Consider the following 55,109-nt stretch of genomic DNA (forward strand, 5'->3'; position numbering starts at 1 on the left):
CAGATCCTCCAGACAGTACAGCACGATGTCGAGAAGCTCCCGTACCGGTGGGTGGTGTCCGTAATCGATAGTGAGTGGATGGGGGTCGACCATGCCCGCTTCTTTCCTTCGAACCGGTAAGTACGTTGTCGGCCTCGTATTGGTGTTATTTTAGGTGATGAATTTATGGAGATAGGTTTCGGATAGCCTTTTATGCAGCGGAATGCCGTAGTTCTACCATAAAAATACTAGCTCCGGTCAACATCTCCGAACAGAGCCGCGAAGCCCTCCGGTTCGCTGCGGAGATGGTGCGTGCCTTTGAGGGTGAAATCTATGTTATCCACATCACTGATGTACGGGGAAGCTACACCGAGGAACTCCTCGACAAAGCTCGGATGGTACTAGAGGAGGAAGGATCGACGAGGACCCGAAAGTAATAATGAATCTCACCCTCCATCGACCGAAGTCCTCCGACCGGATCGGACCAGTGATTCTCGGGAGTGCGGCCGAGACGGTCGTCCGCGCGGCCGAGATACCCGTAACGATAATCCCATAGTGCGTATCCGGAATGAGCGCCGGTGCCCGAGCACTAATTCGGTGGCGGAGGAGTCTTCGTTTTAGCTGACCCGAACCCGTTATCTATCGAACACTCATTTGAAGATGGTCGTGAGCGAACACATATTATCCTTCCAAATACATCGAGTTCTCGGAATAGGACAACTATGAAAAATGTGTACTATTTCAAGGTTTTTCAGGAGGTCTCTCTTACTCCGGGCACGATAGCGGTCAGCAAAGTTGTTCGGGACCAAGCGAAGGGCTAAGCTGACTGAAGACATATATTTCGATACGAAAGCAGAACTCATGTGATCCGTGTCCGAATAACCACATCAACCATAGTCAATTGAAGCCTGAAGCAACTCGTCCCCGAGACGAGATATCGACAGCGCGAAATAAATCGAGTCAGTCCCGGACTCGCATCCAGAAGCGTGAGGAGGCCTATGTCTGCCCGGAGTGTCGCGGCCGCCTCGTTGACGACGACGGGCATGGCGAGACAACCTGTGTCGATTGCGGCCTTGTGGTTAGGACAGGGGAGACCGATCGCGGACCGGAATGGCACGCTTATGAACAGGCAGAACGTGTCCAGAAATCGAGGGTGGGGTCCCCCATGACGAACATGATGCACGATAAGGGTTTGTCGAGTCAAATCGGATGGCAGAATAGAGACGCCAGCGGGAACGTGCTCTCCACACGCCAGCGGATGACGATGCACCGGCTTCGGACATGGGACGAGCGCTTTCGCACTCGCAATTCGAAGGAGCGTAACCTGAAGCAAGCTCTTGGCGAGATCGACCGAATGTCAAGTTCACTCGGTCTTCCAGAGCCTATTCGCGAGACCGCCTCGGTGATCTACCGCCGCGCTCTAGCGAGTGACCTTTTGCCGGGGCGATCTATTGAAGCTATTGCCACCGCTGCACTCCATGCTGCTGCCCGACAGGCGGGTATCCCACGAACCGTCGACGAAGTCGCGGCAGTCAGTCGCGTTGACGAAATGGAGTTCAAGCGTGCCTACCGCTATATTGTGCGAGAACTTCATCTCGAGATCGCGCCGCCTGACCCCGAACAGTATGTTTCACGGTTCGCGTCGGAGTTGAGTCTCTCGGAGGAGACCGAAATCCGTGCTCGCGAGCTCCTTCGAATAGCCGAGGAGAACGAACTTCAAAGCGGAAAGAGTCCCGTTGGGTTGGCGGCTGCGGCGCTCTACGCGGCCGCACTCCTTACTGACGAAAAACTCACTCAGGATGATGTCTCGGTGGTCGCGGACGTGAGTAGCGTCACGATTCGTAATCACTATCGAGAACTCTTAGAGGCTGATAGCAAGTCGCCCTCGATGGATAACGAGAGGCTGCAAAGATACTGATTTTACTGGGCTACTCGGCCACCGTCAACTGAAAGCGGATGAGCGGTCACGTAGGAGGCTTCATCCGAACAGAGCCACACCACAGCGTTCGCGACTTCTTCAGGTTGTCCCATCCGACGCATAGGTGTATATTCTACCACTTCCTTCGAATCTACCGACGGATCATCGGTCATTGGCGTCTCAATGGGGCCAGGACACACGGCGTTCACCCGGATCCCATCTTCAGCATACTCAAGGCCAGCCGCTCGTGTAAGTCCGATAACGCCATGCTTGCTCGCAACGTAGTTTGCGATTCCTGGAAACCCAACCAGTCCGGCTTCGGAAGCGGTGTTGACGATCGCTCCACCACCGTCTTCAAGCATTGCTGGGATTTCGTGCTTCAACCCGAGCCACACGCCCTTTAGATTCACATTCAACAATGCATCCCAGTCAGACTCATCGAGGTCGGTTAGCGGGTCGAAGCCTGTAAGAATCCCTGCGTTGTTGTGGACCACGTCGAGACTGCCATAGTTTTCGACCGCCGCATCTACCATCTTAGAGACGTCATCATCGTTTGTAACGTCCGTCTGCACGAACATCGCCTCACCCCCTTCGTCTTCGATTATATCTACTGTGTCATTCCCACCCTCTTCAACAAGGTCTGCAACAACAACGCTTGCCCCCTCTTCGGCAAAGCGTCGTGCAGTTGCCCGACCAATACCACTACTGGCACCTGTGACGATCGCCGACTTGCTGTCCATTCTGTGCATGGTCGATGATATGATGTATTTGCGCTATTCAAGAAGATGGTCGCTTACTATCAATGTTGTATATAACCAGCCAGAGCAGATTGTTCCTATTTAAGGACATGACAAATAGACCAATTTTCTCTTGGAGTCAGCGATAGTATTATCGTTGATCGATCGAACTATCGGATCTGATCTTGGGCTTCAGAATCTAATTCATCCATATCAATACTTGTTCAGGCGGGCTTCGACCCTCTCTGTCCTATATGCGATGTAATCGGCACAGACCTACTTGAATCGGTAAATGAGTTTTTCCGCCAGCGCACGGTATACTGGGTTTAACGTGGTATTCACTTTGCTACGGCAAGATGGGATCAGACACTCATCACTCCATTTACCATAATCGTTTGCTGGCACAGAGTAACGGCTATATCAACGTTACACATGGTCAACAAGGGATTTTATTTGATCGTTCAAGCTTGAAATCATTTAACTCATGATATTGAGGATATGGCAGAAATAAGGCCCTTCATCTATATCAAATCAATCAAAGCCGAGAAACAAACCCTATAGCATACTGAGTTGAGAAACAGGGTGCTGGTAGTTTGCGCTATTCTTGCTGAGCAGTGGTGGAGAAGGAAAGGGAATAGCATACCTCTCGATCGCCAAGTAGGAAGTCCTTACGAATTAAACAGCAATTGCTAGTTCTAGTGTGATGTATCTCGCCAATTCGACAGATCTAGATCTTGTGAGGTATATATTGTGAGTAACGCTGTTCTGGACCGATTCGGAGCTCAGTTGTGCTTCTCGATTACCTTACAATTGTAACTGGAACCTGGGACCGACGCGCAACAGTCTCGGCTACGCTACCGAGAAGAACACGTGATACACCAGAGCGGCCGTGGCTGCCCATAATGACGTGATCGGTCTTCCCTTCATCTACATAGCTAAGAATCGCGGTTGCCGGCAGACGTGGAACCGGTTCGACAGCCGTCGCCGTCGTTATCTCAACACCGAATTCATCAGCGAGATTGGTGGCTTTGGTATACAATCGTTTCGTCTCTTTGAGAATCTGTTCGTACTCCTCTTCAGTGTGGACTAACTGGCCATCACCGTAACGTGTTTCAAATGGGTCTATTGCATGGAGAACAGTGATTTCCGCATCAGGGAACGTTTCTAGGGCATATTGTAATGCCTTCGTCGATTGCGATGATGCATCGATTGGTACCAGCAAACGAGGACCCCCCTCGCGCTGATGGGTCCTAATGATCGTTGTAGGGACCGGCGAGCGGCGTGCAACTGTTTCGGCTACGCTGCCGAACAGGATTCGAGAACCGAGTTCACGTCCATGACTGCCTATGACTAACTCATCGATTTCATGTTCCTCTACGTATTTTACGATCGCGCGCGCAGGGCGGCCAACTACTGTTCTGGACGATACTGCCCCCTCATGGTCCGCAACCACTTCGTTTAATGCCTCAAAAAGCTGGTAAGGATCCTTACTGGTGGTTCCGTATTTGGTTGGCCACGAACCAGCTACGTGTAGCAGAGTAAGGTCTTCCTGAGGAAACGCCGCCAATGCATACTCGAGTGCAGCTTCAGAAAGCGGCGAACCCTCGATCGGGATGAGAACTTGGTCGGTCATACCCACTATCTACTGTGTCGTGCGGTCTCAAACACACCTAACCTGATATATAGTGGTTGTTTAAATAGAATCCCCGGGTTATCCTTTCAAAGAAACATCGCATGGCCACCCTGATGTTGTGGCCAAGTCGTAGCTATAATCTTCACCCCCTAAGATTATGATTCTGCAGAACAGAGTAGGCTCCATGTACAGTCACATTCTTGTCCCAACTGATGGAAGTGAGCATGCTTATCGCGGGGTCGAGCGCGGTTTAGAACTCGCCCAAGAACACGATGCACACCTCCACGTTCTTTTCGTAGTGGATGAAAGCGTCTACGGTTCGACGCCAGCCCTCAGCAGTTACGAAGCGTTCCTCGAGAACGTCGCGGATATGGCCGAAGACCTCGTTGAGGACATCGTCGAAGATGCCACCGAACAGGGCATTGATTCGACTATGTCCGTCCTTCGTGGTGTCCCATACAAAGAGATCCTAAAATATCCTGAGTTACACGAGATTGACCTCATCGTGATGGGGAAACGCGGAGCCACGGGCGTCGAACCACCCCATATTGGCTCGGTTACGGACCGGGTCCTCAGGGAGGCTGATATTCCTGTCATTCCCGTCTAAGAGTTACTCCGCACTCACGACTCGCCTTTTTGTCCATTCGTACCATACCATGTTTGCTTAGCTCGTCGACCGTTCTCTTTCCATTATTTGTCGCGCGTTGACGGCCATCACCGGCATTTCGGCGTGTCTGATGACTCGTTCGGTGGTGCTTCCGAGGAGATAGCGATTGAGGCCCGTTCGGCCGGTCGTACCCATCGTGATGAGATCAACGTCGTTCTCGTCGGCGTATGCGAGCAGATCGCTCGCCGGCAGGCCCTCGTGGACACTCGTCGTCACATCGAGCCCTGCGTCCGCGGCGCGGTCGGCGATCGTCCCGGTGGCACGTTCACCCTCGGTTTCAAAACGCTTGACCAGCTCCGACGGTGCGGAGTAGTCCGGAGTGAATGTTATCGCTCCAACATCCACGACATTGACGGCATGAACGTGAGCCTTGGCCTGTTTCGCGATCTCGATGCCATGGTTGATGGCGGTGCTCGAGGCATCGCTGCCGTCGGTCGGGATCATAACCTCCTCGTAGCCCTTAGCGAGCTCGCTTTTCTCGACTGCTTTGACCGTTAGCACTGGACACGAAGCACGGCGTACGACGTGTTCGGTGATGCTGCCCATGACGTACCGACTGACTCCAGTCCGGCCATGCGTGCCCATCGCAATAAGGTCAATATCGTGCTTATCCACGTACTCGATAATCGCATCGGCGGGTTTTCCTCTGAGTACTGCGGTTCGCAGTGGCTCGATTTCCTCAAGGGTACCCTTTGTTGTCTCCATTGCCCGCTCATTTTCAGCCTCGATACGCTCGATGAATTGGCGATCGACGCCACCAGCGTCGAACATGCCACCGGCTGTTTGAACATCGGCGGCACTAACGAGATGGACTGTCGAATCAAACATCCGTGCGAGATAGCGAGCGTGTTCAGCGGCCCGAATTGCGTGCTCACTGCCGTCGGTCGGAACGAGAATCGTATCGTACATCATCCCATGAATCGGGCTGTTAGAGCATAAATTTGGTCGGTAGTTCCGGAGCACGGAGAATGGGCCTTTGAATTCATGTTTTGTTCGACCGTAGTGGCCAAGTCGCTTCGATTTGAAGCCAAAGAGAATTGGGTCGTTCATCGCATCATTCACGCCGTGAGTAAGAGATTTCACAAGTCTTGTTGAATAGATAGTGTGTTTGTGATAGTCCCAGATATCGGGGATCGTGAACTTCTCCAAAGTGGCAAACACTGACCAAATTCAAGGAATCTATCTATTGCTTCAGTGAATCCGTCGGGATTCTCCATGTTCAACGTGTGGCTGGCATCTGATATCACGTATGCCTCTATATCTGGAATATGCTGTTCCAGCGTCTTCGCCTGACGGAACACTGAATCGCTCTCGAACTCTCCATTGAGCACCAGCGTCGGGACATATTGCCTCTAAGTTCACTATCCTGAAGTCGTATATCGCTCCGAAAATCTTGTTATAATCTTCGATGGTGAACGCTGCCCTCTGCTCCAGAACGTACGACTGGACATACTCGTTACGACCAAACCAACTTTCACCTCGCGTAAACGTCGCCAGTCGAAATGCGAGATCAACCCACCACTTGGGGCCGAGTAAGCGAACAGTAACCATCATTGCCCATTTCGGGAAAAACACTGTCTGGATCGTAGCTGACAGTGGGATCTAACAATATGTTCTAATTTGTAAAATATTTGATTATTGATGGCAAATAGAACAGCCTGAAATATAATGCTCTATTCCTAATTGGAGACAGATTGTTGGTCTGTTGGGCTTCCTATGTAGTACTTAAATTTGAGGAATATATTTACATTACGGATCTATTGATGGTGGGTCGTTCGACATTCGTACGGTAAGGACTGGAACGCTGGCGAGTCTGACGACACGCTCGGCCACGCTACCGATGAGATACCGTCTGATTCCACGCCGACCGTGGGTGCCCATGACGATCAAGTCGATATCGTGTTTGTCAGCGTATTCAAGAATCGCGATAGCGGGCGACCCTTCGAGAATAGTTGCTTCTATTGAACAGACTCCTGCTGCTTCCGCTTGGTCGACAGCCTCGTCGATTGCTTCTTGTCCTGCTTTCTCGAAGGCTGCGTATAGCCTTTCTAGGTCGACCTCGGTATACGGTGGGTGAAGATCCACGACATGAATCACATGTAATGCGGAATCGTACGTCTTCGCGAGATCGACACCCTGTTTCGCTGCTAAGGTTGCACCCTCGCTCCCGTCGGTTGGTATCAAAATTCGAGTGTACATATTTGGACCACGATCAAATTATGGAAGTCAAACTATATGAATGGCCCGTTGGTATTTCTTTATTGCATTTGGGTGAGCTATCTCAGTCCGGAATTTATTCTCAAGAATAGCTCACAGGAATACTAGATGATGTTTTTTTTGGTGTTGAGACGGCTTCGATTACAGAGTAACGAGAATTGGTTACAGAAATTCGCGGTCGTTTTAATTGGCAGAGCATAGCAGTTACTGGCCCAGTAAAAAGAGTAAATAGTAGTGGAGATCAATGGGAACATCTACTGAACACATTAGAGGACAATGGTTGGTTTATGAAAGCTTTTCAGCGATCTAATGCAATTGATTCTATCCATGGATGGGAGTTACAGATTGAAGAAATCAAGGGGCTAGAAAGAAAAGAAGGTGATTATGAATAGTGATAACTATTTATAAAATATATGACTGAGCTGTCCGACTCAGAGGCGCTGTCTAATTGAAAACCTCCTTGGCCGGCGTACGTCAACCGAGCGCTTGGTTCGGTCTATCGTAATTATAATACTGCTTGAACCGTCGCAGTCAGCCCCGTGCGCTAGCCGGACTAGGGGTGAGGAAACGGTTATCAGGGCGGTCGAAGCTTATGAGACGAGAATCCCATAGCGCATAGGTGGGATGGATATCGACGACCGAGCACCGAATCACGAAACAGGTTCTTAGAGTTCGGTTTTCCCTTCCTTACGGGTCGTGAATTCGGTGGGTACGAGCCGATAGAATCCGAACGACACTTCCTTCGGGGGTTTTCCAAATATATCGATGAGCGGGATGTGGGTTCGTTCGAGCCCTTGGAGAGCTTCGATACCGGTCGACTCGTCGGTGGTTTCCTCCAATGCCCCTGTCGCGATAACACTGCGCCAGCCCGTCTCCACTTGGCCGTACGTGACGAACGAAACGACACGGCCAGCGAGGTCGCCTTTTACGCTGTCCGAACTAAGTGCCAATCGAAAGTAAAAGACCGACTCGGTCTGATCGTAACCGTACGAAACCGGTCTTGAATACGGCGCTGGCTCGTCCGTCGTGAGCGACAGCACACCGGTACCGCTGGCACCGAGAAGTTCGTCTCGTTCGTTGGAATTCATCTCCTCAATATCGATGTCGTCCATATAGTGATCACGACACGGATCAATAAAACTCCATCTTTGGAGAAGGAGCGCTCTCAAACCGAATGCTTCTCCCGCACTCAAGACGATGAGAACAGCAACTCTGCTTCAAACTCCCCAATCACATCGTTGAGCCCGTCGGCTATCACCATTGTGTGAACATCGGCCGAGATTGTTCGTTCTTCGTTCTGTTCGTCAAACCGGACGACTATTCCAATTTGCTGTTTTTCTGTGACGACTAGCTTGCCGACATCTTCTTGCTTGATGGAGGAATAGAGTGAGTAAATGTACAACCGGATCCTGCTTGCCACCGATGGAACGATCGCATCGGCGAATGCCGAATCCCATGCTATAGACCTTGCAGCGACTCACGATGCCGACCTGTACGTGCTTTACGTTGTCGACGAGAGCGTCTATACAGCATACAGCGGCGACGAGTACGTCAATGAGGCGGAAGGACCGGAGCATGGCCTCACGGAACACGGGCAGGAGACGCTCGATAGGGTACACGCTGTCGCAAACGACAATGGCGTCGAGTTCGTCGAGACGCTCAGACACGGTGGGCCAGTCAAAACCATCATCGAATACGGCGATGACCAAGACGTAGATCTAATCGTTCTCGGAACGAAACATCGTTCGGCGGAGTACCGCGCGCTCCTCGGCAGCGTCACCGACCGCGTGCTCAGGTTGACGGCTCGACCGACACTTGTAATTAAAACTGAAGCTGATAGCAGAGAATAGAATCCCAGTGGGAGTCAGAAATGGCAGCGAACATCGATACGACCTTTTTCGGGCGTAACTCGGCGTCGCGATGGGCGGCGCAGGGACCGACGTCGCCCTCGACACTGCCAACGTAGTGCTGATGGGCGACGACCTCAGCAAGATCCCCTACGTTCTCGGCCTCGGACGCAAGACCCGCCGAACGCTCACTATCAATCTCGCCATCGCCTTCGGCGCGGGTATGAGCACGCTTGTGATCGGATTAGTATCGTCCCAAGCCTCTCTGAGAGAGATCTCTCCTTGGGTCAATACGCTGCTCTAGTCCGAGTGATTGGAAGTGTCGCCTTCGTCGGTATCGGTCTCTACGTTACGTGGTACACCCTGCGGTCATTTGGATTCATATCAGTCGGTTCATCTCTGGGTTAACAGCGTGTCTATAGTACGTTTCGCTACTATATTCGGATGGGTCACAAAGAGACTGAGTGCCTCTATTTGGCTCACTCAATATCATCCCAAGCACCGACATCGCTTCGGCGGAGTTCACCCGTGGCCTGCCAGACACGTGGCCGAAATGTGATCCCAGCGAGGAGCGCATAGAACCCTCCGATGAAGGTAATCACAATCCAGCCTGGTAGCATGCCGATTGCGGCGCTTGCAGGCCAATTCTGCCCCCCTGAGATGAAGTGAATTCGGACCAGCCAGGCTACGAGTAGTACCGTAACTAAGGGAAGGTATACTCGGCGAAGCCGATGTGCAATTGCTTCCTCATAGGAGATTTTCGTCCGGGGTACCCGATAGTCACGTGAGAGTCGCGGACGCCAATCCGGGTCTTCAATCCCCTGCGATGGGTCGAGCGAGTATGCGAACACATTCCGCTGGAGGATTCGAACTCGAGAGCGCCACATATCGTATCCCCGATAGCGACGGGCCTCAATGATGAGGAAGACCGTCACCATCACAACACCCACGAGAATAAGGTAGTGTGGCTGATCCGAACCCGAGAACGCATACGTAAGAATGGCTGCAATGAGCGTTACCGCCCAATTTGAGGTTCGATCGAGACGCTCACGCCAGAGCTTCATCCGGTGGATCTCACCTCGATAGAGGTGTGCCATCGCCGATCCAGGTGCACTCGACTCCTCAAAGAATCCTCGGCCCATCGTCCGGGCCTCTTCACTTACTGCATCAAATGAGGTATCCTGGTCATATTCATTCTCCTCTGAGTTTGAGTCACCGTCTTCTCTTGAATTTGATTGCGAGTCACTCATCAGATGTGAGAATTTCATATGAGGCTTCTTCTGTGGGTATGTTATTCGCGTAAGTTGTCATTTAATGCCTTCTATGGTAGTATTATAGCGAGTCAAGAACGCGCTCGAATCGGTCCGAAACATCCATCGCTATCGAGCTAAGATTTGAATTGTCAGTAACTCCAATGAGCTGATTCGGGTCGATCGCACTCACGATAACCTGCTTATCGTCTTTTTCGTAGACAATGACATTACATGGAAGAAGTGCCCCGAGTTCAGGCTCCTCTTCAAGGCCCTGGTAAGCTAGTTCGGGGTTGCATGCTCCGAGGATCCGATACTGGCGGAATTCCTCATTGAGCTTCTCCGCGAATGTCGCCTGCACATCAATGTCACAGAGAACGCCAAACCCTTCGTTTTCGAGCGCGCTGATCGTCTGTTCGATGACGTCGTTGAACTGTCCGTCTACCTGTTTCTGCGTTGTGTAACTCATGGCAATTGGGTCTTGGTCGTGTATCTGTTCGGTGAGTGGAACTCAGACGAGTAGTTGGACATCGGCGCTGGCCATACGCTGGAGCGCCGTTGCAGCGCCGACACCGGTTTCGACCCCGTCATAGAACTCCTCTTCGTCGTAATCCATGAGGTCGATAGTCATCTGACAGGCCTGTAGGTCGACACCCTGGTCAATCGAGACATCGATGAGCTCTTCGATGGTCGCTGTTCCGTTGTCGGCAATTTTCCTGTTCATCATCTTCGTCGCCATTGAGTCCATCCCTGGGAGCGATGCGATAGCGTTCGGTACTGGCATGCTGGGATTCCCCACCGCTGAGAGTTTGAGGTTCTTCGACTTTTCCTCATGGAGAATATCCAGCCCCCAGAACGTATGGAACACTGTGACATCCCAACCGAAGGCAGCGGCCGTCGAGGCGAGGATGAGTGGCGGATACGCCATATCCAGCGTTCCCTTCGTCGACACGATTACCATCGACGTCTCATCGTCAGCGATGTCAGCTTTGACGTCCGCGAGTTCTTCCCGTAGCTCTTGGACCTCTGTAGCGAGTTCTGCCGCGGACAAGTCTTCAGGCGCGTCAACCGGCTCAGCTGTTTCCTGATTATCCGAAGTTTCCGATATATCCGTACTCATTCTGTTTTGCGCGCGTAGTGTTTGAAGACGTCCCCGTCTTCGACCTGCTCGAGGAGTTCGACACCTTCGGTCGTCTCTGCCCAGCCGGCGATGTCGCTCATGCTCCCGGAATCAGTAGCGAGCACCTCCAGCACCTCGCCTTCTTTCAGGTCATCGATAGCGCCTTTCGTCTTTACGACAGGCATTGGACACGATTCGCCTTTCACGTCGAGAGTTTCGGAGACAGTGTATTCCGTATTCATTCTGAATTAGCCCGTTTTGTAGTGGGCTCACTCCACAATATTACTGGGTGACTGAAAAGTGTGTCGATTCTTGGGTAATCAGCGCACTATTCTAAGAGAGAATTAAGGCATAGATCGTCTTTAGGTTGACTTCACGCGTATCTGAACACATGTATCGGTAGCTGTATTGCAGTAATTTTGAATTACTATGCGAACCCTTATACGAAAGGATGGGATATTGGGAGGTACAGATGGACGCTCCGGAATCGAACACGGAAGTAGAATCGATCCCACCTGAAGAAGTCAAGCAACGCATCGATAACGGCGAGCACGTCGATATCCTCGATGCGCGTGCCGAAAGCGAGTTTGAGGAGTGGCAAATAGACGGTGATAACGTCGAAATCGTCAATATTCCCTACTTCGAACTGCTTGAGGGAGTCAGCGACGAACAACTCGAGCGCATTCCAAAAGGCGATCCAACCATCGTTGTCTGCGCGAAGGGTGGCTCAAGCGAGTACGTCGCTGGTCAACTTCTTGAGGAAGGAGTGAACGCCGCGAACCTTGGAGCTGGCATGAAGGGTTGGGCGCGGATCTACGAGTATCGCGAGCTCGAGGTTGATACCGAGGCAACGGTTGCCCAGTATCAACGTCCCTCCAGTGGTTGTCTGGCGTATATGGTCGTCAGTGACGGCGAGGCTGCCGTCATCGATCCTCTGCGAGCGTTTGTCGATGACTACATTGCTGACGCGCGAGCGATGGGTGCGGAGATTAGATATGCGGTCGACACTCATATCCACGCTGATCACGTTAGCGGCGTTCGCGAACTCGCTGCCGAGACAGGCGCACGTGTTGTCCTCCCTGAACCCGCAGTTGAGCGTGGTATTGAGTACGATATTGACTACCAGACGGTCACCGATGGTGACGCGCTCTCGGTCGGTGCTATCGAGGTTGACGTGCTCCATACCCCCGGTCACACGTCGGGTATGACCTCTTACCTTGTCGATGACGCTGTGCTCCTCACCGGCGACGGGCTCTTCACCGAGAGTGTAGCACGGCCGGACCTCGAAGGCGCTAATAACGAAGCGGCTCGCGAGGCTGCGGCGGAGTTGTACGATACTCTTCAGTCGAAGATCCTTGGATTGAACGAAGATGTGCTGATCGCCCCAGCGCATTTCAGTGATGCCGCAACACCGCTGGAAGACGGCACCTACGCCGCTCGGCTCGGCGACTTGAAGACTCGAATGGATGCGCTGTCGATGGGGCGAGATGAGTTCGTCGAGTTTATCCTCTCGGACATGCCACCGCGCCCCTCGAATTATGAAGAGATCATCGGTACGAATCTCGGTCAGCAGGCGACCGATGACGAGGAGGCATTCGAACTCGAACTCGGGCCGAACAACTGTGCCGCCAGCAGCGACGCAATGACGAGTAACTAATGACGGAGTTTTTGAACTAAGCAAATGGATATAACCACACTCCCGTTGGTCGCGCTTGCCGACCTGTTCCCGCGAGGCATCGCTCAATATGCACTCGGCGGATTGCTTATCGGCCTCGGCGTCGCCGTGATCTACTTGTCGACAGGCATTATCGCAGGCGCGAGTACGTTCCTCGAGTCGACGCTGTCGTACGTCTCGACAGTCCCCCGGTTCAACCGGGTGAAGTACCTTGCCTCTCGAAACTGGCGTGTCGTATTTACGCTAGGTATCGTCGGTGGAGCCGCTATCTACGCACTCGCTCTCGGTGAGTTCGGCTGGACGACCAATGTACAGTGGTGGCGCCTCCTCGGCGGTGGATTCCTCGTTGGTGTGGGAACACGGGTCGGGAAGGGGTGCACCTCCGGGCACGGCGTCTGTGGAGTCGGTTCACTGTCCCAAACCTCACTTGTGAACGTTGGGACGTTCATGGTCGTCGCCATTGGCACGGCCCAAGTCGTCGCCGCAATGGGGGTGGCACCATGAGCGGTGATGACGACCACGGATTCGCGTCTACACTCGCAATCCTGCTCGGGGGCCTCGTGTTCGGGTTTGGACTCGGACTCAGTGGAATGGCAAAACCTGAAATCGTACTGGACTTCCTCCAGTTCCGCGACTTCGGCCTGTTGTTCGTCATGGGCGGGGCCGCTGTCGTCTCAGGAGTGACGTTCTTCGTCGCGACGAATTTCCTCAACCATGCACCTTTGACCGGACGCAGGTACACTCGCCGCCTGAAGACATTCGATAAGAACGTTCCTATCGGCGGAGTAATCTTCGGGGTCGGTTGGGGGCTTTCAGGGATCTGTCCCGGAGCAGCGTACGCAAGCGTTGGTCTCGGCAACGTTGCCATCTTGTGGGCTATCCTCGGGATGTTCCTCGGGGCATACGCTCAGGGCTTTGTTCGTTCCTCTCGCACTGACGAGAGTGATGCCGTAACTGCTACCTCCAGCGACTGAACACCTCATGATTCGAAATAACAACTCGCCAGGAAAGCAGACAGAGTATTGCTCGGTTAAGAAAATAGCGTGCACGAACAAGGGAGAGAACTGAGATGTTGGGATTAGAGATTATGAGTGGGTCAGCAGAGGCGATGCTGACTATGGGGTTAGTCCTCGTTGAGGCTATTGCTCTCTACGTGGGATACGGCGCTCTAACTGGCCTCATCGGATCACAGGTTCTAGATGTAGTCGGGGGCGATTGAGGATGGAGTTCTTTGGGTTGACCCTGCTGATGGTAGGGCTATTCATTGGGTTCGGCCTGCTCATCGGGATTCTATTTGGATTCTTTGGAATGGGTGGGTCATTCCTCGTGACGCCGGCCTTGCTGGTACTGGGATATCCCTCAACAGTCGCGGTCGGAAGTGGCCTGGCGTTCGTGTTCGGGACGAGTGTCATCGGTGCACTCCGTCATCGCCACCATGGACAAGTCGACTACAAACTTGCGCTCATCATGATCGTCGCTATGACGATCGGCATTGAAGCCGGGAAAAGTGTTGTATTCTTTTTGGATGCAACGGGCATCGCTGACGTCGTTATCAGCATCGCGTATATTGGGCTTCTCGCGGTTGTCGGTCTATTCACACTACGCGATGCATGGAATTCAGAGGGCTCCGATTCGACTGGACGTAACTTGTCCGATTGGGTGCAATCTCTCCATCTACCACCAATGGTGACGCTGCGTGGTAATGTTCGGATATCCGGCACCATCATCTTCGCAGTTGGATTCGTCATCGGCGTACTCTCTGGATTCCTTGGTGTCGGTGGTGGATTCCTATTGATGCCTGCGATGATGTACGGCCTCGGTGTCCCAGCTGCTATCGCTGTCGGAACGGACATCCTTCAGATAACCATTTCGGGGGCGTTTGGTGCATTTCGCTATGCACAGTCTGGATCCGTCGTATTACCAGTCGTTGGCGCATTGCTTGCCGGAAGCGCACTCGGCGCACGTATCGGTGCAGGTGCGACGCAGCTTGTTGAAGAAGACGCAATCAAGGGATACTTCGCGGCAATGCTACTTGCGGGGAGTGTGGCCGTTGCAGCAAAAGAACTTGGGGCTGCATACGGCATAGGTATCCTGAACACGGTGAGTGTCGGGCTAATCTTCGGTGCGGCGATTCTCGTTAGTGGTGCAGTCGTCCTCGCCGCTATCTGCCGTCTCCGGAACGATAGCACAGGGACGGTGTGTCAACTCACCACTACCTGATCAATCGTCACCTTCCTGAGGGAGAGGCCTTTTTCAGAGTGGCTGAATGTGACCGGTTTCACAATATGGAAGTCGTATCGGTCCCCAGCAATTTCCTGGCATTGTGGAATGGTCACAATCGAAAAGCGACTTGGTAGCGTAGATGAGCGCTTCGTTACTCTTCCCAGATAAAGGTGGAGGCTAATGATAACCCCTCTTTCGACCAACGAGTAGGTATACAAATATCAAAGTTGACATTCTGATCCAGGTGACTTAAGTACCTCAAGTGTGTAGTTGTGGATGCAATGAGCAATACTGGATACGGTGCGGCAGAGGTCGCACAGCGCATACAAAATGAGGAAGCGGACCCACTCATTCTCGATGTACGGCGCGAGGAGGACTTCGAGGAGTGGCAGCTCCCCGGAAGCACGAATCTGCCTATCTACGATGAACTCCTCGAACACGATTACTCTACCCTCAAGGGGCACCTCGACGAACTTCCAGAGAACAGAGAGATCATCCTCGTCTGCATTGCTGGTATCACATCCGGTCGTGCTGCAGAGTTCCTCCGCGAGCACGGGTACGATGCCGAATCCATCAACGACGGGATGAATGGCTGGGGTCGTGTCCACCGCCAGTACGACATCGAAGAAAGCGACGGTATCGTGCAAATCGTTCGCCCTGGGACGGGATGTGTCTCGTACCTGGTCCACGATAGTAACGAAGGCGTCGTTGTCGATCCGACACAGTACATCGACGAGTATCTGAATGCCGCCGATGACCGGGACGTAGAGATCGTCGGTGTCGCTGATACTCACGCCCATGCGGATCACGTCTCCGGGGCGCGGCGACTCGCTGGCGAACTCGACGTTCCTTACTACCTCCATAGTGAGGACGCCGGTAGCCTCGATCGTGTGGATGAGGTGACCAACGGCGATACTATCGGCGTTGGCGACCGCGATCTCGATGTGATTCATTCGCCCGGTCACACGCCAGGAAGTACTTCCTTCGAATATGGTGACACGCTTCTCTCGGGGGACACGCTGTTCCTCCGGAGTGTTGGTCGCCCCGACCTCGAAGACAGCTCTGAGGACGCTGTTCGTGAGGCTGCGAGCCTGCTGTTCGAGAGTCTGGATGACCTACTCGACTTTGACGACAAAGCGGTCGTCCTCCCGGGTCACTTCAGCGACGAAGAGGTCCGACCGCTCGCAACGGAGCTCGGCGAACTCCGTGAGGAGGCAACCAACGAATTGCTGAGTTACGTTGAGGACGGCGACGAGGAGTCATTCGTCGAGACGATCGTCGAGAGCCTCGCAGATGAACCCGCGAATTACAACGAGATCAAACAGATCAATTGGGGAAAGGAGCAACCTGGAGACGACGTCGAGGAACTCGAACTCGGCCCCAACAACTGCGCAGCTAACTAGATCTCCAGGCGACTTTTATCGATGTCATACGCGCAGGGCATTCGACGAAACTGGTCGCAGTTCGCCTTACAGTTGCTGACCGTTTTTGCGGTTGGGTTGACTATCGGGACTGAACGTAACGTCGTCCCAGTACTTGGTCGCAACGTACTGGGCGTTGAGTCGATGCTGGTTATTGGCTCATTTGTGGTGAGCTTCGGCTTCGTCAAAGCCCTGCTCAACCTCTACGGAGGGAAATGGTCAGAGACCTACGGTCGGAAACCTATCCTCATCATCGGGTGGCTTGTGGCACTTCCAATTCCTCTCGTTCTCGTCTACGCGCCGAACTGGTGGTGGATCACGCTCGGAAACGTGCTCCTAGGTATCAACCAAGGACTCGCCTGGAGTATGAGCGTCAACGCAAAAATCGACCTTGCTGGGAGCGATACACGCGGGCTTGCTGTGGGTCTTGATGAGGCGTTTGGTTACGGTGGCGTCGCTGTTGGTACATGGATAACGGGTCTTCTCGCCGCAGAGTATGGGCTTCGCCCCGAACCGTTCTACTTCCTCGCAGGGGTCATCATGATTGCGCTTATCATCTCAATTCTGTTCGTAGAGGAAACACTTCCATTCGCCCAAGCTGAAGCTGAGGCTGAGAACGATAGTGATTCGGATGCCAACCTCCCATTTAGGTCAGTACTGAAACGGGCGACATGGGGCGACCGAACGCTGTTTGCCGCGGCACAGGCCGGGAGCATCGAGAAATTTGTCGATGCACTTGTCTGGATTGCCTACCCATTGTACCTGACGAGTGCCGGACTATCGGTTGCACAGGTTGGCGTCGTCGTCGGTGTCTACGGCGGTGTTTGGGGAGTACTCCAACTCTACACCGGGAAACTCGCGGACGATATCGGGCGGCGGCCCCCCGTCATTGCGGGAATGTTCATCGCTGGCCTGGGTGTACTCGCGACCGTACTCGTGACAGGATATTGGGTGTGGATCCTAACTGCCGGTGTTACCGGTATTGGGATGGCACTACTCTATCCGAACTTGATCACAGTCGCCAGTGACGCCGCTCATCCTTCGTGGCGCGCGACTGGGCTCGGTGTCTATCGTATGTGGCGAGACGCGGGATACGGCTTCGGCGCGATCTTGATTGGTATAACGGCGGACCTAATTTCCACGGAGGCTCCGTTCTACGCCGTCGCAATCGCAATGTTCGTTTCTGGGGGTGTGACCATCTTTCTGATGCGTGAAACCCATCCAAACCACACTGACTCCTTCACTGGTAAGCAACAGCCACACTCAGTCGATGGCAAATAGGTGAGCGGCAATTTGCAAGTACCCACCTATTGTATATCGAGATGATTCAATCGTAGACGAAAAGGTTCCACCATTACTAGCAGAGAACATCCGTCTTACCGGCGTAGGAGTGCAAAATTGTATCGCTTGTGCACAAGTCTTTTACTCACCCACCGACTACTAATTCGTGATAACTATGCCAGAGTCGATGTCTGCACAGCTCCAACAGGACATGGAGTGCGAAGGTCTGCTCGAATGTTTCCACGGACTCAAGCAACTGGATAGAGAGTGCTTCGAAGTGCTTGTAAACGCCACAGAGTCGCTCACAGTCGATGAAATCGCGGACGCTGTGGACCGTGAGCGCTCAACTGCGTATCGCTCTATTCAGCGGCTTCTCCAGACCGGATTCATCCAGAAAGAGCAGGTCAACTACGAGCAGGGTGGTTACTACCACGTCTATTCCCCAAGCGATCCCACAAAGATTACGAACGATATGCAGCGGATGCTCAACGACTGGTATGCAATGATGGGGCAGCTCATACAAGAGTTCGAAACCAAATACGAGCAAACAGAAACGGCAGCACCCGCTGAAGGATAGTACCGGTCACAGTACCAGCGATCTCTCGTCGATATCGGTCTTCTCAAACAACCTCTCTATTCAATCAGTATGCCTCGGACTCGCTTCTGGAACCCGTTAGATGTCTTCTGATTCCCATTCTGCTAGTTGCTCAACACCCGCCTCTAAGAACGCCTCGCGACGATTTTTCAGGAATGTCAGCGCACTAGCGACATCGACGTTTGCCCCTAGACGTTCCCATACAAACGCCGGTTGCCGTTCACTGAGATCAACTCCAAAATCAGCAGCAATACGATCTCGAACCTCACTACTGAAAACTGCTTGCCATGTTGACGGAAGGCTCTCAGCATCTTTTTCTCGAGGGACAAGTCGGTGACGAGCGCAGTAATCGATCACAACGCGCGTCTTCGGACCAGCCTCCGCGTAATCTGTAATGCGGCGTTTGGTCTCAGGGTTGGACATACCGATTCGAGAGGATCCAGTTGCATATATTGTCGTGTTTTTGAGAGTGCGAATCCGGGTGACCTCTCGGGTAGAGATATCTGATAACACCTCTGCTCTATACCACATTCTGAATTTATACATATATCATATTTCTAGCGTGATATCCATCGCTAGAAACATCTGTTTTCAACACCAACCAGAAAATCGCCGTTCTTTATATACTAAGATCCGGTGCCGTTAGGCAGCCAGAATTCACCATGCAAATCGCCGCCTACGTTCGTGTTTCAACTGATAATCAGATCGAGGAGTCCGCTCGAAATCGTCTTAGGCAAACCAGAGTTCAACGGTCGGAACCATGGTTCCCTCCACGGCGATCTGTTAGTGGAGGTTGTCGTCAAGAGTATCGAAGAGCCCGCTATTTCTCTTCGCTGAGGAGGTCGTCGATAAATCTGAAGCCATTGACGAACGTCACAGCGTCGCCATACCCGTCACTCGCGAGAACGGTCTCTGCTCCCTCTCCAGCGGCAATGTCGGTCGTGTAGATATAGGCGTGGCTCGCATCGCCTGAGCTGAGTGCCTGTATCGCGAGCGCACCGAGAGCCGGATCGGCACGCTCGATCTCGTCGGCTGGTCGACCGTCAGCATTCGCGATATAGCGTTGAATGCCGTCCATCGTCTTCGAAACGGCCGGGTTCGTGTAATCCAGTGGCTCAGCGATGCGAACCCATCCGTCATCAATGGCAGCATCAACTGGAATCGCTTCGATTTCGATACTCTCGCTGGTGTCGGTCGTGGTCAGTTCCTCATAGACACGCTCGGGGACAGCGAACACGATTCCATTTCGTTGAGCGAACGTCCGAACCCGCCGATAGCGCTGATTGTCGGGGGCTCCGAGCGCGACGAAGAACCCAGTGTCCGCAATGTGGAGGACGCTCACTCGTCGAGGTTCTCGGCGTCGACCACATCTGCGAGCGACGCACCAGAATCCTCGAGCGCGAAGTGTTCGTGGACGATCGGCCGGAGAGCCTGGAGGATCACTTCGGCTTCGAGTGGCGACATATCGAGGTCCTCGGCCACGAGGCGATGGGTGGTTTCGCCCTGTTCACGAGCGAGAGTGTGGGTGAGTGCGGTCGCGAGGCCGTGAATCCCACGACGGTCGATATACGAATCGATGGTCTCGTTGGTCGCTCGGCGTGCGACTGCGGCAACGAGAGCGGGTGAGATAGTGTATTCACGCTTGTTGTCGGCGGTTAATGTGAGCTCGATATCGATGGCTGTGTACCGCTGTGGTTGTGTGTCACTCGTCGAAGTGAGAACGCCAGCGTCGACGAGCTGGTTCACGTACGTGTAGGCAGTCCCCTGTGAAATCTCAAGAGCGTCGATGAGTTCGCCGACGGTCGCCTCGTCTTCGCAGTAGATATGCGTGTAGATGCGGGCGAGCTGGGTCTCTTCGAGAAGGTCGGCGATCGAGAGAAAGTCACGAACGATGTTGTCTTCCTCCCGTGGAGCGGTCTGTGACATGGGTGAAAGCTCTGTTTATAGATTATACGTAATCTGCAATAAGTCTGGCGGAGCGCTCAACGGAAGTTGAGACTGGCGCTCTCAATGCATAGCGAAAAGAGAAGCTGGTCCAATGGAACACTGGTCGCTCTTCAGTCTGGTCTGCTACCAAAGGAAGGTTCCTCGCAGCTAGCAACCAAGTGGCTCACTTTTCCGCCGGCGCTCCCTCACTGTCGAATTCTCGGCTAAGAAGGTATCCCGCGATTGCCGCTGTTGGGATCGTCAGCCACCCGATCCCGATAGTCCCAAGAATCCCAAAGAGAACAAACCCCATCCCAAATTCGGCAAGTGCCACGGGTGATGCAACTGATGCAACGAATCCGGAGAGGCTGGAATATTGCTCAACCGTGAACAGTATCATTGCTATTGGAGATATCGAAATCCAACCCGTTAACCCCCCAGCGAGTGCGCCACGAAGGGGCAGCGTCCATCGATCAGTGGACTCAACGATGAGTCGCCACATCGCTCGTCCGACAAGGCCGCTAACGATACCGGCAGTACCAACGACAGCGACCAAATCAGTTATCGACCCCAGGGCGGCAGCTATGTCGGCTCCACTGAAGCCATTGTAGAGTGTCTCGGTGTTGCTCGTATATCCTCCAATAATCTGAACCAGAGCCATCTCTACGGCTGCTAAGAGTCCAAACGTCTCTGTCGCACCATATTCTTTGTTCATACACTCGGCATTTTCTTCTCGTAGTGCTACCATGATAAGAGCTAGTGAGAACGATACCATCTCAGTAAAGCCATGAGCGGCTACCAGCGGAGTGATGCTGTAGGTTTAAACTAGTCACTGGAGAGTAGTCTCATCTTCCCGTACATAGCAGAAGTTGAGACTGAATCTCTCAGTGCATAGAACAACTCGCAGAACCTTTCTGAACACAGATTCTGCCGATTCCTATTGAGGTTAGAACAGCGGGTCCGGTTCGTCGCCACTGACAGGTTCAACCCCAATTGCCGCAGCAATCGCTTCTAATTCAGGCTTCGAAAATGCATCGTCAGATGCATCTTCTCGACTATCGGCAAGCCCGACGGTAACGCGGATCTGTTGACGCATCGTCGCTATCGATGCAATTGGGTCAGTAGTCTCTGTAATTTCGAGTGCCGCACACAGTGCTCCAAGTTCTTCTTTCGTGAATGAGGCTGTCACCTCCTGTTTGAATCGCCCGACACCCCCACGAATCCCGTTCCGGATATCGTGTTTTGTGACCATACCGCTACTCCGCTGGCACTCGCTAAATGACTCCGATTCGCTCACCAACTGTACAGCTATCGCTAGGAAATCAAGCCATTTTGTTTCACGAACTTGTTCTTAGCCGCTCAGAGGTTACCCCACTTACCCGGAAAATTCGACACCGTGGGGTAAATCTGAGGGTCCAGGATACTGGATAGCCACTTCCACTGTGGGCTCTCTTAGAAGATGAGGCCCCTTAGATTCGTTCCTCAGCTGTAAATGCTATTGACCTAGCGAACTTCTGGATGATGAGATCCGTCTTCTCCATTTGAGGACAGAAATATTTAATCTAGCAGTGAATGTTCAAGCTTTGGTTAACTATTGGGTGACACGATAGCTATTTCCAGATAGGAATGTGTGGTAACTGCTCTGATCGGATATCGTCCAAGTGCCGTAAAATGGATTACTGGTGCTTCGTAGCCGTTTGGCGTAATCTCTGGGCTATGCCATTAGTCAACAGGGCAAAGTCAGGGTCAGTCAGAATAGAATCTTCCTAATTTCATCCAATATTTGTGTGTGAATGATCCACTGCTGTCCGTCCTCAGTAAACCGCGTTTGATACGCTCCAGACGGCTATATTCGGTGATTGAATAACACCCTCCACATTTCCACTGTTACTCAACTGGCCTCTTTTCAAGGGAGAGGAAGGGGGCACAAGCAGAGCAAACGATGACAAAAAACAGCTACTCCAGGTTTGATGACTCATATAATATTGTCTGGCATTAGGGAACGATGCTTCCCTCCGACAAGTCAATCGAGCCGTTCAAGCGCTGCGATCGATTCGAGCAGCGCGCGACCGTTGTGGTAGGCGGCTTTGTAGACTGCACCCTTACGCCCGACGGGTTCGAGGTCGTCGTTCACGCCGGAGTGCCACTCGCCGACGTCGTGGTCGATGCCGTACTCGTCGAGGAAGTCGTAGGTCTCGGTGAAGACGTCGAGGTATTTCTGCTCGCCGGTGTGTTCGTACATTCGGAGCGCGCTGGTCAGGCCCTCGGCCTGGACCCACCACGCCTTCACCCGGAAGTTCGCCGGTTCGTCGAAGCCACCGTAGAAGTAGAACCCCCCGTGCTCGTCGTCGTAGCCATACTCGAGAGTGTACTCCCAGAGCGTCTCGTAGAGGTCCGCATAGAGGTCGTTCGAGATGCCGAGCGCGTTGGCGGCGTCCATCGAGAGCCAGACGTTCTCGATATCGTGGCCATAGGAGACCACTCGAAGGTCCTCCCCATCGAGTTTGGGTTGCCACTCAGGCGTGTACTTGTCCGAGCACGCACCCAGCTTCTTTCGTACGACTGTGTTCGTGAGAATATCGAGGAGTTCGTGGAGGCGCTCCCGGCCGCGAGCGGTTTCGAAGGTCTCGTAGTACGTCGTGAAAGCCTCCATGAGGTGGAGGTGGGTGTTCATGAGTTTCAGGGAGGCGTCGAGGGCGTCGTCGCCGGACTCCTTCGGCGACCAGTCGGGTTCGATGTTGTCGAGGTAGGTTCTACCCTCGAGGATCGGCTCCCACTCGGGCGTGAAGTACTCGACGTAGCCACCGTGTACGTCGTCCTTGGCGTGCTCGTCGAGGAGGTCGACGAGCTCGTGGGCGTACTCGGCCGCGCGCTCGTCGCCGGTCGCGCGGTGGTACTCAGAGAGCGCGTAGAGACCGAACGACTGGCCGTAGAGGTGTTTGTTCGGTTTCGAGGTCGTGCCGTCGCGTTCGACTTCCCAGCCGAACCCTCCGTCCTGGTCGTCCCACATTTCATCGAGCAAGAAATCGAGGCCGTACTCGGCGATCCCTCGATACTCGTCACCGTGTCCTTCGCGTGCGAGTCGTGCGGTGAACCACACCATCCGAGCCTGCGTCACGACCTGTTTGTGGTTGTTGCCCGCGAACTCGCCGTCGGCATCGTAGCTCGTCAGAAAGCCACCCTCGTCGTCAATACACCGGGGAAACCAAAAGTCTAGAACGTTCTCCTCCAGCACCGCTTCGAGCTTCGGACGGTACGCTTCTCTGATCGTCTCAGTGTCTTGCATGTGTTCAACACACCCATCTATCTAATAACGATTATGATACGACTGGTATCACCGGTGGACTGTTGCTCTAAAAGCTCCGCTGACCAAATCCGAACCGCTTGCTACCCGATGATGGCTGGCACTAGGTTCGGAATCGCTCAGCCGAATTCGGATTTGTCATTCGAGTCCGTGGTGCTTTTCGTCTTACCTAGGCTGGTCAAGATCTCGACCAGTACGGGTAGTTCGTACGTTGTTTGTTGCGTTCGAAGGACCTCGACCGCGAAACCGTTCGCGGCGGCTTCGCGAACCGGTTTGGGGTCTCGTCGCGACTTTGTTGACACAATACGGCTCAAAAGTTCGCTCCTGACGGACGCACGGCTGTTCTCGGTCAGCTCTTCGTGATACAAGAAGTGTCCCAACTCGTGCGCGAGCACCGCATCCCGAACCTGCGTGTCGGGGACACCGTACTGTTTGGCGTGCGCTTCGATCGAGTGCCGATATACCGTTATTCTGCCGCCGTTGTACGTCCCCAGCAGTACCAACCCATCAAGTCCCTGCCAGTCGTCGACGCGGACTTCGAGGCCGTAGTGCTCTACGAGGTCCTCTAGATCGGTGGCGTTCGATTCGGCGATGGCACTCTTCGCTACCTTTACCCCCTTTCTCCAGCCTCGGCGCTCCCCTGCCGTGTCGTAGGGAAGGAGCGGGTCTACCGGGTCCATCAGGGCTTTTGACCGAGTATGACGATCCGCTCGTCGTCCTCGATTCCGTCGAGTTCCAACTCGATGAGTGAGTGGATCTGCTCTCGGCTGGACAGTCCACTCGCGTCGAGCATCTGACTACCATAACAGAGGTAGATATTTGGGAGTCTCGTCGAGGATCCACTGTAGACGGATTCCTTGTCGAGAACGCGTTCTATCGCGTATTCGAGGTCCTCGAACGTGGTATCGTAGACGGACGCGTCCCGGAGGTTCATCTTCACGACGCCGTAGTTGTCGATTATCGACACGTGGTCCTGTTCCTCACTCACCAACCCGAAGTACTTCTCGCTTCGCTCGGTCGCTCGGAAGACGTTCAGCCCCTCTGTTTCACTGTCCTGATGGATCTCCGCTACGGTCGTACTGAGACTCGACGCCGCCTTCTCTTGAAGCTCTTCGTGAGAGACGCTCTCCTGCCCCATCGTTCGCGTCTGCAGTTCTGTCGACGCTTCGGCCTCCACGCGCAGCAGATTCTGAGAGTCATCGTACTCGATCGTGGTGTTGACGGTCTCTTGGTTCGCGCCCATACTCACGACCGAGTTGATGGCCTCCTGTCTGATCTTCTTGATCTCGGCTTCGGAGGGGTTCATCACGTTCCGTTCCACGACGTCCCGCACCATCGCCACGCCGACGCCAACGGTGCTGACGATCTCGTGGTTCGCCGCTAGACGGGTTTGGTAGTCGGAATTCTCGCCGAGATACGGGATCAGTGATCCGCACCCACCCCCACCACCGACGACCTCCAAGAGTGACTCGTCGAGGTCGTACTCGGCGATGATCTCGTCGATGACGGGCACGACCTTCCCGATACTGATGTCCAGTATCTGCCTCGCCGCGTCCTCGGGTGTGACGCCGAGTTCGTCGGCTAGCGGTTCGAACGCTTTTCGTGCCGCGACCGGGCTCCCCGCAGCGTAGGCGTCCTCGTCCAACATCTCGAGCAGATTCGCCGCACAGCTGGGTGTCAACGCGTATCTGTCCCCGTTCTCGACCTCTACGGCGACGTACTCCGAATCGCCTGGCTTCGGTTTCACCCGGACGAGTTTCGGATCGACGATATCGTCGGGGTCAGCGAACGTCGAGTAGGGGATATCCGCAATGTGCGCACTTCGAGGACCCGATTCGACGACCTCCCCACCCTCGACGCGGATCATCGACCCGCCCGCGACACCCTCGGTTCTGATGTCGAGGGTACGGAGGAAGGTCGAATGCCCACCGATCTCGGCGGACTTCCACTTCGGCTGGCCTTTTTCGATCACACTGATGTCGCTACTAGTCCCACCAACGTCGACGAATATCCCGTCGGTGACGTTTTCGTACATGAGTGCGCCAGCGACACCCGCTGCCGGCCCCGAGAGGATCGTCTGAATGGGACGGCTTCGCATCTCGTCGATCCCCATCACTCCCCCATCTGAGCGCATGATCATGAGGGGAGTGGTGATCCCGAAATCCGCCACACTCTCCCCGGTCGCCGTCGACGTCTTGACCATCCTGGGGAGGATGCTCGCGTTGACGACGGCGGTCCGCGTTCTGATCTTCAGTCCGTAGCGCTTGGAAACGACGCTCGCACCGATCGCCGGCAAACCGAACTCCTGGGCGATTTCCGTGACCTCCTCTTCTAACTGCGGATCGTCGACCCCGAACGCCTGACTGGAGACGACCGCTTCCACGCCGTTTCGCTCGAATTCCTCGAGCGTCTCGATCACGGCCTCCTCCTCTAGGCCGTCGCCAACGTTCAGATAGTCGTGTTCGGTTTCGATCTTCTGCTGGTCGTCCAAGGCGATATCGCCGACGTTCGTCTCCGAACGCACTCGCCTCCCCTGTATCCCCTTTCCGAGTCCGAGTATTCCTACCTTGGAGACGTCGCCCTCCAGCAACGCGTTCGTCGCCTGCGTAGTCCCGTGAGCGATGAAGACGACGTCGCTCGGCTCGGCTGACAGCGTATTCAAGATCCGCGACGTTGCCTCGACGATACCGTCGGCGACACCGACGTCGGATTCGTGCGTGGTCGGAACTTTTACCTCGGCCAGCACCTCGTACGATTCGCTATCGATCGCTACTGCATCCGTAAAGGTCCCACCGACGTCTATCCCGACTCTCACGCTTGACATACTCGGGGTAGGACAGTGTTTGTAATGAAATTATCGACACGACCGTCGCGCCAGGGGAGCTACCCGTATCCACACTCGTCAAAAATCGGCTTCAATCCGACGCTACTGCCTCGACTCGCCCGTACTCGGGACTGATCGGTTTCGCCCGCTCGGTCGCTGCACACAAACGATTCGAAGATACGGAATGCATTCAAAATCTATTCTGACGGTCTCTGTATACGAAATATAACGCCAATAGTACTGTTACGGATCTCTCCAACCACGCAACTAATTAATCATTAGGTACTTCTAGCCAGTCGGCAAGTCGAAGAACAAAAATTCCACCATGCGGAATCGAGGATTGGTGAACCATTGGCTTCTAGCGACTGGACGAGGCCTCCGTACTCGATTCGACTGAAGAGATGCGAGGTGAAACGCTTCACCGCTCGATCCGTATTCCATCATGCGGAATACTTATTGAGACACCTGATAAACAGGGAGAGATGACGCAAAAACCCGCGAAGAACCCGGTAGGGACGCTCGAAAAGGCGTTCTCCATTGTCGAGACGGTCAGCCGGGAACGAGGAACGACTATTGACGAACTCGACCGGCAACTCCCCTACGCGAAATCCACGATACATCGTCACCTATCTACGCTTCGACAAGAGGGGTACGTCATCAAGAACGGCTTCGTCTACGACATCAGCTACAAGTTCTTCGACGTGGCTTCGTACCGGCGGGAGTACGACCCGCTCTATCAGATCGGGCGGTCGATCACCGACGAAACCTCGAACCGTGCCCAGGAACGCACCTCACTCATCGTCGAAGAGCGGTCTCGGGCGGTGAAATGCTATATCTCCGAATCGGAGCAGTCGGTCGTGACGGACGCCCATCCAGGGCTCTCGATGTACATGCACTGCGTTTCGGGCGGGAAAGCGATCCTCGCCCACCTCAGCGAGGAACGCGTGAAGGCGGTTGTCGACGCCGTCGGATTGCCGAAGATGACCGACAACACGATCACGGACCGCGAGCAGCTGCTGTCCGAACTACGTGACGTTCGGGAGAGCGGTGTTGCGGTAGACGACCAAGAACGTATCACCGGCATCCGCGGTGTCGCCGCCCCCGTGATAGACGACCGAACGGACGAGGTGCTCGGCTCGATCGACATCACTGGACCGACGACCCGTGTCGAGGGGGAGAAGTTCAGAAGCGACCTACCGGACCTCGCCAGACGGGCCGCTGCCGAGATTGCGAACAACATTCACTATCTCCGTGACCACTGATAGTGAGAATTATCCTGAGCGAGGCTCTACCCTCGGCCCGTGCTGAACTCGCTACTATTTTTGTCGATACCGAACCTACTGAGTATCTCGTTCGAAGTAAATGGTCGAATCAACGAGCGTCTTTCGGCCTACATCCCGAAGAAGTAGACCGAGACGATGACACCGCCGGCAGCGATCACCCAGATATACGGAAGGATGTCCTTGGTAATGTCGTTGACGTTGACACCCAACTCCTCTGCCGCCCACGCGTTGTGGGTGTTCGTCGGGTCACCCGGTGCCTGGACGCGGAGGGCACTCACGGCGGTCGTCGTAATGAGTTCTGGGCGGAACCCGATGGCCGCCAGTACCCCGATGATGCCGCTGCCGAGGCCCCACAAGTTCAGTGGCCCACGGTACAGCGCCAGCGGCGCGAGGACCGCGAACATGACCGCGTAGAGGACCATGTTCTGTGGGACGACCTGTCGCAAGAACGGCTCCATTGATTGGGCGATCGGATCGGAGAACACGGCCACGAGCAACCACCCGATCGCGAGCATGAGCGCGATCGCCGGTGCGACCCGCTCGATCCCCTCGTGGAAGCTTTGGGTGATCAAGCGCAGCGTGTTTCCGAAGTTCTTGAAGCCCTCCAATCCCGGCTGGCTGAAGAGCGCGGCATACAGGATCCCGATGATGAACGCCACGAAGACGTTCGTAACACCCCCGATCACCAACACGACGGGGATGATCGGTGCGAGCAGCGCGTACTTCGGCGTCGAGCTTGCCTCCGACGAGCCACTCTCGATGGTTTCGGCAAGCGTCTCTTGCACGCCGGCTTGCGTCCCACTCCCGCTCGAAATGGGTTTTCGGACCTTCAAGAAAACGTACAGGATCCCGACCACGAAGGCCAACGCTGCCACCGGTAGTGCCCAGATGATGACGCTGTTCAGTGTGATGCCGGTCACCTCCTGATAGTACACCCAGTTCGCGGGGTTCAGCATGATTCCGTTCCCGTATGCGAGCAGGGTTATCGCACCCGCGGTCTCTCGGGGGAACCCGACGCTGATCAGGATGGGGAAGATAATCGTCGCGACGAGGATGAACGCACCCAGGCCGCTGATGCTCGTCGCCACTATCACGACGGCCGTGTACAACGCGATAGCCATCACCAGTGGACTGTCCCCACCCAGTTCCGCTGCTGTTTTCACGATATCCTCGAGGATACCTTGTTTTTCGGCCAATACTCCGAGCGCCCCACCGAAGACCGCTGCCATCATCGCCGGGGCCAAGCGTGTCGACCCGTCCATGATGATCGTATCGAAGATGGTGGTGACGGATAACCCACCCACGGCCGCGATCCCGATTGCCATTCCTCCCAGTGCGATGAAGGTCGGAATGACCTCCAGCATCATTAGCGCCCCGAAGATAAGGAACACTAACAGTATCGCGATGGCTGTGACTTCTACCATGTATCTTGCTCCAGACAGAGCAATCATAACCATACTTAAATATCTTTCTGATTTTTAATTACGTTATATCCCGAACAAGGGTAGTAGGTGCATTAAGTTCACCGCAACTAATACAATTTATTTTACATCATCTGTTTGATCGCACCGAGGGTACGTAGACCGGACCCATAATGTTTAAGTCGAATTGCGGTAGTCGATTAACACAGTCTGCTAGCAAGTGGACCCTCGTCCACAGACTTACTCAAAACATGACTTCATCATACACTACCGTTGTGGTGGGTGGAACGCCTGGAGGTATCGCGGCTGCAGTTACCGCTGCACGACAAGGGGTAGATACGTTGTTGGTCACGTACAACGCCTCACTCGGCGGAATGATGACTGGTGGCCTGAGTTATACAGACACGATGCTCAAGAAACACCGCACCCCGATCTTCGCGGAGTGGCGCTCCGCCGTCAGAGACCATTATGAGACGGAATACGGGCGCGATTCCGAGTCGTACGCCCGCTGTGAGGACGGGTACATCGCGGAACCACACGTCGGCGAGCAGATATTCGAGGCGCTTACTGAGGACACGGAAAATCTCGACATCATACGAGAGTTCTACCCGTCCTCAGTCGTTCGAGTCGGTAACCAGATCAAATCCGTCACCTTCCAATCATTCGTCCAAAGCGAGACGGTGGACGTTAGTGGTGACATTTTCATCGAAGCAACATACGAAGGCGATCTAATGGCCGTTGCGGGGGTGTCTCATCGAATCGGACGAGAGAGCCGGAGCGAACACGACGAACAGTTCGCGGGCCGTCTCTATACTCGAACCAGGGGTGACCGATACTACCCCCAGGAGGCGGTTGGAGACGGCGTCGATCCGAGTGCACCACCTGATAGACGTGGACCGCTCGACACCCCTGCGGAGAAGAATCAAGGTGAACTCGACCTCGTGCCACACCCTGCCGGGATCTCCGAACTTCACGCACGGAGTACAGGGGAAGGTGACCAAACCATTCAGGCGTACAATTATCGGCTCTGCTTGACTGACGATCCGGAGAAGCGTATCCACCCATCAAAGCCGGACGGCTACGATAGTTCAGCGTACGACGAAACGCTAGAAGAGGTCAAGCGGATCGGATTTCGTTCAACGCTTCGGCTTCGGTACCTTCCCAACGACAAGGCAGACATGAATACGGCTGACTTGCCTGGGAAGAATTACGACTATCCTACTGCGGACTGGTCCCGGCGGAGGGAAATCGCAGCAGAACACGAACGCCACGCGCTTGGGCTGCTTTACTTCCTGCAGAACGACCAAGCCGTCCCATCCGATATCCAGACTGAAGCTCGAAACTGGGGGCTCGCATCCGATGAATGGGAAGACAACGACAACTTCCCTTTTCAGCTGTACATACGCGAGGCCAGACGGCTCGATGGGCAATACACGTTCTCGGAAAGTGATGCCCGCCACGCCCCGGGGCTTGACCGTGCGCCGATTCACGAGGACAGTATCAGCGTCATCGAGTACCCGCTTGACTCACACGCCTGTACAGACGACCGACAGGCTGGGAGTCATCCCGAAGGTCACTTCTTCGCCTCACAGGTCACCCGACCGGCACAGTTCCCATATCGGTCTATTCTTCCGAAGCAGGTCGACAATATGTTAGTTCCTGTCCCTGCCTCGGCGACCCATGTTGGGTATGGGTCGATTCGTCTGGAGCCAACCTGGATCCATATCGGAGAATCGACAGGCTATGCAGCGGCGCTGGCCGTCGAACAGGACGTTCCACCGTCGGATGTCGATGTGACGCGACTTCAAAAACGCCTCGTCGATGACGGGGTCATGATTTCCTTCTTCAACGATACGAACGTCGATGACGACGACCCCTGGTCCGAGCCGATACAGTACCTGGCTACGAAGGGATTCTTTTCATCTTACAACGCAGATCCTGAGTCACCGTTGGCACAAAGCACGGCCGACCAATGGATCTCATTGACCCTGGACCAGTTACGCGGAGAGTCGAATCCAATGAATGCAGCCAAGGAGACGAATGATCGCTCACCTTCGGAACCGATCTCTTGTACGGAGTTCGTCTCGAGATTGATAGGTGACCTATCGCTTCCTGAACGGGCTAAAACTCGGCTCCAAGACATAGTCAGTGATCAACAGACCGGGTTAGATGACCCCGTTCTGCGGGGCAATGCTTGCTGTGCAATATTTCACGTTTTAGATCGCGCGGACGGTCAACACACTATTACCGATCCCAATCTATAAGTAATATTAACACAAATTCGGGAGTGGCTCAGAATCTGAGTCACTGGGAGAAAATCAAATGGAAGAAAAGCGCGGCCATAGTCGTCGGACTGCATTGAGAGCTATCGGACTTAGTGGTGTGAGTCTATTCACATTCGGTACGTCGTTCATAGGCAAAGCGAGTGCGTATGGAGACGACCTACAATCGTACTACGAGCTTGATGATTCAACAGCGACCGACTCGTCCGGAAATGGTAATAACGGAACAGTAAACGGTGCGTCACCGGGAGCCAGGGGCGTCTCGAACGCCTGCTTTGCCTTTGACGGTGTCAACGACACCATCACAGTTCCCCACGTCCTATCGGGACAACCACGGGGCTCGTACTCAGTCTGGGTGAATGCCGAGAACCTCGAGATGGACCGAGGAATCCTTGGTGACTGGTCAGAAGGGGCCCTTACGATGTGGTATGACACCGTAAACGACTACTGGGGGTTCGCCGCTCGAATCGGTGGGACGATTCGGAAAGTCACCGGCGGGTCGCCGACGGTTGGTGATTGGACCCATCTCGTCGCAGCCTACGACGGAGCCGAACTAAAGATGTACGTGGACGGAACCGAAGTCGACAGCGTGACCGCCAGTGGTGACTTCGAATCGGAGAGTACTATCCAGATGGGAAGCGATACCGGTGATCACAATTATTGGCATGGGCGCGTTGATGAGATGCGAACGTACTCCCTTGGGCTCTCTGCGAACGAGGTACAGGAGCTATACGAGAATCCCGGCTCGGGGGACTTGGGTGATGATGACCACGTCACTGATATCCATCTAACTAACCGACAACTCGCGTTCGCTCCGAGCGCGCCGAGCTACTCGCCTGGGGACGAATGGATCTTCCCGTCCATCATTGAGACCTCAAAGATCGACAATCCACTCGGGAAGTACCACCTCTACTGTGCCCCCCACGGTACACCAGAAACAAAGGATGGAGAAACCGTCGGCATCGCGTTGTTTTATTCAGATACCCTCAACGGGACATGGACTGAATATTCTGGAAACCCGATCATTGATCCGTCGGACTTCAGCGACGCATCCCATATCTCCTCGCCACACGCCCTCTTTGCCGACGAGTACGGCAAAGTGCTTCTCTACGCTCACGGTAGTAACGATAAGACGCGCTGGTGGTACTGCAACGGCGGAAACGGAGCGACCTTTGACTATGGCGGCATCGCCGTTGAGAACTCGATGTACTCGGGGTCTTCGGAGACCTCCTATGCTCGCGTGTACGACTACTCGATCCCGAATCGAGGCAATAACTACACGATGTTCTTCATGGCGAACCAGAGCGGGACGCGTCACATCCGGCTCGCTATCTCGGACGACGGTAAAGACTGGACCGTCGACCCGGACGCAGTCATCACGCCGCAGCCAGAACACGACGGGAACGTGTCTTCACCATTCTTCTTCCGATACAATGGTATGTACTGCTTGGCATTCAACGCCTCCGATGGCAATACGTGGGTCACCGAAGTCGGCCAGGATATCGACCGAGAAAACCACCTTGGAATACTCAACCCCGCGACCGACGGCACACCGGATCACGGACGGTGTGCGTCGCCATTCTTTATTCGGGACGACAACGGTCAGCTGTGGTTCTACTACGAGTCGGGATCACGACTCAACGAGGCTATCGCATTCGCGCAAATGCCAGATTCAGCCGACTCCACCAATTTGTCACTTTTCGAGTTGTCTTAGGAGAGCCGATATACCGCTTCAAAGATAAGTTCCAGACATTCTTTCCCGTCACGAGATGTATCGAGAGGCAGTGAAGCGGATAGTCAATCGACTGGGTGAGATAGATGCGTTTCATCGGGCTGGGTTGGTCGCTATCGATATCACTGAAGAAGACCCATTCACTGGCGATCGAGAGGGCTGCAAAGACGAGATTATTGGGACGAAAGAGAGCACTGACGAGTACGCCTATCAATGGGCGACCGTGCAGTTAGTCGGGAACGCAGTTCCGTTAGTGCTAGACGCTCGGCCGGTCAAGAAAGGAAAGACCCGCCAAGAGATCGTTGAGGATCTGTTGGATAGCGCTCAGAGTTTGCTCCACGTTGATGGTGTGCTAATGGATCGAGAGTTCGACAGCCAGCACCTACTCGAATCCATCTCCCAGCGAGGACTGACGTACGTCGTTCCCAAGCGGATGTATACCAGCGAAAAGGCACAGGCAAAGCGATTGCTCGAGCGATATCAGGATTACTACACCGCCGATCGGAAGCTCCACCTTGGCAAGAATGAGTGGCACGAGACCACGTTCGTCTACAAGCGCAATCCGAACTCGGACCGAGATGACTACGGGCAGTACGCGATGTTCCTGACGAACGCCCCAGCTGGTGCTGTCCGTGAGTACAGCCATCGTTGGGAGATCGAGAGCGGGTACAAGAGCATCAAGCGCTTCATGGCCGCGACCACCTCGAAGGACTTCGTACTCCGATTCTTCTACTTCGCGTTCGCGTGCCTGCTGTACTCCATTTGGCGGGTGGTTGATCTTCTTGTGCAGGTCGCTCTGACCGACGAGTACGAGCACTCGCCGATAGTAACGGCCCAGAACACGCTGACATTGTTGCAGAAGCGGACAGGCATCGGATAGAACCCTGTATTGGGCTGGAAGCCGCGAGTCTGAGCGATAGCTCTACCCAACTTACCTCTCGGACACGATTCTAACCAGACCGACGACACAAATCGGGCGGTGGAGCTTGGTTTGGTGGCGGTCGGAACCCACTATTCCGCTACGATCGCGCATTCTACCCCCTCTATACCTGCTGTAGTCTCATCTTCAGTGCCCATAGCTGAAGTTGAGACTATCGCTCTCAATGCATGGCGGGGAGGAAACTGATTCAGTAGGATCAAACTCTAATCGCTCCACATACAGCNCATAGCTGAAGTTGAGACTATCGCTCTCAATGCATGGCGGGGAGGAAACTGATTCAGTAGGATCAAACTCTAATCGCTCCACATACAGCCTGCTATTAGGTGCAGTCCCAGGACTACTACTCCGTAATATCAACCATCTTGGAGCTTTCACGCCACAACCGATCACGCGCCTCATGGCTACGAGCAAGTTCCGAGGGATCAGGATACGTGATGTCGCTCCTGACCAGCGACGCATAGATGCTTCCGGACGGCGGGGTAGCCCTACCTAACGTCAATTGAGCCAGAGCCTCTCCCGCACGTTCTGGTGTTTCCGGGTATAAATCGGGATTGAACCTACTGGCAAAGCGAAACACCAGACGCCCAGGACTAGATGTCATCAGTNCCGCACGTTCTGGTGTTTCCGGGTATAAATCGGGATTGAACCTACTGGCAAAGCGAAACACCAGACGCCCAGGACTAGATGTCATCAGTTGTGAGAGCGTCCCGCTAAAACCGGACGCATTGCGGAATAGCGAGGTATCAGTTGTGAAACCCGGGTTGTAGGCGACAACCTGGATATTGCTTGCTTTCACTTCATCAAGTTCGGCGAAAGTTCGTGCGGTCAGGAGATTGCAGAGTTTCGATGCCGCGTAAGCGCGTACGCCAGCGCCAAAGCCTCCTTTGGGGGGATACGCTAGCGCCTGCGTGTCGAGCTCTTTCGGTGCAAAGGGATAGTGTCCCGGATCGTGTGTATCGCTCGTAGTGATCACCAACCGTCCACCTTCTGCCAAGCATGGCAGCAGTTCACGAGCCAACAGGTAGTGGCTGAGATGGTTGACTGCGAACGTCTTCTCGAAACCGTCGTCACTACGCTGATCTACGTTTGGATATTGCACACCAGCATTGAGCACGAGCATGTCGATCCGGTCGTCGGCCAGCCGGTGCTTCACTGCGTCCGCAAAGGTACGAACACTTTCGAGCGAAGCGAGATCAAGGTGTACCACCGTACTGCNCCGTACTGCCTTCTGGCACGACTCGCCCGCTGCCACGAGCTCCGATTATGACTTGTGTGTCGGGCTGAGATGCGATTCGGTGTACGGCGTGCTCACCAATCCCGGAGGTGGCTCCCGTCATCACAACAATTTGTTTGGATTTGGATTCGTTACTCATGTGCAGTCATAGTCACCAGCAGATATCAATCAACCGGTTTACTAAATGTCTCACTAATCAGACCTAATCATACTGAGAGAATTACTAGAGGTTTTCACAGATATCGACAAGCATTCGACGGAAAAGCGACCTTTCTGCAGGAGAAAACCCCTCCAACATTTGGGATTCCGCCCGCTCCAAAATCTCTTCGACGGGTTCCTGGTGTGCCTGACCATCATCAGTGAGGTATACTCGGGAAATTCGTGAATCGTTGGGGTCCGACCGACGTTCAACTACTCCTTCAGATACCATTCGATCGAGCATTTTACTGATTGCTTGTGGTTTGACTTCCAACCGTGCGGCTAGCTCTTTTTGCGAGAGCCCATCTTCCTTCCACAACAAATAGAGAAGAACCTCCTGGCCGGCGTATAACCCAATGTCGGAGAGGTCTTCCCGGATTTGATTTCGATACGCCTTCCCNTGATAGGGTCCGATCGATTTTGTGTCATAACTCTGGTCGTAGATCGCTAATACGGATTCGCGCTGACCCTTATTAGACATAGTGGTACCTGAGCGAATTCTCGCTCTCTCATGGGCCACCTACTCAATCAACTGGTTGTCTATATTAAGAAGACCAGGCTGAATTATAACGCTATTTGAGAAGAGCTCGTTCGCCGAGACAACGGAGCACGGACTTGATCCAGTACGTGCTCGGCATGAGTTCGGAAGTTTCTAGCGCCAAGACAAATCCCTCAGGCGGATCTGGGGAAATCCGATCCAAGCTAAAGAGAAACCGTCGATCAAGGGCGACTTTCGTCAAGAGACTGTAAAGAAGGAATGCCATCAACTCAAGTATCTCAACACGAGGTCTTCCAAGAAATCGCGTCGAGATCGTACTGCGAGTGGCCTGTCTACGATTCCACACCGCTGTACGACAGGAGTTCACTTGGTGGGCTTGAAGAAGACGTCCGAACCGTCGCAAGAGTCTGGTTCGAGCATGATGCTCACAAGTCCGTCAAGGATTTCGTGTGCCGTCTTCCGCTGGCGTACGTCGATTTCAGATCGCACGATAGCTACAGCGGATCGACACGCTACGAAATGGAGCAGTTAGTACGCACGTTCCTGCTGAAAGAACTCCACGGCTGGAAGCACGAGAGCGCACTCGTTGAGTATCTCGACCGATATTCGTCGGTTCGAAAGCGCCTCAGCTTCGAGAGCGTGCCCGATCAATCGACACTCTGGCGAACGTGGCACCAGCGTTTCGAACCCGAGCTCAGAGAAACGATCGAAACAGCCGCGAGAAGCATTCTTATTCAGGCAGACAGGGCCGACGTTCCTATTCCTCGCCAGCCACCGGAGCGGTCGTCCTCAAGAGAGCAATCCAACAGTGAGGAACCTACTCAGCAGAAAATTCTTGATCGTGCTGAAGACATTACAGAGCAGGTGAGTGGGATCGTCCACCCAGCGTTCTCACTATGCCGTGGAGAACGGTGCGAGATTCACGAGAACGCATTCTGGGAACTCCAGACCTACCTCGGTCTACACGAGGCCCTTGCGGCTAATGAGGGCGCACGTAGCTTTCTCTACGAATCTGACCGAAGCCGAACGCCGCTTGGACACAATCATCGAGCACATCTGCGCGACCTCTCTATCGGTAGGATTCGTGATATGTACCGGGATGCGGTGAAGCGGATAGTCGACCGATTGAGCGAAACAGATGCGTTTCATCGTGCCGGGTTGGTCGCTATCGACATCACTGAGGAAGACCCATTCACTGGTGACCGAGAGGGCCACGAAAACGAGATCATCGGCACGAAGGAGAAGAACACCGAATACGCCTACCAGTGGGCGACCATCCAGTTGGTCGGCAACGCAGTTCCGTTGGTACTGGACGCCCGGCCAGTCAGAAAGGGCGACAGCCGCCGTGAGATCGTTGAGGACCTGCTGGATAGTGCTCAGAGTTTGCTCCACATCGACGGTGTGCTGATGGATCGAGAGTTCGATAGCCAGCACCTACTCGAATCCGTCTCTCAGCGAGGACTGACCTACGTGGTTCCCAAGCGAATGTATTCCAGCGAGAAGGCACAAGCTAAGCGGCTGCTCAAACGAGGTCAGGATTACTACACTGCCGATCGGAAGCTGCACCTCGGGAAGAACGAGTGGCATGAGACGACGTTCGTCTATAAGCGCAAAGAGAACTCAGAGCGGACGGACTACGGTCAGTACGCGGTGTTCCTGACGAATGCACCAGCAGGAGCGGTTCGCGAGTATTCGTATCGCTGGGAGATCGAGAGCGGCTATAAGAGCATCAAACGGTTCAAGGCTGCGACTACCTCGAAGGATTTCGTACTCCGGTTCTTCTACTTCGCGTTCGCCTGCCTGCTGTATTCGATCTGGCGAGCGGTCGATCTCCTTGTGCAAGTAATCCTCACTAACGAATACAAGTGCTCACCAGTTGTGACGGCACAGAATACGCTGACGTTGCTGCAAAAGCGGACGGGAGTCGGCTAGAGCCTGATGTTGGGTCGAAAGCAGCGAGCCTGAGCGACAGCTCTGTTCAGGGTATCTCTTGAGCGCACTTCTAACCAGATAATCAACACGAATCGCCGATTGCGTCTAATTTGACGGCGGCCAGAATACACTATCCCTCCAATATCGTGCATTCTGGACCCTCTATGCTTGGTGTAGTCTCATCTTCCACAGAGTCTCGGAAGATAACTAATTCTACAAACCAAACCGGTGAACGGCGGCCGTTTTCGTGGATAATAAAAGTAATTTCGACAGCCAGAACCCGCTGTCTAATGTAACCAGCCACTTAGTCGGCGAAAGTCGACGAAAATGAACTCTCCAGGCGCGTCCTGCGGCTACCGAGACTTCGATGAACACGAAATGACGCCGCTCTCATCAGTCACCCGGTACAATGCAGAATGCCAGGATCTCGGTGAACTCACCAGCCGGAATCGGTGGACGCTCACCGAGATGCACGCCCACCGTGCTACGAAACAGGAGATTCGTGAGCCGCCACACGTTGTACATCACGACGCCGATCACGAAGTAGAGGAACCGTATTCGGTAGTCCATCGAGCCCACCGTCGGTAGAAAGTGCTTTTTGATCGTCTTATACTCGTTTTCGATCTCCCACCGCTGCGAGTATTGGCTGGCGAACCCTTCGACCTGCTCCAGCGGAACATCACGGTTCGTCGTGAACGCCGCGTAGGCACCCTCTTCTTTCGTTGAAGGAACGTACATGATGCTTCCCGTGTGGACTCGACCATCGTACTCGCGCGGTACGTCTCGCACGACTCCTGCATCACTGACGGCTTCGCGATCCAATTCCTCGATATCCCTGATTTCAGCCCGGTATTTTCGCTTCGGGATGAGATAGGTCGTGTCGTGACGATCGATTGCGTCTCTTACACTATGCGTGTCGAATCCGCGGTCACAGAACAGCTTGTGGATGTCGACGTGTTGCTTGGCCTGTTTCAGCAATCGCTCGACGAGACAGGACTGCGGTGTGATCTGTGCATCTTCTGACTCCCAATCGGAATCGCGGCGCACTGGTTCGATACCGAGGACGATCGGCGTATCCTCCCCGATGATGGTGATTGTCGCCATCTCGTATCCGCGCTCGTGACGCTCTTTCAGCCCGTGAATCATCTCCGGGTAGTCTTCACGCGGGTAGATCTCCATTCCGTCGGCCACTATCGGTTCCTCGCCATGTGTCACGTCTCCATCGTCTTTGTAGGGTGAGGTGAAAACCGGCCACGGGGTAATGTCGATAGCGGCGATGACTGGTTCACGGATGCCACCGTTCTCTTTGAGCTCTTCGAGGACCGTCTCGACGCCACAATGGAATGGGCCGAGTACCTCGTCGCGAATGCGCTCCCAGTCTGTCGGCCGCTGCCCGTCCTCGTACTCGGTGAGTGTTGTCTGTTCGGGCGGGGCAGCGGTTTTCTTCATCGTCCGGAGGTGGGTGTCACCGTGGGGCGTCTCCCTGCGATCGCTAATACGCTCGAACCGTTTGGTTGATCCTTTCGAGCGGGTCGTCGTACCTCGGTCGGCCATATTCAGGTACCCCTGTCGCTCGAAGAACACCATATCTTCGAACGTGGTGTTGTCCGCTCGTCCGCTGTCGAACTCGTCGAAACCGCGATCACGTGCTGCTTCAACAGCGTTCATGATCTGGTCGTCGGTAACGTCGGTGGAATCTATCTTGTCTGGATCAAGACGCGGCTCGTCGTCTGAGAGAATACCGTGGTCAGCGGCGATTTCTCGTATCACCTGTGCGGTAGCCCTGATCATGTGGCGATCCGTGAACGAAAGTCGATTGCGCCAGATGTAACTAATCGTCTGCTGTGTCGGTACTCCATCGAGTCCGAACCGGACCCAAAGATACGCTGTACCCTTCAGCCGGCGATGCAACTCGGGTTGGCTGATATCGAGTGTTTTCATATAGAGGAACATCGTGAGGACCGGCTCGAACTCGAATCGCGCTTTGCTAGGAGCAGAATACTGGTCGGAGAACCTCTCTGTTAGGAATTCAAGACCGGCGACCACTCGTGTGATGTGATCATGAAGCCTGCACAGTTCACGGACTTCATTCCAGAGGAATTTTGAAACCAGTGGCTTCTCGCCAACTAGATGGGTGTTTTTCGGTGAGTACGCTTCCGATTGTGAGTTATTAGTCATAGTGGATTGGATAGATGGGAACTTTGTTTGGCTCGGCGAGTCGCTTCNGTTTTTCGGTGAGTACGCTTCCGATTGTGAGTTATTAGTCATAGTGGATTGGATAGATGGGAACTTTGTTTGGCTCGGCGAGTCGCTTCTGCTAATACTGTCGCCAGAAGTGTGAACACGATTGCACCGGCTGCCGCGAGCTCGTGAGCTGGCGAAACATGTTGGACGACGCCCCCCACGATTGGTTCCACGGGGAGTAGCGTATGATGTGGAGTTCCAACGATCGGCACGAAGTAATCAACGAGGTCGTTGAATCCGTACCAGCCAGCGGCAACGAGAATCGCACCGAGTGGAAAGTCGCTGTACCGATGAATCAGAAAGGCCTCTACAACCATGCCTAGGTGTGAAACGAACAGGAAACCGTACATTGCGGTCGCCGCGAGATCCGAGCCCAGCAACGGTACGATCTGTGGTGGTGGCGCAACTGTCGCGAGAAACGTATCCGCGAAGACCGTCAGTACGTATGGCGTCCAGAGCCCGAGTTTGATACACCCGAAAAAAGCCACCACATTCAGATATTCGTTCGATCGACCGAGTTTGTACAGCGTGAGTGAGAGTGCGATCAATAGCGTCGCCATCGGACTGTCAGGGACGACCGGCCATGCCACGACGGGTTCGAGCCGAAACTGTGGCAGGTAGTACCAGAACCCGAATGCTGTCCCGACCAGATTGATCGCGACGATCACCCACGTGTATCTGAGTGCCAGCGTCTCGATCTCTCGTGGAATCGGATTAAGATACCACGGGAGGGGGTTAGTCGTTCGTGTCGCCATCGAAGTGAGCAAGCCCAACGCCGTCTGTAGTCGCTGATTGCTGGCCAAGGAACGCTACGAGTTCGGCCTCGGTGACTGGCTGTGATTCGATATCCAAACCGGCGTCACGCGCAATCCGAACCGCACTCGGTGGATGGATGTTCGCCTCGTTCAGTAAATCCTCGTCGTAGAAGATCTCCTGAGGGCTCCCATTCCCGATGATGTTCCCGTCGGCCATCACGCAGATACGGTCAGCGATCTCGGCCGCGATGTCGAGGTCGTGTGTCGAGAGGACGACGCTGACCCCCTCCGTGTGAATGTGGCGGATCCGCTTGGCGACTAATCGCGAGCGCTCGGGATCGAGGCCAGCGAACGGTTCGTCGAGCACGATCACGCTCGGTTCGAGCACCAGTACGCCAGCGAGCCCGACGAGTCGCTTCTCGCCGCCGCTCAGGTAGTGTGGGATGCGGTCTTCGAGGTGGCTCGCGTCCATCGTCGCGAGCGCCTCGTGGGCTCGCTTTTCGGCCTCGTCGGCTGGAACCCCGTAGTTGTGCAACCCGAACATCACGTCGTCGAGAACTGTTGGGGCGACGATCTGCGTGTCGGCGTCCTGAAAGACGAACCCGACTTCCTGGCGGGCGTGGCGCTTGTTCTCGTCGATTATCCGCTCTCCAGTTACGCGGAGTTCGCCCTTGTCGGGCGTAAGCGTCGCGTTCAGGTGTTCGAGCAGCGTCGACTTTCCTGAGCCGTTGCCACCCACCAGCGCGACGACCTCGTCGGCGTGAACCGCGAACTCGACATCGTGCATCCCGACGGTTCCATCGGGGTAGGTGTGAGATTTACATCGAAGCGCGACCAGTGGGTCGGTCCCGTTCACGCTGTCGTCGGTGACGTCGGTCATTGTGCGGTCGTTCATATCGCTACCACCCCGTAGGAAACTACGAGCGCATAGGAGACCACGAGGGCGAACAGTCCGACGACCGCAGCGACTTCGCTCGCGGGCGGTCGACGCACGGTGCTGTAGAGGGTGAGATCACCCTCATAGCCACGTGCTTCCATGGATTTGACGAGCCGTTCGGAGCGTTCGATAGCGGTCAACATCGTCATCCCGAAGATCCGTGCGTAGAGCCGTCTGTTCGCCCAGAACTCGCCGAGATTCGCTCCCCGGGCGAGTGTACTTTTCACTAAATCCTCGAGTGTTTCGAGCATGATGAAGGTGAATCGATAGGTCAGCAGTGCGACCTGGTCGATCGGTGCGGGAAACACCCGTCCAAGGAGGTAGGCGATATCGTTGTACTTCGTCGTCATCGATGTCGTCAGGGTGAACGTCACGACCGTCAGCGAGCGGCAGGTCAGTTCACTGAATAGCGAAGCGCCTTGCCAGGTGACCGAGAGTTCTCCGACTGGCGTCGCGAGCGCACCCAGGATCGGCGTTCCAGGTTCGAGAAAGGCGAGCGGTCCGGCCACTGAAACGATGAACAACATCGGAAGCGTATACCAGAGCACCAGTCGCCGGTACGGAAGTCCGGCGATACCATATACAATGAGCGTCACGGCGTAAAGACTAGCGAGAACTGCGAGTGAATCGACAATGGTGACAGCAAGAACGAGGACGGCAACGATGCCGAGCTTCGTCCACGGATTCACCCGATGAAGGGGGCTCTCACGATTCTCAGCGTACGCCGTGATAAGTCGTGGGTCGGGGACGTGATTCGAAAGCGTCGCCATCTATTCAGGCTGTTTCCTGCTCACTATCACGGGCAGGCTCGTCGTCACCTCGATACCGGGTTGCGTAGAGGTACAATCCGACACCGATGCCGACGAGCAAGACGACGATCGCTACGTACTCGGTGACGAGTCCGCTTTTAGTGATGGGTCCGGCGATGATGATGCCGCGTCCGAGGTCGAGGAGCGGCCCGCCACCGTTCTGTGCGCCCTGTTGGAGCGCCTGGCCGAACCGTTTGGCGTACGGGAGCGCCCCTCCCGTTGAAGTGAATCCGTAGAGCCCGGCGGCCAGACAGATCGCGACCAGTCCTCCGAGCCCGCCGTACTGTTTCCAGCGCTGCATCAGGCGGTCACCCCTTCCGTCGTTTCGCGCTCATCGCGAGTCACGCCGGGAACGAGGTCCGGACGGATCGAGGCGAGGAACTGGACGATGAACCCGGTCAGCAGGCCTTCGATGACGGCCACACCGAGGTTGAGCCCGACCATACCGGCGACGGCGATAGCGAGATCCGACCGGGGGAGCGCACTGCCGTTGACGCCGGAGACGACGATGATGACGCCCATGAGGAGCGCCCCTACCGAGAGGCCGAGCGTCGCGGCGCTTGCGCTCGCGGGGAAGACGTCCCAATCCATGCGCATCAGCGTGCGGAAGGCGTAGTAGGCGACGATCGCTTCCGTCGCGTTGACGAGCACGTTCGCGCCGAGCAGTCCGATCGCGCCGTGACCCAGTGCTGCGGAGAAGACGTTGACCACGAACGCGATGAGCGCTCCCAGCAACGGCCCGGCGAGAATCCCGACGAGGCCGGTGAGATTCATATGGATACCGCCCCACACTGGAAGATTGAGTTGGAAGACTGCGAAGCTCGCCGCGGCACCGATGCCGGCGAGTGCGATCTGGTTGGTCTTGATCCCGCCTTTGCGAACACGGTACGTGACGAGTCCGAGCAATCCGGCACCGAGGACGGTCCAAAGAACGAGCGCCCACAACGGGAACGAGCCCTCGCCGAGGTGGATGTGTGCCATATCAGTTATCAATCTATTTGGATAGCATAACAACCTTACGTATCACAGCAATTTCAGTTGTTAGAGAGCAATGAATAATACATCGCCTTTAACATCACGCCATAGAAGTCCAGATAACAGGTGAGAGAGCCGTAATCCCATCTACAGAGCGTTCTCGAGCCCTCAATCCAAGCTTCCACGCACATTACTAGAACCGAGAGTTCGAAACTCAGTCAGGTGGGCGTCTTCTGGTTTATCCGCGGCTCCTCGAGACTCGTTCATACCCTCGAAACCGACAACGATCAAACAGAGCCCTTCGTCGACTTTCGTTGGAAATCGTGTGTGACATATAGGCGAACGAAGGAATCATGCATCGGTCTATTCGGTGTGACCGTGGGAAATCCAAACGAACACTCGTTCGAGCATCGAACCAGTGTCTCTATACGGCTCGTGAAATATCTCTCTTTAATGGAGGATGGCAAAGTACGACTTCTCCAATACCTCGGAACAGCGCTCGTCGTTGTTTCGGTCGCCGTTCATCTCTGGTGGGGGTTACCGCGATTTCTCATCTACGCCCGACCACAGACGCTTGCCTTCTATCTTCAGAGTGGTGGAGTTCCTGACCCCCGACCGTTCCTGTTCATGGGGATGGTCGTCGCGATCGTGATCGTAGGTATGGCTGTCTGGCGCGGCTTGGTTGAGGATCGAACGGTCTATGCCGTCCTCCTGATCCTCATGCTCGGTTCGATCGTCGGGTGGATGCTCTGGCATACGATCCTGAATCACGGGGTTGCACTGACCTCGTCGAACGCAGCGGCTACCGAGGGCCATCAAGGGAGCGTCGTCAGCACGCTGTTCACTCATTTCGTTACGGTTCCGCTTGAAGGCGGAACGAAACTCGTCGAACTCGCCGCTGTGTTAGTCTTTGGCGTCCTTCTCCGAGTGACTCCACGGACGACGAAGACTGACCGTTGAGCAGGGTAACCGTACTCTGTTGTGTGATGGGTGTCACGCCGACACCAACTGTTTGGACGAAAGCCAACAGCTAGCGAACGAACTCGATGGTTTTCACCACGGCAAACGCCAGAAGTGCAACCAAACCGATAGCAACGACGAATTGATACAACGGTAGAGAGACAGTGTCGTGGGTTGCATGTCCGGCGTGCAGTAGGAGTGATACTGATACCGGGAATAGGAGTTCTATGGCACTCATCTACGACCTGTACGATCCGAACCGACTTGTTCTCGAGGTCTACAGAACCACTGGTCGCGGAATCCGTTTCTCAGCTATTCTCGAACGCTTCCTGTGAGAGTTCCAGATTGACGGTCGCACCGACGACGTTTCCGTCGGCGACGGCGGACGGAATCGACGGGGCCGATGCATTCGAAGCATCCCCCGCGACGAACAGCCCGTCGATCGATGTGAATCCTACACCGTGCTCTGATTGCCCTACTTCGATGAGTCCGATCTCAGTCACTTTGAGGCCGAGCTGCTCGGCTAACTTGCTATGTTGTTTCATCGGTGGAGGATAAAAGAACGCATGGCGGGCGATCTCGCGACCATCTTCAAGTGAGATGCTTTCGAGACTATCGCTAGATCCGTTGAATGCCCTGATTGGCTCGTTTTCGATCTCGATTCCACGCTCGGTGAAGGCCGACCGTGTCGCTTCGCCGAGGGTTTCCTGCCCATCGGTGAACACGACGAGATCCTCGCTTAGATTGTAAATGAGCTTCGCGTATTCGATCGTGTGTTGGTTGTTGACGAGAACGCCGAGCGGTTGGTCACGAACTTCGTAGCCGTGACAGTAGGGACAGTGGTGGACGCCGTTTCCCCACAGCTCCTCGAAGCCATCGATCTCCGGAAACTCGTCACTGATGCCGGTTGCAAGGACGATTTTCCGACTCGTGATCGTCTCGTCACCATCGAGCATGCTCGTGAACCCACTTCCATCTTTCTCGACGTTGGTGACCCGCACGTCTCGAAACTCCCCGCCGTAGCTAGCCACTTCTTCATGACCGAGACGCCGGAACTCCTCGGGCGAGATCCCGTCTCGTGTGAGATACCCGTGAGCCTCGGCTGCTGGGCCATTGCGCGGTTCGTCGTTGTCGCAGATGAGGACATTTCTCAGCGAACGTCCTAGCTGGAGTGCGGCACTCAACCCCGCCGGTCCGCCACCAATAACGAGAACGTCGTAGTCCGGACTCGAACGAGCTGATTTTCCGATCCCTGTTGCCATATTAGTAATAAAGACGCTAATCTTAATAAGGGTTGTTTTTGGGGGTGTGTCTATAGCAACTTCGTGGGTTAGCCGGCGAAGTACTACGCTGACTACATGGCACCGTCTAATCGAGCGGGGCCGGTTGCTCTCTATGGTGTAGGACACGAGATTAGGTAGTAGAGTTGATGAGATCCGTTTCATCGTTGGCCGGCGATAGCGACCGTTAGCTGCCAGATCTAGAGCGGTGGCCTGAACGAATACCAGTTCACTGAACAACGAAACTCATTCGCTCGGGTTCGCTTGACTAGGCGTTGCCAACTGGAATAACACCGAACCGTGAGGATTTAATAAGCTATGCCAATCTACACACTCCCATCATTAGCAACGCTTTTTATGCTATAACCTCTGAGTTAATATCGCAATGGCACACACCTGTTCGCGATGCGACGAAGAGTTCGGAGCCGCAGCGGCACTTGACCAGCACGTCGCACTTCACCACAACGTCTGTGGCCTGTGTGACGACGAATTCGACGATGTTGGCGGCCTTCAGGAACACACTCACGCAGCACACTGAGTCGGCCTGACAGCACTGATCTTTCTAAGAAAGCGACTCGGTAGCGCCGCCTTCGAATCTAATTCGTCTACGCAAGTGATTGGGCGAAATCCTCGACGGGAAGAACCGAATAGTCTACCGAGAGAGTATCCTGGGTCGCGCGAACCTTCCCGACGAAGGTCGAAATATCCTCAAGGTCACCATCGAGGATGAAGACCTCCATACAGTAGTGGTCGCCAACGTGACTGTGAAAGTTCGATGCGACGAGGTCTTCTTGTTCGTGACGAAGGTGCATCATTCGTTCTTCGACGCTCGTCGTTTCGTAGTCGAATAGCACCGTGACAATGCTCATGAGTTCACGGTCCTCAAGACGAGCATCTTCGAATTCGCCAAGCAGATTCCGTGCAGCCTCCCTAATAACCTCGCTTCGGCCCGTATACCCGTGATCGTCGGCAAATCCATCGATCCGCTCAAGTAAGCTTTCGGGCATCGAGACGCTGACGACAGTCATGTATTAAGACAAGCCGGGCAGACTAATAGTTCTTGTTATCGCTACTCTCGGCTTTCAATAGAACTCGCTAGTGTGCTTCCATTATCAGACTCTCTGACCGGGTTCACCAGGGACATATAGATTAAATCACCCACAAAATATCATTAATGCGATTACAACAGATCCTAGTGAAGCGACGAACTACGAATACCAACGAAGGTTAGATCGAGAGCGATACTAAAGACTCACATATCTATAGACTAGATTAGCAACTTGATGAGAACGAGCTTCAGTATTCCCGACGATCTCGTTGCGGAATTCGACGAAACGTGGCAATCCGAGGGGTTGGAGTCGCGTTCGCGTGGTGTCCGGGAAGCGATGCAGGAGTACGTCGAATCACACGTGCGTCTTGAAGCCGTTGATGGAACGGTCGTCGCGATGATAAACTTCGATTACACCTACGAGCCGGTTATCAGGGCACTCCACGACGTCCAACACGAGTTCCAGGACGTTATCACAACGACGAATCACATCCATGAAGGGGAGTGGTGTCTTGAGACGTTGTTCTGTCGCGGCGCAGCGAACCAGATACGTGAACTGGTGTATGCCCTCCGGGATTTCGACGACGTGAATCGAGTGAACATCACGCTGACGCACACAGTATAACCTCTATCACCCGACGAGAGGGTGTTCGCTTTCAGCCGTGATTGGCGGTATTTTGTCCGGAGAGACGAGGAGATGATCGACTGAATCGATGTCGGAAACCGCACGCACCTTCCGTATGAACGTCGATATATCTTCCATGGAGCCGTCAAGGACGAACAGTTCCATACAGTAGGGTCCGTTTGTGTGACAGTGATCGTTCGAGACAACGAGGTTGTTGTGTTCGTGGCGGAGCTGCATCAATTGTTGTTCAACATGCGATAGTCCATAATCAAACAAAGCGATCACGACACTCGCTAACTCCTCGTTTTCCTCTTGTTCGTTCTCGAATTCACTGAGCAGGTTCCGCGCACTTTGCCGAACGACTTCGCTCCGGCCGGAGTAGCCGTGGTCATCCGCGAATTCATCAAGCCTAGTCACGAGTTCTTCTGGCATCGAGATACTGACGATTGACATATGGTCTCCTCTCAGCGATGGGTTGTATATCTTGTTATGACTAGATGAGAGTTTGCGTAATAATTAGCATTAAGTGGTCTAAGGTTCATAATCAAGGCGACAACAGATGAGTCAACGTCCAATTCCAGTCACGATACTGAGCGGAAGTCTCGGGGCGGGCAAGACGACCACCCTGAATCACGCCCTGAACACGGATCACGGACTCGACATCGCGGTCGTCGTTAACGATATGGGCGAGGTGAATATCGACGCCGACCTCGTCGAGCAAGAATCCGAACTCTCCGAGGAGAACGAGGAGGTCATCGAACTCTCGAACGGCTGTATCTGCTGTAGGCTTCGCGGGGACATGCTCGACCAGCTCGGCGACATAGCCGAGCGCCGCGACTTCGACTACCTTCTCGTGGAACCCTCGGGTATCAGCGAGCCGATCCCGGTCGCCCAGACGTTCGCCCGCGGCTTCGAGGACGCGGAGTTCGATCCGACTGGCGTGTACGAGCTCGACACGATGGTCAGCGTGGTCGACGCCCACAGCTTCTGGACGGGCTTCGACTCCGGCCAGGCGCTCACCGACGATACCGTCGAACCCAACGACGAGCGCGTCCCCGAGGAGGCACTCATGGACCAGATCGAGTTCTGTGACGTCCTTCTCTTGAACAAGTGTGACCTCGTTCCCGATGAGGAACTCGACGAGATGGAGGCGGTGCTACGGGCGCTCCAGCCCCGGGCGAAGATCATTCGCACGGAACACGGCGCGGTCGACCCGACGGAGATCCTGAACACGGGTCGGTTCGACTTCAGACACGCCAGCCAGTCCGCCGGCTGGAAGCGCGAGCTCCAGGGCGGCCACGAACACGGGGACGCTGCGGATGAACACGGCGTCACCTCGTTCGTCTTCGACGCCAATCGACCGTTCCACCCCGAGCGGATCGCCGACTTCCTCGCGACCCTCCCTGATGGCGTGATCCGCGCGAAGGGCTTCTTCTGGTCGGCGGGTCGCGAGGACGTCGCGATGGGGATGGACAAATCCGGGCAGTCGGTTCGAGCGGGCCCCAGCGGGACGTGGCTCGCCAGGCTTCCCGAGGCCGAACAGGAGCGCTACTTCGCGGCCCGACCCGGGATAAAGGAGAACTGGGACGACAAGTGGGGCGACCGTGGTGTCGAACTGGTTTTCATCGGCCGCGAATTCGACCAGAGTTCGCTCGTCGAACGGATGAACGACTGTCTGCTCTCGGAGACAGAGATGGACGAGGACTGGAGCAGGTACTCGGACCCGTTCGGTCCCGACGAGCAGCGTGAGCTGGCGCTGGCCGACGACTGATGAGCGGCGACGACCAGCCCCCGGTCACGCTCCTGAGCGGCGGCCTCGGGGCAGGAAAGACGACGCTGCTCAACCACCTCCTCACCGCTGGCGGCGAGCGGTACGACATCGCGGTGCTCGTCAACGACGTCGGCGAGGTGAACGTCGACGCCGACCTCATCGAGAGCGGTTCGGACCTCTCGATGGACGACGGCGGCGTCACGGAGCTCTCGAATGGCTGTATCTGCTGTGGGCTCCAAGACGAACTGGATGAGGAGCTCCTGCGGCTCGCGTTCGACGAGGCGTTCGATTTCCTCGTTATAGAGGCCTCGGGGATCAGCGACCCGGTTCCGATCGCGGGCCGGTTCGTCTCCCCCGCACGAGCTTCCGCGCTCTACGACCTCGATACCACCGTCACCGTGGTCGACGCCGAGCAGTTCCACCGCGCGTTCGTCGAGGACGAGCCCCTGACGCCGGCCGAGGACGGCGCGCGGCCGCTCTCGGACCTGCTCGCAGAACAGGTGGAGTTCTGTGACGTCCTCGTGCTCAACAAGTGCGACCTCGTCTCCGAGGCCGAGTGCGAAGCGGTCGAACGCGTCATCCACACGCTCCACCCGGACGTGGAGATCGTTCGAGCGACCAACAGCGCTGTCGACCCGGACCGGATCCTCGGAACTGGACAGTTCGACGAGGAGGCGGCGAGCAACGCCGCACGCTGGAAACAGATCATCACTGACGACGGTCACGGCGATCACGGACACGACGACCATGCTCACGAGCACGAAGACGACGAGAACCACGGGCACGACCACGGTCACGACGACGACCATCACGACCACCTCCATCCGCCCGAGGAGTTCGGCGTCGAGTCGTTCGTCTACGAGCGCCACCGGCCGTTCCATCCCGAGCGGTTCCACGGTTGGCTTCGCTCGTTCCCCGATTCCGTCGTCCGCGCGAAGGGCCATCTCTGGGTCGCGGGTCGCGAGCGCTACGCGCTCAACCTGAGTCAGGCGGGCGTCGAGACCCACGTCGACGTCAACGGTCGTTGGGCGGCCACGCTGCCCTCGTTCCGACAAGAGTCCTACCGCGAGTCGCGGTCGGACCTCCACTGGGACGAGGAGTGGGGTGACCGAGAGACGAAACTCGTCTTCATCGGCGCGGGGATGGACGAAGCCGGCATCGCCGAGACGCTCGACGACTGCCTGCTCTCGGACGCGGAGCTGGCGGCGGACGACGAGTGGGAGCGGTTCGAGAACCCATTCCCAGGGACGATGGAGCAGTCCCAGCCCCCGATGGAACAGCGGCTCGTCGTCGGAGGGCGAGAGTGAGCCGGACTCACCCCGAGCTCCCGGCGATCGAGGACCGACGGACAGCCGATGCCGACGGTCACGACCGTATCGACCCGCTTGGTGTGGCCATCGTGACGGTCTCGTCGTCCCGCGGGGCCGACGACGAACCCGATCCCGAGGATCCCAGCGGCGACGCCATCGCCGAGATCCTCGCCGATGCGGACCACGTCGTCACTGCTCGCCAACTGATCCCGGACGATTACGTCCGGATCAAGACGACCGTGAGCGAGTTGCTGGACTGCTCGGATGCCGATATCGTCATCACCACGGGCGGGACGGGCGTGACCGTCGACGACGTCACCCCGGACGCGGTCGGGGAGCTCTTCGACCGCGAACTCCCGGGGTTCGGCGAGGCGTTCCGGTGGCTCTCCTGGGAGGAGGTGCGGACGCGAGTCGTCTCGACCCGCGCGACCGCGGGCATCGCCCGTGACGTGCCGGTGTTCGTGCTCCCCGGAAGCGAGAACGCCGTTCGGCTCGCGACCAGCGAGATCATCGCCGCGGAGGCACCACATCTCGCCGGGCTCGCGACACGACACACGAGCGGGAGCGACGATGGCTGACGTGGTAGAGCCCCTCTCGTCCCCGCCGCGGAGGTGTGCCGCGTGACCCTCTACGGGAGCGGACTCGGCCCCGGTGCGGCCGACCTGCTCACGGTTCGGGGCAAACGAGTGCTCGAATCGGTCGCCGTCGTCTACTCCCCGGGCCGACTCTCCCGCCGGGTCGCCGCCGAGTACGTTCCCGACTCGACGCTGAGCGACCTCGAATTTCCGATGACGACCGACCCCGAGAAACTCCGAACCGCGTGGAGCGCGGCGGCCGACGAGGTCGCCCCGCGTGCGCGAGAGAACGACGCCGCGTTCCTCACGCTCGGCGACCCCTGCATCTACTCGACGTTCGGCCACCTCCGGCGAACGCTCGGCTCGGCAATCTCGTACTCTGTCTCGCTGCGCGATGATTTCGGCATCCTCGATGTGAGGGCACGCCCGATGCTCGACAAAACCATGCGCTCGGCCTCGGCGACCCGATCGCCGACTCCACGTTCGGCCACCGTTTGATGAGAGGCGTCTCGAAAATCACGAGCAGAGATCGCTCCTCCGTACGCGTTATCCAGGTCATCTATCGAACGGCACGCTCCAGCGTATCGGCATCGTCTGGGTGATCACGATCCGGTCACGAGTGGTTCATCGACGTGAGGTGTTCACTCCCTACTTCTCTCACGCATGCTTATTAACTAGAATGCCTAAAATCACAACTGTTATTATATCGTGGGAGTAGATTGGTAACTAGGATGATGAAAGACTACACACGGCGGCGGGTTCTGATCGGTGCTGGAGTGGCGGGTGTCGGTGGCGTCGCTGGCTGTCTCGGCGGGAGCGGAACTGACAACGGTAACGAATCCGGCAGCGGTGGCAATGGAACGAACAACAGTTCCGGCACGTCGAACGCGTCCGACGAGCAGAAGACGGCACAAGCGTCGTTCTTCGTCTTCGGCGACTTCGCCTCACAGGTCGCCGGCGACGCCGCGACGGCGAACACGCTCGTTCCGGTCGGCCAGCACGGTCACGGCTGGGAGCCCGGACCACAGATACAGGGGACGGTGCTCGATTCCGACCTGTTCGTCCACGGGATGAAGGGGTTCCAGCCGTGGGCGGACGACCTCGTGTCGAGTCTTCAGGAGGACAATGCAGATGTAACGGTCGTTACGGCGGGTTCAAATGTCGATCTGCTCGAAGCCGGCGAGGATCATCACCACCACGAGGAGGAAGAAGAAGGGCATCACCACGAGAACGAAAGCGCTGGCAACGAGTCCGACCACCACGAACACCACGAGAACGAGAGTGAGGACAAACATCACGGGAACGAAAGCGAAGGCGAGCAGCACGACCACAAGGGCGAGGACGGACAACACGGAAACGAAAGTGAGCACGAGCAGCACGAAAACGAGAGCGAAGGCGAGCATCACAACCACGAGCACAACCTCCCGGGCGGGATGGACCCGCACTTCTGGCTTGACCCACTCCGTGCGAAGACGGCTGTCGGCACTATCGAGCAGGGTTTCACGGAGATCAGTGGTGGAAACGAGGACGCGTTCTCGAACAACGCCGACGAGTATCGGTCACGTCTCGACGACCTCCACGGCAGCTTCCAGTCCAAGCTGNGTGGTGGAAACGAGGACGCGTTCTCGAACAACGCCGACGAGTATCGGTCACGTCTCGACGACCTCCACGGCAGCTTCCAGTCCAAGCTGGAGAGCGCATCGAAGGAAGTCGTCTTCGTCGCGGGCCACAACGCCTACCAGTACCTCGCCGAGCGGTACGGCTTCGAGGCGGAGACGCTGACCGAGCTCTCCCCGGACGACCAGCCGACGCCGCGGGACATCGAACGCGCCCAGGAGATCGTCGGCGAACACGACCTCGAATACGTCCTCGCNGAGCTCTCCCCGGACGACCAGCCGACGCCGCGGGACATCGAACGCGCCCAGGAGATCGTCGGCGAACACGACCTCGAATACGTCCTCGCCGACCCCCTCGAATCCCAGAAGGCGGCGAATCAACTCGTCGCCGAAACCGACGCGAAGGAGGTGCTCCCGCTCACGCCGATTCCGGGGCAGACCCAACAGTGGGCCAATAAGGGATGGGGATACGTCGATATCATGGAGCAGGTCAACCTGCCGACGCTGGTGAAAGCGCTCGATGCGCAATGACGGGGCTGGCCCGGACGACACCAGGCGACGATCGATCCGACCCGTCCTCGACTCCCGACACTCGGTCGGAACTGAGTGCCGTCGTCGAGACTGCCGAAAACGGACGACGGAGCTGCACGATCCACCCAACCGACGCGACCGGAGTCGACCTCATGTCGCAGTGGATCACGGCGGACGACGATTCGTTCGTCGAAATCGGGGCAGTCGAGTGAGTCCGTCCGATCCCTCCTCCCGAGGTGATGATGACGGACCCGTCGCTAGCATCGAGGACGTTACGTTCGCGTACGCCGAGCGGCCCGTTCTCGAAGGGGTAACGCTCGATATCGAGGCCGGGACGTTTCTCGGCCTCGTGGGCCCGAACGGTTCGGGAAAGACGACGCTTCTCGAACTCGTCCTCGGGCTCCGCCGTCCCGATCGAGGCTCGGTGCGGCTGTTCGGTGAGCCCGCCCACACGTTCGACGACGGCGAGCGCATCGGCTACGTCCCCCAGCAGTCGGCGGCGACCGAGCGGATGCCGGTGACGGTTCGGGAGGCGGTCACGATGGGNGACGACGGCGAGCGCATCGGCTACGTCCCCCAGCAGTCGGCGGCGACCGAGCGGATGCCGGTGACGGTTCGGGAGGCGGTCACGATGGGGCGCTATCCACACCGGGCCGTGGGACGGTTCTCCGCAACCGACCGGGAGGCTATCGACAGCGCGCTCGACCGGGCCGGGATAGCCGACCTGAGCGACCGGCGCGTCGGGAAACTCTCCGGCGGCCAGCGCCAGCGCGTGTTTCTCGCTCGGGCGCTGGCCGCCGAGGCCGACCTCCTCGCGCTCGACGAGCCGACTATCGGCGTCGATGCCGAATCGCGCGAGCGGTTCTACGGACTGCTGGGCGATCTGAACGCCAGCGGGCTGACGATCGTCCTCATCGAACACGACATCGGGGTCGTTACCGAGCACGCGACCCAGGTCGCCTGTTTGAACCGCCACCTCTACTTCGACGGGAAGCCGGAGGAGTTCGTNCACGACATCGGGGTCGTTACCGAGCACGCGACCCAGGTCGCCTGTTTGAACCGCCACCTCTACTTCGACGGGAAGCCGGAGGAGTTCGTTACGACCGACGCCCTCGCGGAGGCCTACGGGACCGATCAGCACGTGCTCCAGCACGGCCACTGACCATGTTCGATCCCGCTCAACACTTCGTACTCGCGGTCGTCGGCACGCTCGTCGCCGGTATTCACGCACCAGGGGTAGCTATCGAGCCGCCAGTAGGATTTCTCTCGGGTGCGACGAACGCATTGGATTGGTTTCTCACGGCGGTCTACGGGGCGGCGATGAACTGGCTGAGCGATCTTCTCGGCGTGCGGATGCTCGGCTATCCGTACATGCAGCGGGCGTACCTCGCGGCGGTCTGTATCGCCATCATCGGCCCGCTCGTCGGGACCTTCCTCGTTCATCGAGAGATGTCGATGATCGGCGATACGCTCGCACACACCGCCTTCGCGGGCGTGGCGGTCGGTCTGTTCCTGAACACGACCCTCTCGTTGGA

55 protein-coding genes and 3 pseudogenes (1 of these 58 only partly in view) are annotated in these 55,109 nt (G+C 55.7%); 28 read left to right on the plus strand and 30 right to left on the minus strand.

Going from position 1 to position 55,109, the window contains the following annotated elements; genetic code table 11:
* Window positions 1-93, minus strand: partial view of a diadenylate cyclase gene (locus C447_RS00635; RefSeq protein ID WP_007689807.1) — the 5' end (the start) only. It extends 477 nt beyond the left edge of the window; only the first 93 of its 570 coding nucleotides appear in the window; it begins with the start codon at window positions 91-93; the stop codon falls past the left edge of the window.
* 149 nt (window positions 94-242) lie between these two features.
* Here C447_RS00635 and C447_RS18475 point away from each other — a divergent pair, with 149 nt between their 5' ends.
* A complete protein-coding gene (locus tag C447_RS18475; protein ID WP_237713302.1) occupies window positions 243-416 on the plus strand; it encodes a universal stress protein in 174 nt (57 codons plus the stop codon).
* A gap of 539 nt (window positions 417-955) precedes the next feature.
* Window positions 956-1,897 carry a transcription initiation factor IIB gene (locus C447_RS00645; RefSeq protein WP_237713303.1) on the plus strand — a complete coding sequence of 314 codons (942 nt, stop codon included), beginning with the start codon at window positions 956-958 and terminating at the stop codon, window positions 1,895-1,897.
* A 2-nt stretch (window positions 1,898-1,899) separates the two neighbouring features.
* Here C447_RS00645 and C447_RS00650 read toward each other — a convergent pair whose 3' ends face one another.
* A complete protein-coding gene (locus C447_RS00650; RefSeq protein ID WP_029601664.1) occupies window positions 1,900-2,646 on the minus strand; it encodes an SDR family NAD(P)-dependent oxidoreductase in 747 nt (248 codons plus the stop codon).
* A gap of 787 nt (window positions 2,647-3,433) precedes the next feature.
* Window positions 3,434-4,267 carry a universal stress protein gene (locus tag C447_RS17020; protein ID WP_080505364.1) on the minus strand — a complete coding sequence of 278 codons (834 nt, stop codon included), beginning with the start codon at window positions 4,265-4,267 and terminating at the stop codon, window positions 3,434-3,436.
* Window positions 4,268-4,451: 184 nt separating this feature from the next.
* On the opposite strand from C447_RS17020, the gene C447_RS00660 reads away from it, so the two are divergent.
* Window positions 4,452-4,874 carry a universal stress protein gene (locus C447_RS00660; RefSeq protein WP_029601862.1) on the plus strand — a complete coding sequence of 141 codons (423 nt, stop codon included), beginning with the start codon at window positions 4,452-4,454 and terminating at the stop codon, window positions 4,872-4,874.
* Window positions 4,875-4,931: 57 nt separating this feature from the next.
* Here the strand turns inward: C447_RS00660 and C447_RS00665 are convergent, their stop codons facing one another.
* The 3 genes from C447_RS00665 to C447_RS00670 form a co-directional block, all read right to left on the minus strand.
* Complete coding sequence (locus C447_RS00665; protein ID WP_029601861.1) at window positions 4,932-5,843, minus strand: universal stress protein; 912 nt, start codon at window positions 5,841-5,843, stop codon at window positions 4,932-4,934.
* An 840-nt stretch (window positions 5,844-6,683) separates the two neighbouring features.
* Entirely contained in the window at window positions 6,684-7,133 is a 450-nt protein-coding gene (locus tag C447_RS17025; protein WP_007689828.1) for a universal stress protein, read from the minus strand.
* A gap of 683 nt (window positions 7,134-7,816) precedes the next feature.
* Window positions 7,817-8,263 carry a pyridoxamine 5'-phosphate oxidase family protein gene (locus C447_RS00670; protein ID WP_007689829.1) on the minus strand — a complete coding sequence of 149 codons (447 nt, stop codon included), beginning with the start codon at window positions 8,261-8,263 and terminating at the stop codon, window positions 7,817-7,819.
* Between the two features lie 282 nt (window positions 8,264-8,545).
* Between C447_RS00670 and C447_RS00680 the strand changes: the two genes are divergently transcribed.
* Window positions 8,546-9,001, plus strand: coding sequence for a universal stress protein (locus C447_RS00680; RefSeq protein ID WP_007689831.1), 456 nt, complete (start codon window positions 8,546-8,548; stop codon window positions 8,999-9,001).
* Between the two features lie 58 nt (window positions 9,002-9,059).
* Window positions 9,060-9,248 (plus strand): annotated as a pseudogene (locus C447_RS00685) (ATPase P); the annotation flags it as partial.
* A gap of 229 nt (window positions 9,249-9,477) precedes the next feature.
* Here the strand turns inward: C447_RS00685 and C447_RS00690 are convergent.
* From C447_RS00690 to C447_RS00705, 4 genes are all read right to left on the minus strand, one after another.
* Window positions 9,478-10,140, minus strand: coding sequence for a DUF2270 domain-containing protein (locus tag C447_RS00690; RefSeq protein ID WP_202799090.1), 663 nt, complete (start codon window positions 10,138-10,140; stop codon window positions 9,478-9,480).
* Between the two features lie 190 nt (window positions 10,141-10,330).
* Entirely contained in the window at window positions 10,331-10,717 is a 387-nt protein-coding gene (locus tag C447_RS00695; RefSeq protein ID WP_007689834.1) for a DUF302 domain-containing protein, read from the minus strand.
* Window positions 10,718-10,759: 42 nt separating this feature from the next.
* Window positions 10,760-11,368, minus strand: a complete 609-nt coding sequence (locus C447_RS00700; protein ID WP_007689836.1) for a DsrE/DsrF/DrsH-like family protein — start codon at window positions 11,366-11,368, stop codon at window positions 10,760-10,762.
* Window positions 11,365-11,610 (minus strand): sulfurtransferase TusA family protein, encoded by a 246-nt coding sequence (locus tag C447_RS00705; RefSeq protein WP_007689837.1) that lies wholly within the window; start codon window positions 11,608-11,610, stop codon window positions 11,365-11,367. Before C447_RS00705 ends, C447_RS00700 begins: the two co-directional genes overlap by 4 nt.
* Before the next feature lie 230 nt (window positions 11,611-11,840).
* Here C447_RS00705 and C447_RS00710 point away from each other — a divergent pair, with 230 nt between their 5' ends.
* The 8 genes from C447_RS00710 (at window position 11,841) to C447_RS00740 (ending at window position 18,545) form a co-directional block, all read left to right on the plus strand.
* Window positions 11,841-13,025, plus strand: a complete 1,185-nt coding sequence (locus tag C447_RS00710; protein WP_029601668.1) for an MBL fold metallo-hydrolase — start codon at window positions 11,841-11,843, stop codon at window positions 13,023-13,025.
* Between the two features lie 24 nt (window positions 13,026-13,049).
* The gene (locus tag C447_RS00715) at window positions 13,050-13,547 is read left to right on the plus strand and encodes a YeeE/YedE family protein (RefSeq protein ID WP_007689841.1); all 498 of its coding nucleotides are present in this window, start codon (window positions 13,050-13,052) and stop codon (window positions 13,545-13,547) included.
* A complete protein-coding gene (locus tag C447_RS00720) occupies window positions 13,544-14,017 on the plus strand; it encodes a YeeE/YedE family protein (protein WP_007689844.1) in 474 nt (157 codons plus the stop codon). Before C447_RS00715 ends, C447_RS00720 begins: the two co-directional genes overlap by 4 nt.
* Before the next feature lie 95 nt (window positions 14,018-14,112).
* Entirely contained in the window at window positions 14,113-14,262 is a 150-nt protein-coding gene (locus C447_RS19020; protein ID WP_007689846.1) for a DUF7512 family protein, read from the plus strand.
* Window positions 14,263-14,264: 2 nt separating this feature from the next.
* Window positions 14,265-15,263, plus strand: a complete 999-nt coding sequence (locus C447_RS00725; protein ID WP_193361370.1) for a sulfite exporter TauE/SafE family protein — start codon at window positions 14,265-14,267, stop codon at window positions 15,261-15,263.
* Between the two features lie 284 nt (window positions 15,264-15,547).
* Window positions 15,548-16,669, plus strand: coding sequence for an MBL fold metallo-hydrolase (locus C447_RS00730; RefSeq protein WP_029601859.1), 1,122 nt, complete (start codon window positions 15,548-15,550; stop codon window positions 16,667-16,669).
* A gap of 21 nt (window positions 16,670-16,690) precedes the next feature.
* Window positions 16,691-17,968, plus strand: coding sequence for an MFS transporter (locus tag C447_RS00735; RefSeq protein WP_007689855.1), 1,278 nt, complete (start codon window positions 16,691-16,693; stop codon window positions 17,966-17,968).
* A gap of 175 nt (window positions 17,969-18,143) precedes the next feature.
* A complete protein-coding gene (locus tag C447_RS00740) occupies window positions 18,144-18,545 on the plus strand; it encodes a helix-turn-helix domain-containing protein (RefSeq protein WP_007689857.1) in 402 nt (133 codons plus the stop codon).
* Between the two features lie 96 nt (window positions 18,546-18,641).
* Here C447_RS00740 and C447_RS17540 read toward each other — a convergent pair whose 3' ends face one another.
* The 8 genes from C447_RS17540 to C447_RS00770 all read right to left on the minus strand — a co-directional run bounded on the left by C447_RS17540 (window position 18,642) and on the right by C447_RS00770 (window position 26,617).
* Entirely contained in the window at window positions 18,642-18,986 is a 345-nt protein-coding gene (locus tag C447_RS17540; protein ID WP_152416115.1) for a hypothetical protein, read from the minus strand.
* Window positions 18,987-19,383: 397 nt separating this feature from the next.
* The gene (locus C447_RS00745; RefSeq protein WP_007689859.1) at window positions 19,384-19,905 is read right to left on the minus strand and encodes a hypothetical protein; all 522 of its coding nucleotides are present in this window, start codon (window positions 19,903-19,905) and stop codon (window positions 19,384-19,386) included.
* Entirely contained in the window at window positions 19,902-20,489 is a 588-nt protein-coding gene (locus C447_RS00750) for a winged helix-turn-helix domain-containing protein (RefSeq protein WP_007689861.1), read from the minus strand. Before C447_RS00750 ends, C447_RS00745 begins: the two co-directional genes overlap by 4 nt.
* A 184-nt stretch (window positions 20,490-20,673) precedes the next feature.
* Window positions 20,674-21,264, minus strand: coding sequence for a hypothetical protein (locus C447_RS17030; RefSeq protein WP_237713436.1), 591 nt, complete (start codon window positions 21,262-21,264; stop codon window positions 20,674-20,676).
* A 171-nt stretch (window positions 21,265-21,435) separates the two neighbouring features.
* Complete coding sequence (locus C447_RS17035) at window positions 21,436-21,741, minus strand: hypothetical protein (protein WP_239639157.1); 306 nt, start codon at window positions 21,739-21,741, stop codon at window positions 21,436-21,438.
* 771 nt (window positions 21,742-22,512) lie between these two features.
* On the minus strand, window positions 22,513-23,775 hold the full coding sequence (locus C447_RS00760) for an AGE family epimerase/isomerase (protein WP_007689865.1): 1,263 nt from the start codon (window positions 23,773-23,775) through the stop codon (window positions 22,513-22,515).
* A gap of 137 nt (window positions 23,776-23,912) precedes the next feature.
* Window positions 23,913-24,473 (minus strand): ImmA/IrrE family metallo-endopeptidase, encoded by a 561-nt coding sequence (locus C447_RS00765; RefSeq protein ID WP_007689869.1) that lies wholly within the window; start codon window positions 24,471-24,473, stop codon window positions 23,913-23,915.
* A complete protein-coding gene (locus C447_RS00770) occupies window positions 24,473-26,617 on the minus strand; it encodes a hydantoinase/oxoprolinase family protein (protein WP_029601733.1) in 2,145 nt (714 codons plus the stop codon). The genes C447_RS00765 and C447_RS00770 overlap by 1 nt, the downstream gene beginning before the upstream one ends.
* Window positions 26,618-27,099: 482 nt before the next feature.
* Between C447_RS00770 and C447_RS00775 the strand changes: the two genes are divergently transcribed.
* The gene (locus C447_RS00775) at window positions 27,100-27,879 is read left to right on the plus strand and encodes an IclR family transcriptional regulator (protein ID WP_007689872.1); all 780 of its coding nucleotides are present in this window, start codon (window positions 27,100-27,102) and stop codon (window positions 27,877-27,879) included.
* A 128-nt stretch (window positions 27,880-28,007) separates the two neighbouring features.
* Here the strand turns inward: C447_RS00775 and C447_RS00780 are convergent, their stop codons facing one another.
* Window positions 28,008-29,324 carry a transporter permease gene (locus C447_RS00780; protein WP_010612727.1) on the minus strand — a complete coding sequence of 439 codons (1,317 nt, stop codon included), beginning with the start codon at window positions 29,322-29,324 and terminating at the stop codon, window positions 28,008-28,010.
* A gap of 248 nt (window positions 29,325-29,572) precedes the next feature.
* On the opposite strand from C447_RS00780, the gene C447_RS00785 reads away from it, so the two are divergent.
* The 3 genes and pseudogenes from C447_RS00785 to C447_RS00795 all read left to right on the plus strand — a co-directional run.
* Entirely contained in the window at window positions 29,573-31,585 is a 2,013-nt protein-coding gene (locus C447_RS00785; protein WP_080505365.1) for an FAD-dependent oxidoreductase, read from the plus strand.
* 58 nt (window positions 31,586-31,643) lie between these two features.
* Entirely contained in the window at window positions 31,644-33,317 is a 1,674-nt protein-coding gene (locus tag C447_RS00790) for a LamG-like jellyroll fold domain-containing protein (RefSeq protein WP_079255091.1), read from the plus strand.
* Window positions 33,318-33,369: 52 nt separating this feature from the next.
* Window positions 33,370-34,215 (plus strand): annotated as a pseudogene (locus C447_RS00795) (IS4 family transposase); the annotation flags it as partial.
* Between the two features lie 400 nt (window positions 34,216-34,615).
* On the opposite strand, the gene C447_RS17040 reads toward C447_RS00795, so the two are convergent.
* Together C447_RS17040 and C447_RS17045 are read right to left on the minus strand one after the other, a co-directional pair.
* Window positions 34,616-35,527, minus strand: a complete 912-nt coding sequence (locus C447_RS17040) for an SDR family NAD(P)-dependent oxidoreductase (RefSeq protein ID WP_007689882.1) — start codon at window positions 35,525-35,527, stop codon at window positions 34,616-34,618.
* Window positions 35,528-35,732: 205 nt separating this feature from the next.
* Window positions 35,733-36,188 carry a MarR family winged helix-turn-helix transcriptional regulator gene (locus tag C447_RS17045; protein WP_007689884.1) on the minus strand — a complete coding sequence of 152 codons (456 nt, stop codon included), beginning with the start codon at window positions 36,186-36,188 and terminating at the stop codon, window positions 35,733-35,735.
* A gap of 276 nt (window positions 36,189-36,464) precedes the next feature.
* Between C447_RS17045 and C447_RS00805 the strand changes: the two genes are divergently transcribed.
* Window positions 36,465-38,138 (plus strand): transposase, encoded by a 1,674-nt coding sequence (locus C447_RS00805; protein ID WP_029601680.1) that lies wholly within the window; start codon window positions 36,465-36,467, stop codon window positions 38,136-38,138.
* Between the two features lie 393 nt (window positions 38,139-38,531).
* On the opposite strand, the gene C447_RS17545 is transcribed toward C447_RS00805, so the two are convergent.
* From C447_RS17545 to C447_RS00835, 6 genes are all read right to left on the minus strand, one after another.
* The gene (locus C447_RS17545; protein WP_237713310.1) at window positions 38,532-40,316 is read right to left on the minus strand and encodes a transposase; all 1,785 of its coding nucleotides are present in this window, start codon (window positions 40,314-40,316) and stop codon (window positions 38,532-38,534) included.
* Between the two features lie 86 nt (window positions 40,317-40,402).
* Window positions 40,403-41,137 carry a DUF1405 domain-containing protein gene (locus C447_RS00815; protein ID WP_010612016.1) on the minus strand — a complete coding sequence of 245 codons (735 nt, stop codon included), beginning with the start codon at window positions 41,135-41,137 and terminating at the stop codon, window positions 40,403-40,405.
* Window positions 41,118-42,017: an energy-coupling factor ABC transporter ATP-binding protein gene (locus tag C447_RS00820; protein ID WP_007689891.1), complete on the minus strand. Its 900-nt coding sequence runs from the start codon at window positions 42,015-42,017 to the stop codon at window positions 41,118-41,120. The genes C447_RS00815 and C447_RS00820 overlap by 20 nt, the downstream gene beginning before the upstream one ends.
* Window positions 42,018-42,028: 11 nt before the next feature.
* A complete protein-coding gene (locus C447_RS00825; protein WP_029601679.1) occupies window positions 42,029-42,844 on the minus strand; it encodes an energy-coupling factor transporter transmembrane component T family protein in 816 nt (271 codons plus the stop codon).
* Window positions 42,845-42,848: 4 nt separating this feature from the next.
* A complete protein-coding gene (locus C447_RS00830) occupies window positions 42,849-43,184 on the minus strand; it encodes a hypothetical protein (protein WP_007689895.1) in 336 nt (111 codons plus the stop codon).
* A complete protein-coding gene (locus C447_RS00835) occupies window positions 43,184-43,864 on the minus strand; it encodes an energy-coupling factor ABC transporter permease (RefSeq protein ID WP_007689897.1) in 681 nt (226 codons plus the stop codon). Before C447_RS00835 ends, C447_RS00830 begins: the two co-directional genes overlap by 1 nt.
* Window positions 43,865-44,311: 447 nt before the next feature.
* Here C447_RS00835 and C447_RS00840 point away from each other — a divergent pair, with 447 nt between their 5' ends.
* Window positions 44,312-44,818, plus strand: coding sequence for a hypothetical protein (locus tag C447_RS00840; RefSeq protein WP_237713307.1), 507 nt, complete (start codon window positions 44,312-44,314; stop codon window positions 44,816-44,818).
* Window positions 44,819-45,126: 308 nt separating this feature from the next.
* On the opposite strand, the gene C447_RS00845 is transcribed toward C447_RS00840, so the two are convergent.
* Both C447_RS00845 and C447_RS00850 read right to left on the minus strand, forming a co-directional pair.
* On the minus strand, window positions 45,127-46,080 hold the full coding sequence (locus tag C447_RS00845; RefSeq protein ID WP_049904284.1) for an NAD(P)/FAD-dependent oxidoreductase: 954 nt from the start codon (window positions 46,078-46,080) through the stop codon (window positions 45,127-45,129).
* A gap of 623 nt (window positions 46,081-46,703) precedes the next feature.
* The gene (locus C447_RS00850; RefSeq protein ID WP_007689912.1) at window positions 46,704-47,126 is read right to left on the minus strand and encodes a CopG family ribbon-helix-helix protein; all 423 of its coding nucleotides are present in this window, start codon (window positions 47,124-47,126) and stop codon (window positions 46,704-46,706) included.
* Between the two features lie 255 nt (window positions 47,127-47,381).
* Here C447_RS00850 and C447_RS00855 point away from each other — a divergent pair, with 255 nt between their 5' ends.
* The gene (locus C447_RS00855) at window positions 47,382-47,771 is read left to right on the plus strand and encodes a CopG family ribbon-helix-helix protein (RefSeq protein ID WP_007689914.1); all 390 of its coding nucleotides are present in this window, start codon (window positions 47,382-47,384) and stop codon (window positions 47,769-47,771) included.
* Between the two features lie 6 nt (window positions 47,772-47,777).
* Here C447_RS00855 and C447_RS00860 read toward each other — a convergent pair whose 3' ends face one another.
* Window positions 47,778-48,224 (minus strand): CopG family ribbon-helix-helix protein, encoded by a 447-nt coding sequence (locus tag C447_RS00860; RefSeq protein WP_007689916.1) that lies wholly within the window; start codon window positions 48,222-48,224, stop codon window positions 47,778-47,780.
* A gap of 106 nt (window positions 48,225-48,330) precedes the next feature.
* On the opposite strand from C447_RS00860, the gene C447_RS00865 reads away from it, so the two are divergent.
* From C447_RS00865 to C447_RS00900, 8 genes and pseudogenes are all read left to right on the plus strand, one after another.
* Window positions 48,331-49,542, plus strand: coding sequence for a GTP-binding protein (locus C447_RS00865; RefSeq protein ID WP_029602023.1), 1,212 nt, complete (start codon window positions 48,331-48,333; stop codon window positions 49,540-49,542).
* Window positions 49,542-50,849 carry a GTP-binding protein gene (locus C447_RS00870; protein WP_007689923.1) on the plus strand — a complete coding sequence of 436 codons (1,308 nt, stop codon included), beginning with the start codon at window positions 49,542-49,544 and terminating at the stop codon, window positions 50,847-50,849. The genes C447_RS00865 and C447_RS00870 overlap by 1 nt, the downstream gene beginning before the upstream one ends.
* A complete protein-coding gene (locus C447_RS00875) occupies window positions 50,846-51,430 on the plus strand; it encodes a MogA/MoaB family molybdenum cofactor biosynthesis protein (RefSeq protein WP_007689925.1) in 585 nt (194 codons plus the stop codon). The genes C447_RS00870 and C447_RS00875 overlap by 4 nt, the downstream gene beginning before the upstream one ends.
* A 42-nt stretch (window positions 51,431-51,472) precedes the next feature.
* Window positions 51,473-51,787: pseudogene (locus tag C447_RS00880) on the plus strand (SAM-dependent methyltransferase); the annotation flags it as partial.
* A gap of 374 nt (window positions 51,788-52,161) precedes the next feature.
* Entirely contained in the window at window positions 52,162-53,574 is a 1,413-nt protein-coding gene (locus tag C447_RS00885) for a metal ABC transporter substrate-binding protein (protein ID WP_394295342.1), read from the plus strand.
* Entirely contained in the window at window positions 53,571-53,786 is a 216-nt protein-coding gene (locus C447_RS19025; RefSeq protein WP_007689934.1) for a DUF7511 domain-containing protein, read from the plus strand. Before C447_RS00885 ends, C447_RS19025 begins: the two co-directional genes overlap by 4 nt.
* Complete coding sequence (locus tag C447_RS00895; RefSeq protein WP_007689935.1) at window positions 53,783-54,736, plus strand: metal ABC transporter ATP-binding protein; 954 nt, start codon at window positions 53,783-53,785, stop codon at window positions 54,734-54,736. The genes C447_RS19025 and C447_RS00895 overlap by 4 nt, the downstream gene beginning before the upstream one ends.
* Window positions 54,737-54,738: 2 nt before the next feature.
* Window positions 54,739-55,109, plus strand: a 371-nt coding sequence (locus C447_RS00900) for a metal ABC transporter permease (protein WP_193363174.1), incomplete at its 3' end; no start/stop codon positions are given.

Origin of the sequence: Halococcus hamelinensis 100A6, assembly GCF_000336675.1 — an archaeon.
Lineage (GTDB): Archaea > Halobacteriota > Halobacteria > Halobacteriales > Halococcaceae > Halococcus > Halococcus hamelinensis.

Excerpts from the sequence above, each read along its gene's own strand:
- C447_RS00765 (WP_007689869.1), bottom strand. The coding sequence starts at position 24,473 with ATGGACCCGGTAGACCCGCTCCTTCCCTACGACACGGCAGGGGAGCGC.
- C447_RS00820 (WP_007689891.1), bottom strand. The coding sequence starts at position 42,017 with ATGACCGACGTCACCGACGACAGCGTGAACGGGACCGACCCACTGGTC.
- C447_RS00730 (WP_029601859.1), top strand. The coding sequence starts at position 15,548 with ATGAGCAATACTGGATACGGTGCGGCAGAGGTCGCACAGCGCATACAA.
- C447_RS19020 (WP_007689846.1), top strand. The coding sequence starts at position 14,113 with ATGTTGGGATTAGAGATTATGAGTGGGTCAGCAGAGGCGATGCTGACT.
- C447_RS00760 (WP_007689865.1), bottom strand. The coding sequence starts at position 23,775 with ATGCAAGACACTGAGACGATCAGAGAAGCGTACCGTCCGAAGCTCGAA.
- C447_RS00845 (WP_049904284.1), bottom strand. The coding sequence starts at position 46,080 with ATGGCAACAGGGATCGGAAAATCAGCTCGTTCGAGTCCGGACTACGAC.
- C447_RS00670 (WP_007689829.1), bottom strand. The coding sequence starts at position 8,263 with ATGGACGACATCGATATTGAGGAGATGAATTCCAACGAACGAGACGAA.
- C447_RS00680 (WP_007689831.1), top strand. The coding sequence starts at position 8,546 with ATGTACAACCGGATCCTGCTTGCCACCGATGGAACGATCGCATCGGCG.
- C447_RS00740 (WP_007689857.1), top strand. The coding sequence starts at position 18,144 with ATGCCAGAGTCGATGTCTGCACAGCTCCAACAGGACATGGAGTGCGAA.
- C447_RS00715 (WP_007689841.1), top strand. The coding sequence starts at position 13,050 with ATGGATATAACCACACTCCCGTTGGTCGCGCTTGCCGACCTGTTCCCG.
- C447_RS00855 (WP_007689914.1), top strand. The coding sequence starts at position 47,382 with ATGAGAACGAGCTTCAGTATTCCCGACGATCTCGTTGCGGAATTCGAC.
- C447_RS00725 (WP_193361370.1), top strand. The coding sequence starts at position 14,265 with ATGGAGTTCTTTGGGTTGACCCTGCTGATGGTAGGGCTATTCATTGGG.
- C447_RS00840 (WP_237713307.1), top strand. The coding sequence starts at position 44,312 with ATGGAGGATGGCAAAGTACGACTTCTCCAATACCTCGGAACAGCGCTC.
- C447_RS00720 (WP_007689844.1), top strand. The coding sequence starts at position 13,544 with ATGAGCGGTGATGACGACCACGGATTCGCGTCTACACTCGCAATCCTG.
- C447_RS00860 (WP_007689916.1), bottom strand. The coding sequence starts at position 48,224 with ATGTCAATCGTCAGTATCTCGATGCCAGAAGAACTCGTGACTAGGCTT.
- C447_RS00710 (WP_029601668.1), top strand. The coding sequence starts at position 11,841 with ATGGACGCTCCGGAATCGAACACGGAAGTAGAATCGATCCCACCTGAA.
- C447_RS00750 (WP_007689861.1), bottom strand. The coding sequence starts at position 20,489 with ATGTCACAGACCGCTCCACGGGAGGAAGACAACATCGTTCGTGACTTT.
- C447_RS00770 (WP_029601733.1), bottom strand. The coding sequence starts at position 26,617 with ATGTCAAGCGTGAGAGTCGGGATAGACGTCGGTGGGACCTTTACGGAT.
- C447_RS00830 (WP_007689895.1), bottom strand. The coding sequence starts at position 43,184 with ATGCAGCGCTGGAAACAGTACGGCGGGCTCGGAGGACTGGTCGCGATC.
- C447_RS17030 (WP_237713436.1), bottom strand. The coding sequence starts at position 21,264 with ATGGTATCGTTCTCACTAGCTCTTATCATGGTAGCACTACGAGAAGAA.
- C447_RS00815 (WP_010612016.1), bottom strand. The coding sequence starts at position 41,137 with ATGGCGACACGAACGACTAACCCCCTCCCGTGGTATCTTAATCCGATT.
- C447_RS00865 (WP_029602023.1), top strand. The coding sequence starts at position 48,331 with ATGAGTCAACGTCCAATTCCAGTCACGATACTGAGCGGAAGTCTCGGG.
- C447_RS00735 (WP_007689855.1), top strand. The coding sequence starts at position 16,691 with ATGTCATACGCGCAGGGCATTCGACGAAACTGGTCGCAGTTCGCCTTA.
- C447_RS00665 (WP_029601861.1), bottom strand. The coding sequence starts at position 5,843 with ATGTACGATACGATTCTCGTTCCGACCGACGGCAGTGAGCACGCAATT.
- C447_RS17025 (WP_007689828.1), bottom strand. The coding sequence starts at position 7,133 with ATGTACACTCGAATTTTGATACCAACCGACGGGAGCGAGGGTGCAACC.
- C447_RS00690 (WP_202799090.1), bottom strand. The coding sequence starts at position 10,140 with ATGGGCCGAGGATTCTTTGAGGAGTCGAGTGCACCTGGATCGGCGATG.
- C447_RS17035 (WP_239639157.1), bottom strand. The coding sequence starts at position 21,741 with ATGGTCACAAAACACGATATCCGGAACGGGATTCGTGGGGGTGTCGGG.
- C447_RS00835 (WP_007689897.1), bottom strand. The coding sequence starts at position 43,864 with ATGGCACACATCCACCTCGGCGAGGGCTCGTTCCCGTTGTGGGCGCTC.
- C447_RS00660 (WP_029601862.1), top strand. The coding sequence starts at position 4,452 with ATGTACAGTCACATTCTTGTCCCAACTGATGGAAGTGAGCATGCTTAT.
- C447_RS00650 (WP_029601664.1), bottom strand. The coding sequence starts at position 2,646 with ATGCACAGAATGGACAGCAAGTCGGCGATCGTCACAGGTGCCAGTAGT.
- C447_RS00775 (WP_007689872.1), top strand. The coding sequence starts at position 27,100 with ATGACGCAAAAACCCGCGAAGAACCCGGTAGGGACGCTCGAAAAGGCG.
- C447_RS00790 (WP_079255091.1), top strand. The coding sequence starts at position 31,644 with ATGGAAGAAAAGCGCGGCCATAGTCGTCGGACTGCATTGAGAGCTATC.
- C447_RS00705 (WP_007689837.1), bottom strand. The coding sequence starts at position 11,610 with ATGAATACGGAATACACTGTCTCCGAAACTCTCGACGTGAAAGGCGAA.
- C447_RS19025 (WP_007689934.1), top strand. The coding sequence starts at position 53,571 with ATGACGGGGCTGGCCCGGACGACACCAGGCGACGATCGATCCGACCCG.
- C447_RS00695 (WP_007689834.1), bottom strand. The coding sequence starts at position 10,717 with ATGAGTTACACAACGCAGAAACAGGTAGACGGACAGTTCAACGACGTC.
- C447_RS00805 (WP_029601680.1), top strand. The coding sequence starts at position 36,465 with ATGCCATCAACTCAAGTATCTCAACACGAGGTCTTCCAAGAAATCGCG.
- C447_RS17545 (WP_237713310.1), bottom strand. The coding sequence starts at position 40,316 with ATGACTAATAACTCACAATCGGAAGCGTACTCACCGAAAAACACCCAT.
- C447_RS00700 (WP_007689836.1), bottom strand. The coding sequence starts at position 11,368 with ATGAGTACGGATATATCGGAAACTTCGGATAATCAGGAAACAGCTGAG.
- C447_RS17540 (WP_152416115.1), bottom strand. The coding sequence starts at position 18,986 with ATGTCCAACCCTGAGACCAAACGCCGCATTACAGATTACGCGGAGGCT.
- C447_RS00780 (WP_010612727.1), bottom strand. The coding sequence starts at position 29,324 with ATGGTAGAAGTCACAGCCATCGCGATACTGTTAGTGTTCCTTATCTTC.
- C447_RS00825 (WP_029601679.1), bottom strand. The coding sequence starts at position 42,844 with ATGGCGACGCTTTCGAATCACGTCCCCGACCCACGACTTATCACGGCG.
- C447_RS17020 (WP_080505364.1), bottom strand. The coding sequence starts at position 4,267 with ATGACCGACCAAGTTCTCATCCCGATCGAGGGTTCGCCGCTTTCTGAA.
- C447_RS00850 (WP_007689912.1), bottom strand. The coding sequence starts at position 47,126 with ATGACTGTCGTCAGCGTCTCGATGCCCGAAAGCTTACTTGAGCGGATC.
- C447_RS00870 (WP_007689923.1), top strand. The coding sequence starts at position 49,542 with ATGAGCGGCGACGACCAGCCCCCGGTCACGCTCCTGAGCGGCGGCCTC.
- C447_RS00785 (WP_080505365.1), top strand. The coding sequence starts at position 29,573 with ATGACTTCATCATACACTACCGTTGTGGTGGGTGGAACGCCTGGAGGT.